General features: G+C 63.7%; 58 protein-coding genes and 2 pseudogenes (2 of these 60 only partly in view). 42 read left to right on the top strand and 18 right to left on the bottom strand.

Annotated features, from left to right (window positions below; all coding sequences use genetic code 11):
* The 6 genes from BUF17_RS03615 to BUF17_RS03590 form a co-directional block, all read left to right on the top strand.
* A protein-coding gene (locus BUF17_RS03615) for an RsmB/NOP family class I SAM-dependent RNA methyltransferase (protein WP_073625770.1) crosses the window boundary here: on the top strand, positions 1-914 show its 3' portion. Its footprint begins 421 nt before the window's first position; only the last 914 of its 1,335 coding nucleotides appear in the window; its start codon lies beyond the left edge, outside the window; the stop codon is at positions 912-914.
* A gap of 1 nt (position 915) precedes the next feature.
* Complete coding sequence (locus BUF17_RS03610) at positions 916-1,182, top strand: hypothetical protein (protein ID WP_139282389.1); 267 nt, start codon at positions 916-918, stop codon at positions 1,180-1,182.
* 125 nt (positions 1,183-1,307) lie between these two features.
* Positions 1,308-2,858, top strand: coding sequence for a glutamine-hydrolyzing GMP synthase (guaA, locus tag BUF17_RS03605; protein WP_073625769.1), 1,551 nt, complete (start codon positions 1,308-1,310; stop codon positions 2,856-2,858).
* A 316-nt stretch (positions 2,859-3,174) separates the two neighbouring features.
* Positions 3,175-4,431 (top strand): tyrosine-type recombinase/integrase, encoded by a 1,257-nt coding sequence (locus tag BUF17_RS03600; protein ID WP_073626042.1) that lies wholly within the window; start codon positions 3,175-3,177, stop codon positions 4,429-4,431.
* 298 nt (positions 4,432-4,729) lie between these two features.
* Positions 4,730-7,051, top strand: coding sequence for an AAA family ATPase (locus BUF17_RS03595; protein ID WP_073625768.1), 2,322 nt, complete (start codon positions 4,730-4,732; stop codon positions 7,049-7,051).
* Positions 7,048-8,928, top strand: coding sequence for a UvrD-helicase domain-containing protein (locus BUF17_RS03590; RefSeq protein ID WP_073625767.1), 1,881 nt, complete (start codon positions 7,048-7,050; stop codon positions 8,926-8,928). The genes BUF17_RS03595 and BUF17_RS03590 overlap by 4 nt, the downstream gene beginning before the upstream one ends.
* 111 nt (positions 8,929-9,039) lie before the next feature.
* On the opposite strand, the gene BUF17_RS23500 is transcribed toward BUF17_RS03590, so the two are convergent.
* A complete protein-coding gene (locus tag BUF17_RS23500; RefSeq protein WP_428977617.1) occupies positions 9,040-9,531 on the bottom strand; it encodes a helix-turn-helix transcriptional regulator in 492 nt (163 codons plus the stop codon).
* Between the two features lie 260 nt (positions 9,532-9,791).
* Between BUF17_RS23500 and BUF17_RS03580 the strand changes: the two genes are divergently transcribed.
* Both BUF17_RS03580 and BUF17_RS03575 read left to right on the top strand, forming a co-directional pair.
* A complete protein-coding gene (locus BUF17_RS03580; protein WP_073626040.1) occupies positions 9,792-10,145 on the top strand; it encodes a DUF2958 domain-containing protein in 354 nt (117 codons plus the stop codon).
* A gap of 409 nt (positions 10,146-10,554) precedes the next feature.
* Positions 10,555-12,570: a ParB/RepB/Spo0J family partition protein gene (locus tag BUF17_RS03575; RefSeq protein ID WP_073625766.1), complete on the top strand. Its 2,016-nt coding sequence runs from the start codon at positions 10,555-10,557 to the stop codon at positions 12,568-12,570.
* Positions 12,571-12,759: 189 nt separating this feature from the next.
* Here the strand turns inward: BUF17_RS03575 and BUF17_RS23165 are convergent.
* A pseudogene (locus tag BUF17_RS23165) lies at positions 12,760-12,864 on the bottom strand (DUF6441 family protein); the annotation flags it as partial.
* Positions 12,865-12,929: 65 nt separating this feature from the next.
* Between BUF17_RS23165 and BUF17_RS03570 the strand changes: the two are divergent.
* The gene (locus BUF17_RS03570; protein WP_084563868.1) at positions 12,930-13,943 is read left to right on the top strand and encodes a lipase family protein; all 1,014 of its coding nucleotides are present in this window, start codon (positions 12,930-12,932) and stop codon (positions 13,941-13,943) included.
* A 20-nt stretch (positions 13,944-13,963) separates the two neighbouring features.
* On the opposite strand, the gene BUF17_RS23495 is transcribed toward BUF17_RS03570, so the two are convergent.
* Complete coding sequence (locus tag BUF17_RS23495; RefSeq protein WP_428977624.1) at positions 13,964-14,305, bottom strand: head-tail joining protein; 342 nt, start codon at positions 14,303-14,305, stop codon at positions 13,964-13,966.
* Positions 14,306-14,952: 647 nt separating this feature from the next.
* On the opposite strand from BUF17_RS23495, the gene BUF17_RS03560 reads away from it, so the two are divergent.
* Positions 14,953-15,267, top strand: coding sequence for a DUF736 domain-containing protein (locus BUF17_RS03560; RefSeq protein ID WP_073625764.1), 315 nt, complete (start codon positions 14,953-14,955; stop codon positions 15,265-15,267).
* Positions 15,268-15,293: 26 nt separating this feature from the next.
* On the opposite strand, the gene BUF17_RS03555 is transcribed toward BUF17_RS03560, so the two are convergent.
* Positions 15,294-15,944 carry an NAD(P)H-dependent oxidoreductase gene (locus tag BUF17_RS03555; protein WP_073625763.1) on the bottom strand — a complete coding sequence of 217 codons (651 nt, stop codon included), beginning with the start codon at positions 15,942-15,944 and terminating at the stop codon, positions 15,294-15,296.
* Positions 15,945-16,026: 82 nt separating this feature from the next.
* Between BUF17_RS03555 and BUF17_RS03550 the strand changes: the two genes are divergently transcribed.
* The 11 genes from BUF17_RS03550 (at position 16,027) to BUF17_RS03505 (ending at position 22,735) form a co-directional block, all read left to right on the top strand.
* Positions 16,027-16,647: a TetR/AcrR family transcriptional regulator gene (locus BUF17_RS03550; RefSeq protein WP_175563595.1), complete on the top strand. Its 621-nt coding sequence runs from the start codon at positions 16,027-16,029 to the stop codon at positions 16,645-16,647.
* A 322-nt stretch (positions 16,648-16,969) separates the two neighbouring features.
* Complete coding sequence (locus tag BUF17_RS03545; protein ID WP_073625761.1) at positions 16,970-17,812, top strand: DUF932 domain-containing protein; 843 nt, start codon at positions 16,970-16,972, stop codon at positions 17,810-17,812.
* Positions 17,813-18,108: 296 nt separating this feature from the next.
* Positions 18,109-18,363, top strand: coding sequence for a transcriptional regulator domain-containing protein (locus tag BUF17_RS22020; RefSeq protein WP_088871091.1), 255 nt, complete (start codon positions 18,109-18,111; stop codon positions 18,361-18,363).
* 46 nt (positions 18,364-18,409) lie between these two features.
* Positions 18,410-18,895, top strand: a complete 486-nt coding sequence (locus BUF17_RS03540; RefSeq protein WP_210215381.1) for a DUF2285 domain-containing protein — start codon at positions 18,410-18,412, stop codon at positions 18,893-18,895.
* Positions 18,896-19,055: 160 nt separating this feature from the next.
* Complete coding sequence (locus BUF17_RS03535) at positions 19,056-19,325, top strand: helix-turn-helix transcriptional regulator (RefSeq protein WP_073625759.1); 270 nt, start codon at positions 19,056-19,058, stop codon at positions 19,323-19,325.
* Positions 19,326-20,396 carry a replication initiator protein A gene (locus BUF17_RS03530; RefSeq protein WP_073625758.1) on the top strand — a complete coding sequence of 357 codons (1,071 nt, stop codon included), beginning with the start codon at positions 19,326-19,328 and terminating at the stop codon, positions 20,394-20,396. It abuts the gene before it with no gap.
* Positions 20,393-21,046 carry a ParA family partition ATPase gene (gene parA, locus BUF17_RS03525; RefSeq protein ID WP_073625757.1) on the top strand — a complete coding sequence of 218 codons (654 nt, stop codon included), beginning with the start codon at positions 20,393-20,395 and terminating at the stop codon, positions 21,044-21,046. The genes BUF17_RS03530 and parA overlap by 4 nt, the downstream gene beginning before the upstream one ends.
* The gene (locus BUF17_RS03520) at positions 21,043-21,294 is read left to right on the top strand and encodes a hypothetical protein (RefSeq protein ID WP_073625756.1); all 252 of its coding nucleotides are present in this window, start codon (positions 21,043-21,045) and stop codon (positions 21,292-21,294) included. Before parA ends, BUF17_RS03520 begins: the two co-directional genes overlap by 4 nt.
* Positions 21,291-21,812, top strand: a complete 522-nt coding sequence (locus BUF17_RS03515; protein WP_073625755.1) for a DUF2840 domain-containing protein — start codon at positions 21,291-21,293, stop codon at positions 21,810-21,812. Before BUF17_RS03520 ends, BUF17_RS03515 begins: the two co-directional genes overlap by 4 nt.
* Positions 21,809-22,354, top strand: coding sequence for a S26 family signal peptidase (locus BUF17_RS03510; protein ID WP_073625754.1), 546 nt, complete (start codon positions 21,809-21,811; stop codon positions 22,352-22,354). Before BUF17_RS03515 ends, BUF17_RS03510 begins: the two co-directional genes overlap by 4 nt.
* Positions 22,355-22,399: 45 nt before the next feature.
* Entirely contained in the window at positions 22,400-22,735 is a 336-nt protein-coding gene (locus tag BUF17_RS03505; RefSeq protein ID WP_073625753.1) for a DUF736 domain-containing protein, read from the top strand.
* Between the two features lie 349 nt (positions 22,736-23,084).
* Here the strand turns inward: BUF17_RS03505 and BUF17_RS03500 are convergent, their stop codons facing one another.
* Complete coding sequence (locus BUF17_RS03500; protein WP_073625752.1) at positions 23,085-24,125, bottom strand: IS110 family RNA-guided transposase; 1,041 nt, start codon at positions 24,123-24,125, stop codon at positions 23,085-23,087.
* Positions 24,126-24,392: 267 nt separating this feature from the next.
* Between BUF17_RS03500 and BUF17_RS03495 the strand changes: the two genes are divergently transcribed.
* The gene (locus BUF17_RS03495) at positions 24,393-25,217 is read left to right on the top strand and encodes a lytic transglycosylase domain-containing protein (RefSeq protein WP_073625751.1); all 825 of its coding nucleotides are present in this window, start codon (positions 24,393-24,395) and stop codon (positions 25,215-25,217) included.
* A 15-nt stretch (positions 25,218-25,232) separates the two neighbouring features.
* Positions 25,233-27,440 carry a relaxase/mobilization nuclease domain-containing protein gene (locus BUF17_RS22015; RefSeq protein WP_428977616.1) on the top strand — a complete coding sequence of 736 codons (2,208 nt, stop codon included), beginning with the start codon at positions 25,233-25,235 and terminating at the stop codon, positions 27,438-27,440.
* 30 nt (positions 27,441-27,470) lie between these two features.
* Here the strand turns inward: BUF17_RS22015 and BUF17_RS03480 are convergent, their stop codons facing one another.
* On the bottom strand, positions 27,471-28,394 hold the full coding sequence (locus BUF17_RS03480; protein ID WP_073625749.1) for a LysR family transcriptional regulator: 924 nt from the start codon (positions 28,392-28,394) through the stop codon (positions 27,471-27,473).
* 122 nt (positions 28,395-28,516) lie between these two features.
* Between BUF17_RS03480 and BUF17_RS03475 the strand changes: the two genes are divergently transcribed.
* Together BUF17_RS03475 and BUF17_RS03470 are read left to right on the top strand one after the other, a co-directional pair.
* A complete protein-coding gene (locus BUF17_RS03475; protein WP_084563862.1) occupies positions 28,517-29,740 on the top strand; it encodes an MFS transporter in 1,224 nt (407 codons plus the stop codon).
* A complete protein-coding gene (locus tag BUF17_RS03470) occupies positions 29,737-30,660 on the top strand; it encodes an EthD domain-containing protein (RefSeq protein WP_210215380.1) in 924 nt (307 codons plus the stop codon). The genes BUF17_RS03475 and BUF17_RS03470 overlap by 4 nt, the downstream gene beginning before the upstream one ends.
* A 59-nt stretch (positions 30,661-30,719) precedes the next feature.
* Here BUF17_RS03470 and BUF17_RS03465 read toward each other — a convergent pair whose 3' ends face one another.
* Positions 30,720-31,580, bottom strand: coding sequence for a LysR family transcriptional regulator (locus tag BUF17_RS03465; protein WP_073625748.1), 861 nt, complete (start codon positions 31,578-31,580; stop codon positions 30,720-30,722).
* Between the two features lie 189 nt (positions 31,581-31,769).
* On the opposite strand from BUF17_RS03465, the gene BUF17_RS03460 reads away from it, so the two are divergent.
* Positions 31,770-33,287, top strand: coding sequence for an MFS transporter (locus tag BUF17_RS03460; RefSeq protein WP_073626036.1), 1,518 nt, complete (start codon positions 31,770-31,772; stop codon positions 33,285-33,287).
* A gap of 119 nt (positions 33,288-33,406) precedes the next feature.
* Here the strand turns inward: BUF17_RS03460 and BUF17_RS03455 are convergent, their stop codons facing one another.
* From BUF17_RS03455 to BUF17_RS03440, 4 genes are all read right to left on the bottom strand, one after another.
* Entirely contained in the window at positions 33,407-33,742 is a 336-nt protein-coding gene (locus BUF17_RS03455) for an NIPSNAP family protein (protein ID WP_073625747.1), read from the bottom strand.
* 159 nt (positions 33,743-33,901) lie between these two features.
* The gene (locus BUF17_RS03450; protein ID WP_073625746.1) at positions 33,902-34,912 is read right to left on the bottom strand and encodes an aldo/keto reductase; all 1,011 of its coding nucleotides are present in this window, start codon (positions 34,910-34,912) and stop codon (positions 33,902-33,904) included.
* A 63-nt stretch (positions 34,913-34,975) separates the two neighbouring features.
* Positions 34,976-35,905 (bottom strand): LysR substrate-binding domain-containing protein, encoded by a 930-nt coding sequence (locus BUF17_RS03445; protein ID WP_073625745.1) that lies wholly within the window; start codon positions 35,903-35,905, stop codon positions 34,976-34,978.
* A 227-nt stretch (positions 35,906-36,132) separates the two neighbouring features.
* Entirely contained in the window at positions 36,133-37,011 is an 879-nt protein-coding gene (locus tag BUF17_RS03440; RefSeq protein ID WP_073625744.1) for a LysR family transcriptional regulator, read from the bottom strand.
* 101 nt (positions 37,012-37,112) lie between these two features.
* Between BUF17_RS03440 and gstA the strand changes: the two genes are divergently transcribed.
* A complete protein-coding gene (gstA, locus tag BUF17_RS03435; protein WP_073626035.1) occupies positions 37,113-37,730 on the top strand; it encodes a glutathione transferase GstA in 618 nt (205 codons plus the stop codon).
* Between the two features lie 26 nt (positions 37,731-37,756).
* On the opposite strand, the gene BUF17_RS03430 is transcribed toward gstA, so the two are convergent.
* Positions 37,757-38,344, bottom strand: a complete 588-nt coding sequence (locus tag BUF17_RS03430) for a TetR/AcrR family transcriptional regulator (protein ID WP_073625743.1) — start codon at positions 38,342-38,344, stop codon at positions 37,757-37,759.
* A gap of 102 nt (positions 38,345-38,446) precedes the next feature.
* On the opposite strand from BUF17_RS03430, the gene BUF17_RS03425 reads away from it, so the two are divergent.
* Both BUF17_RS03425 and BUF17_RS03420 read left to right on the top strand, forming a co-directional pair.
* On the top strand, positions 38,447-39,733 hold the full coding sequence (locus BUF17_RS03425) for an MFS transporter (RefSeq protein WP_244530741.1): 1,287 nt from the start codon (positions 38,447-38,449) through the stop codon (positions 39,731-39,733).
* A 17-nt stretch (positions 39,734-39,750) separates the two neighbouring features.
* Positions 39,751-40,638 carry a LysR family transcriptional regulator gene (locus BUF17_RS03420; RefSeq protein WP_244530740.1) on the top strand — a complete coding sequence of 296 codons (888 nt, stop codon included), beginning with the start codon at positions 39,751-39,753 and terminating at the stop codon, positions 40,636-40,638.
* Here the strand turns inward: BUF17_RS03420 and BUF17_RS03415 are convergent.
* A complete protein-coding gene (locus tag BUF17_RS03415) occupies positions 40,621-40,842 on the bottom strand; it encodes a helix-turn-helix domain-containing protein (RefSeq protein WP_073625741.1) in 222 nt (73 codons plus the stop codon). The two genes, BUF17_RS03420 and BUF17_RS03415, sit on opposite strands and share 18 nt — an antisense overlap.
* A 209-nt stretch (positions 40,843-41,051) precedes the next feature.
* Here BUF17_RS03415 and BUF17_RS03410 point away from each other — a divergent pair, with 209 nt between their 5' ends.
* From BUF17_RS03410 to BUF17_RS03400, 3 genes are all read left to right on the top strand, one after another.
* Positions 41,052-41,351 carry a DNA -binding domain-containing protein gene (locus tag BUF17_RS03410; RefSeq protein ID WP_073625740.1) on the top strand — a complete coding sequence of 100 codons (300 nt, stop codon included), beginning with the start codon at positions 41,052-41,054 and terminating at the stop codon, positions 41,349-41,351.
* Positions 41,352-41,467: 116 nt separating this feature from the next.
* Entirely contained in the window at positions 41,468-43,459 is a 1,992-nt protein-coding gene (locus tag BUF17_RS03405) for a conjugal transfer protein TraG (RefSeq protein ID WP_073625739.1), read from the top strand.
* 8 nt (positions 43,460-43,467) lie between these two features.
* A complete protein-coding gene (locus tag BUF17_RS03400; RefSeq protein WP_073626033.1) occupies positions 43,468-43,905 on the top strand; it encodes a ribbon-helix-helix domain-containing protein in 438 nt (145 codons plus the stop codon).
* Here BUF17_RS03400 and BUF17_RS03395 read toward each other — a convergent pair.
* From BUF17_RS03395 to BUF17_RS03385, 4 genes and pseudogenes are all read right to left on the bottom strand, one after another.
* Positions 43,902-45,089 (bottom strand): MFS transporter, encoded by a 1,188-nt coding sequence (locus BUF17_RS03395; RefSeq protein ID WP_073625738.1) that lies wholly within the window; start codon positions 45,087-45,089, stop codon positions 43,902-43,904. The two genes, BUF17_RS03400 and BUF17_RS03395, sit on opposite strands and share 4 nt — an antisense overlap.
* Positions 45,013-45,288, bottom strand: a complete 276-nt coding sequence (locus tag BUF17_RS23490; protein WP_428977623.1) for a MerR family transcriptional regulator — start codon at positions 45,286-45,288, stop codon at positions 45,013-45,015. Before BUF17_RS23490 ends, BUF17_RS03395 begins: the two co-directional genes overlap by 77 nt.
* Before the next feature lie 45 nt (positions 45,289-45,333).
* Positions 45,334-45,471, bottom strand: a pseudogene (locus BUF17_RS23485) (MerR family DNA-binding transcriptional regulator); the annotation flags it as partial.
* A gap of 60 nt (positions 45,472-45,531) precedes the next feature.
* Complete coding sequence (locus tag BUF17_RS03385) at positions 45,532-45,999, bottom strand: carboxymuconolactone decarboxylase family protein (protein ID WP_073625736.1); 468 nt, start codon at positions 45,997-45,999, stop codon at positions 45,532-45,534.
* Positions 46,000-46,093: 94 nt separating this feature from the next.
* Here BUF17_RS03385 and BUF17_RS03380 point away from each other — a divergent pair, with 94 nt between their 5' ends.
* From BUF17_RS03380 to trbF, 9 genes are all read left to right on the top strand, one after another.
* A complete protein-coding gene (locus BUF17_RS03380) occupies positions 46,094-46,588 on the top strand; it encodes an Rrf2 family transcriptional regulator (protein ID WP_073625735.1) in 495 nt (164 codons plus the stop codon).
* A gap of 167 nt (positions 46,589-46,755) precedes the next feature.
* Positions 46,756-47,763 (top strand): P-type conjugative transfer ATPase TrbB, encoded by a 1,008-nt coding sequence (gene trbB / locus BUF17_RS03375; RefSeq protein WP_073625734.1) that lies wholly within the window; start codon positions 46,756-46,758, stop codon positions 47,761-47,763.
* A 47-nt stretch (positions 47,764-47,810) separates the two neighbouring features.
* Positions 47,811-48,092: a TrbC/VirB2 family type IV secretion system protein gene (locus tag BUF17_RS03370; protein ID WP_244909415.1), complete on the top strand. Its 282-nt coding sequence runs from the start codon at positions 47,811-47,813 to the stop codon at positions 48,090-48,092.
* Positions 48,092-48,373: a VirB3 family type IV secretion system protein gene (locus tag BUF17_RS03365; protein WP_073625732.1), complete on the top strand. Its 282-nt coding sequence runs from the start codon at positions 48,092-48,094 to the stop codon at positions 48,371-48,373. The genes BUF17_RS03370 and BUF17_RS03365 overlap by 1 nt, the downstream gene beginning before the upstream one ends.
* 12 nt (positions 48,374-48,385) lie before the next feature.
* Positions 48,386-50,824 (top strand): conjugal transfer protein TrbE, encoded by a 2,439-nt coding sequence (gene trbE, locus BUF17_RS03360; protein WP_073625731.1) that lies wholly within the window; start codon positions 48,386-48,388, stop codon positions 50,822-50,824.
* A complete protein-coding gene (trbJ, locus tag BUF17_RS03355) occupies positions 50,821-51,579 on the top strand; it encodes a P-type conjugative transfer protein TrbJ (RefSeq protein WP_073625730.1) in 759 nt (252 codons plus the stop codon). Before trbE ends, trbJ begins: the two co-directional genes overlap by 4 nt.
* A gap of 10 nt (positions 51,580-51,589) precedes the next feature.
* On the top strand, positions 51,590-51,859 hold the full coding sequence (gene trbK-alt / locus BUF17_RS03350) for a putative entry exclusion protein TrbK-alt (RefSeq protein WP_073625729.1): 270 nt from the start codon (positions 51,590-51,592) through the stop codon (positions 51,857-51,859).
* A gap of 2 nt (positions 51,860-51,861) precedes the next feature.
* Positions 51,862-53,187 carry a P-type conjugative transfer protein TrbL gene (trbL, locus tag BUF17_RS03345; RefSeq protein WP_073625728.1) on the top strand — a complete coding sequence of 442 codons (1,326 nt, stop codon included), beginning with the start codon at positions 51,862-51,864 and terminating at the stop codon, positions 53,185-53,187.
* Positions 53,187-53,870 carry a conjugal transfer protein TrbF gene (gene trbF / locus BUF17_RS03340; protein ID WP_073625727.1) on the top strand — a complete coding sequence of 228 codons (684 nt, stop codon included), beginning with the start codon at positions 53,187-53,189 and terminating at the stop codon, positions 53,868-53,870. The genes trbL and trbF overlap by 1 nt, the downstream gene beginning before the upstream one ends.
* Positions 53,871-53,875: 5 nt before the next feature.
* On the opposite strand, the gene BUF17_RS03335 is transcribed toward trbF, so the two are convergent.
* Positions 53,876-54,253 carry a nuclear transport factor 2 family protein gene (locus tag BUF17_RS03335; protein WP_073625726.1) on the bottom strand — a complete coding sequence of 126 codons (378 nt, stop codon included), beginning with the start codon at positions 54,251-54,253 and terminating at the stop codon, positions 53,876-53,878.
* 48 nt (positions 54,254-54,301) lie between these two features.
* Between BUF17_RS03335 and trbG the strand changes: the two genes are divergently transcribed.
* Positions 54,302-55,223, top strand: the 5' portion of a protein-coding gene (trbG, locus tag BUF17_RS03330; RefSeq protein WP_073625725.1) for a P-type conjugative transfer protein TrbG. 38 nt of this gene lie beyond the right edge of the window; only the first 922 of its 960 coding nucleotides appear in the window; it begins with the start codon at positions 54,302-54,304; the stop codon falls past the right edge of the window.

Genomic DNA, 55,223 nt, shown 5'->3' with positions numbered 1-55,223 from the left:
GGGCGACAGCGGAGGGTGCCGCGCTCGCGGGCCGCGCGCCGGTCGATCTTCGTGTCAACACCCTGAAGGCCGACCGCGAAAAGGTTCTCGAGGCGCTGGCCGACCTCGGTGCCGTCGCCGGCGAGCATTCGCCCGTTGCGGTCCGCATTCCCGTGGGCGAGGGCGCTGCCAAGCCGCCCCATGTGCAGAGCGAACTCGGCTTCGGCCGCGGCTGGTTCGAGGTGCAGGACGAAGGCTCGCAGATCGCGGCCCTGATCGCCGGCGCGCGGCCGGGCCAGCAGGTGCTCGATCTCTGCGCCGGCGCCGGGGGCAAGACGCTGGCGCTCGCCGCCGTGATGGACAATCGCGGCCAGCTTTATGCCTACGATTCCGACAAGCGGCGCTTCGGCGACATTCTCGACCGCATCGGCCGTTCGGGCGCGCACAACATTCAGGTCCGTGCGCCGGCCAAGGCTGATCCGCTGTCCGACCTCGAGGACAGGATGGATCTGGTGCTGGTCGATGCGCCCTGCACGGGCACCGGAACATGGCGGAGACGGCCGGACGCCAAGTGGCGCGTCGGCCCCAACGCGCTCGCCATGCGGATGGGCCAGCAGGACGAGGTTCTTGAATTGGCGATCCGCTATGTGAAGCCCGGCGGCCGACTGGTCTATATCACCTGTTCCGTGCTTCCGGAGGAGAACGAGGACCGCATCGCCGGCTTCCTCGACCGTCATGCCGACTATCGGCTGGTCGATCCCGCTGGTGCCTGGGTCTCCGGGCTTGGGTCCGCCATGCCGGCCTCGTTCGCAACGGAGGTCGGCGAACGGGGGCGGGCCTTGCGGCTGACGCCGGCGACCGCCGGCACGGACGGCTTCTTCGTGGCGCTGCTGGAGCGCACCGTCCAGAAGCCCGCGGCCGGCCGGGAGCGCTGAGGTGCGGTCGTGGCTCACCTTCGGCAACCTCGCGCTTCTGGTGCTGGCGGTGGTGCTCGGCATCGCGCTCTATTGGGTGATCTACGTATTTCTGGCGGCCTCGCCTTATGAGGCAGCCGGCATCGGCATCAACTCGCGGCTGCCGGAACCGGTCAGGCGGTTCTCGTGCCGCATCCTCAACGAGCGGCATCCGCACATGTGGCCGCCGCTCGGTTGCGAGAAATTCTGGGGCGACGCACCGCCGCCGCCCGCGCTGCCGCCGCAGTGATGCGGCTTCCGGGACTGGAGCTGTCCCGCCAGGATCCGCGCGATCCGGAGGCGGCTGACGAGATATCGGACGGACGGGCAGGGCGCCGCACAGGCGCCTGCGATGAGGATCGGAAAGGAAGGACCATGGTTCGCGAGCGGGTGCTGATCATCGATTTCGGCAGCCAGGTCACGCAGCTGATCGCGCGGCGGGTGCGCGAGAGCGGCGTCTATTCCGAGATCGTGCCCTTCCAGAATGCCCAGGCCGCTCTGGAGCGGCTGAAGCCGCAGGCGATCATCCTCTCCGGCGGCCCGGCCTCGGTACCCGACGGCGACAGCCCGCGTGCACCGCAGCAGGTGTTCGAATGCGGCGTGCCCGTGCTCGGCATCTGCTACGGCCAGATGACCATGGCCGCCCAGCTCGGCGGCACCGTTGAAAGCGGCCATCATCGCGAATTCGGCCGGGCCGAGGTCGAGGTGAGGCAGCCGTCGGCCCTGTTCGACGGCATCTGGAACCCGGGCGAGGCCCACGTCGTGTGGATGAGCCACGGAGACCGCATCACCGAACTTCCGCCGGGCTTCGTCGTGAAGGGCGCGTCGCCCAATGCGCCGTGCGCGGTGATCGAGGACGAGAAGCGCAAGTTCTTCGGCCTGATGTTCCACCCGGAAGTCGTCCACACGCCGGACGGCGCCAAGCTGATCGCCAACTTCATCCACAAGATCGCCGGTCTCGGCGGCGAGTGGACGATGGCGGCGTTCCGCGAGGAAATGATCGGCAAGATCCGTGCCCAGGTCGGCAAGGGCAAGGTGATCTGCGGCCTGTCCGGCGGCGTCGATTCCGCCGTCGCGGCCGTGCTGATCCACGAGGCGATCGGCGACCAGCTCACCTGCATCTATGTCGATCACGGCCTGATGCGGAAGGGCGAGACCGAGCAGGTCGTGAGCCTGTTCCGCGGCACCTTCAACATCCCGCTCGTCCATGTCGACGCGTCCGCGCGGTTCCTCTCGGCTCTTGCCGGGGTGACCGACCCCGAAGTGAAGCGCAAGACCATCGGCCGGCTGTTCATCGAGGTGTTCGACGAAGAGGCCAAGGCGGTGGGCGATGCCGAGTTCCTTGCCCAGGGCACGCTTTATCCGGACGTGATCGAATCCGTGTCGTTCTCCGGCGGCCCGTCCGTGACCATCAAGTCCCATCATAATGTCGGCGGCTTGCCCGAGGGCATGAAGTTCAAGCTGGTGGAGCCGCTGCGCGAGCTCTTCAAGGACGAGGTTCGCCTGCTCGGGCGGGAACTCGGCCTGCCGGACGCCTTCGTCGGCCGCCATCCGTTCCCGGGCCCGGGCCTTGCGATCCGCTGCCCCGGCGCGATCACCTCCGAGAAGCTCGACATCCTGCGGGAGGCCGACGCGATCTATCTCGACGAGATCCGCAAGGCCGGGCTCTACGACACCATCTGGCAGGCGTTCGCCGTGCTGCTGCCGGTGCAGACCGTCGGCGTGATGGGCGACGGCCGCACCTACGAGAGCGTCTGCGGCCTGCGTGCCGTCACCTCTGTCGACGGCATGACCGCGGATTTCTTCCCCTTCGACATGGCCTTCCTCGGCCGCGTCGCCAACCGCATCATCAACGAAGTCCGCGGCATCAACCGCGTCGTCTACGACGTCACCAGCAAGCCGCCGGGAACAATCGAGTGGGAGTGAAATGATGTGGTTCGCGGCGTTTCGCGAACTATCGCAACATCATCATAACTAGCTGAAATCAAACAAAAAGTCAAACGTTCACTATCGGAGCCTATCGCCTTGAAGCGGTAGGCCCTGACGGTGCGCGCGACGGTATGCGTTTTTCGCCGTCCGCCGGGTTTTTGCCCTACCGTCAGGCCAAAAACGGCAGCAGCCCACGGAAAACAAAGTTAGCACGCTGTTTTATAACGATTATTCTCGTTGATTGACGGTATCGGATTTGACGGTAAAATTGGGACTCGAAAAGGCGCTTTGGATCGTCAACGAGGCCGTCCCCATGCTCACCGACATGGCCATCAAGAGGCTGAAACCAAAAGATAAATTATACAAGGTGGCCGACCGTGACGGTATGTACGTTTCCGTCGCCACGACAGGCCAAATCACCTTCCGATACGACTACCGTCTGAACGGTCGCCGGGAGACGCTGACGATCGGCCGCTATGGCGCCGATGGCCTCACGCTCGCCGAAGCCCGCGAGCGCTGTATCGCGGCCCGCAAGCAGGTGGCGGAGGGGCTATCCCCCGCTCACGAGAAGCAGCGCGACAAACGGCGCAAGGCCATGGAGCGTAGCTTAGGTGCGGTGTGCGCCTTATGGATCAAGGACGCGCGCATGGCGGAAAGCACACGCTCGATGCGCAAGGCCATCCTCGATCGTGACATTCTCCCCGCCTGGAAGAACCGCCTTCTGACCGAGGTGACGCCGGATGATCTGCGCCAGCTCTGCGCCAAGGTGAAGGAGCGCGGCGCCCCGGCGACCGCCGTCCACGTCCGCGACATCGTCAAACAGATCTTCGCCTTCGCCATCCTGCACGGCGAGAAGGTGCCGAACCCGGCCGACGAGGTCGGGCCGGCCTCGATCGCGACCTTCCAGCCGAAGGACCGCGCGCTGTCACCGGCCGAGATCAAGATCATGCTGCAGCAGATCGAGCACGTGCCGACCCTGCCGACCATCCGCCTCGGCCTGCGCCTGATCCTGCTCACCATGGTGCGCAAGAGCGAACTGCAGGATGCCACCTGGGACGAGGTCGACTTTGAGAACGCCGTCTGGACGATCCCGAAGGAGCGCATGAAGCGATCAAAGGCGCACAACGTCTATCTCGCTCAACAGTCGCTCGACATTCTGATCGCCTTGAAGACCTGCGCCGGCAACTCGCGCTATCTGCTGCCGTCCCGCTATGACGCCGACGCCCCCATGTCGCGCGCAACCTTCAATCGCGTCACCGCGGCTGTCGTGGCGCGGGCAAAGAAGGAAGGGCTGCCGCTGGAGCCGTTCACGGTCCACGACTTGCGCCGGACCGGCTCGACGCTCCTGAACGAAATGGGCTTCAACAGCGACTGGATCGAGAAATGCCTCGCCCACGAAGACGGGCGCTCGTCACGCGGCGTCTACAACAAGGCCGAATACGAGCCGCAGCGGCGGCACATGCTCCAGGAGTGGGCCGACATGGTCGATGCCTGGGTGAACGGTCAGAAGCGGGCACCGACGCTGTTGCCGCCGTCGATGGTGTTTATGGGGAGGGAGGCGGCACCCTGATCGTAGACAACGCAGTATCGACCTATGCCTCGCCAGCTTCTGATTTCCGGGGCTGGCTCTGCTGAAACAGATGGAATCGATCCGGCCTGACCAAGGGGTTGACCCTCTCCAACCCTGTTTGCGGGGCGAGGCTGACCTGCGGCGATGAGCAAAGCGAGCCTAAAGCAGCCACCTGTTCCAAATGACCACCATAGAACATAGACTGCAAACAGCTCTTGAGTGAATTTCGCCTTCGCCATTGCGAGGTGAGCAAACGGAGGGGCTGAAGTAATTAAGCTGTCTGCTCCGGGGGGAGAACGTGCTTATCAAATTCGTTGAGATTGCGAACTTTCGTAAACTGTTATCTGTGCGAATCGACCTCGCTGAGAAGCAGACGCTGTTCGTCGGTGCCAATAATAGTGGCAAGAGCTCGGCAATGCTTGCATTGCGGCGCTTCCTCGTGCCGCGACGCTGTCCGTTCGAAATTCATGACGTTACACTATGTCACTGGCCGGCGATTGATCGGATAGGCCGGAGTTGGATTGATGCGAAGCGGACCGATGAGGTAGTCGAGCTCACACTCGAGCCGTGGCTGCCGCTGCTCCCTACGCTCGATCTCTGGTTCGACGTAGATCCAGGGGAGATGCACCACGTTCGCGACCTGATTCCGACGTTGGATTGGGAAGGCGGTCTGCTCGGGGTGCGACTTCGGTACGAGCCAAGCAATCTTGGTGATCTCTATAAGGATTTCTTGGCTGCGGTCGCAGACGCCGAGGCACTGCGCGCCGCCGCGACGCAGGCGCACGCCGAGAAAATTGCTGCCGAGGGTCAGGAGAGGCCGGAGCCAAAGCTCACGCTATGGCCGTCGACCCTTGTCGATTACTTGAGTCGGCGGCTGGCCAAGAGCTTCACCATCCGTGCATTCACCCTCGATCCCTCGCAGCTCCAAGCTCCGCTCAATGGCCAAGCGCGTCCGCAATCGATGCCCGCCGCTTCACTTAGCCTTGACGGCGAACCGCTGAAGGGGCTGGTGCGCATCCACGATATTCCAGCGCAGCGCGGGTTCGGCGAGGAAGCGCCGAGCGATGAGGACGAGGACGCGCCGGCCGGATCGGCCGGCAGTCGGCTCTCCGATCAGCTGCGCAGCTATTATTCCAAGCACCTCGATCCGACTAAGGTACCGGATGTCAAGGATTTGGGGGCGTTGCAGGCGATCGAAGCGGCGCAGGACGCATTCGATCAAAAGCTTACGGAGAGCTTTGAAGCGGCGTTCAGCGAGGTCGAGGGCATGGGCTATCCCGGCGTCACCGACCCTAAACCGAAGGTGTCGACTCGGCTCAAGGCGATCGACGGCCTCAACCACTCCTCGGCGGTGACCTTTGTGGTCGATGTGACGCCAGCTGAGGGCGAAGCGGTGGTGCCGGTGCTGCGCCTACCCGAAAACAACAACGGGCTCGGCTATCAGAACCTCATCTCGATGATCTTCCGACTGATGAGCTTCCGGGATTCGTGGATGCGTGTGGGCAAAGCCGCGACTACCAATCCCGCTGCCGTGATAGAGCCGCTACACCTCGTCCTGGTCGAGGAGCCCGAGGCGCATCTCCACGCGCACGTCCAGCAGGTGTTCATTAACAAGGCCTACGAAGTACTTCGCGCCCATCCAGATCTCAAAGACACCAAACTGCGACGCAGCCAACTTGTGGTCAGTACGCATTCGAGCCATGTCGCGCATGAGGTCTCGTTCGAATGTTTGCGCTACTTTCGGCGCCTGCCCGCTGGCATGGTGTCGCGGATACCAGTCTCTACGGTGATCAACCTCTCGGAGGTGTTCGGTGCGGGCAACGAGACGGCCCGGTTCGTGACGCGCTACTTGCGCGCGCAACACGCCGACCTGTTCTTCGCGGATGCCGCCATCCTGGTCGAAGGGCCGGCGGAACGCATGATCGTTCCCAACTTTATTCGCCACAAGTTCGAGGCACTCAGCAAGAGCTACATCACTCTGCTCGAGATCGGCGGCAGCCATGCCCATCGCCTTCGCCCGCTGATCGAACATCTTGGTCTGCTCACGTTGATCATCACCGATCTCGACAGCCAAGCGTCCGGAACGACCACATCGGTACCGCCCAGGCCGGGTGCGGGACAGACCACCAACAACACAACGCTTCGACGATGGGTGCCGGCGCGAACCAGCGTAGACGCGTTATGGGGAGCGACGCCGGCGGAGCGAACGCTCGAACCCGCGGGTGATCCGCTGTTCGCAGTGCGCGCCGCTTATCAGCTGCCGGTCGACGTGACGCTTCCGGGCGCCGCCACGAGTGAGACCGCCTATCCCTATACGTTCGAGGATGCGCTCGCATTTGAGAACCTTTCCTTCTTCGCTGCGCTCCCGGGCACCGGGCTGGTCGCCAAGTTCCGCGACGCGATCGCTGCGGGTGGCGGCGCGACCACGGTTGGCGCGGCGATGTTCACGGCACTCAAAACCGGGAAGAAGGCTGAGTTCGCTCTCGACGTACTTGATGCCGAGATGTTCGAGGCCCTGAGCGTGCCGCACTATATCAACGAAGGTCTGACCTGGCTGCAGGAGAGACTCAAGAAGAAACAGATCGAGATATTGCCGGCCAAAGAGGGAGTGGCCGCATGACCAGGGCGAATGCCGACGATTTGTTTGATGCGAAGGCGGACGAGACTATTCGCAGCTGTCTGGATCTTGCTGCGCCCCGCAGCTTCTTCCTCTACGCGGGTGCCGGTTCGGGCAAGACCCGGTCGCTGGTCCAGGCAGTACGTGACCTGTGCGAGCGCCAAGGCCGCGAGCTGAAACTGACCGGTCAGAAGGTCGCGATCATCACCTATACCAATGCCGCTTGCGACGAGATCGTGCAGCGGCTCGAATTCGATCCGCGGGTCGACGTTTCTACAATCCACGCTTTCGCGTGGTCGCTGATACGCGGCCATGACGACGACATTCGCAAGTGGCTCGACACAAACCTGCTCGCCGAGATTGCCGATCTCGAGGAGAAGCAGGCGAAAGGTCGGTCGGGCAAAGCTGCGATTGAGCGTGCGCAGTCGATCGAGAGCAAGACACGGCGCCGTGATGGCCTCCCAACGATAGCGAGGTTCATCTACAGCCCAACCGGAGACAATCGTACGCGCGATTCGCTCAATCACGCCGAGGTTATTGCCATGACCGCGGCGTTTCTGAACGCAAAGCCGGGCCTGCGCCGGCTCCTGATTGCCAGCTATCCGATCCTTTTGATCGACGAGAGCCAGGACACCGCAAGACGCCTTATGGACGCGCTGCTCGACGTCCAGGCGGCTTTCCCAGCACAGTTCTGCTTGGGACTATTCGGCGACACCATGCAGCGCATTTACGCCGATGGTAAGGTCGGCCTCGCCGAGGCGATTCCCGAAACCTGGGCAAAGCCGCGCAAGGCGATGAATCACCGCTGCCCCAAGCGCGTGATTGCGCTCATAAACAAGATCCGCTCCGACGATGACAAACAGGAGCAGCAGGCGCGCAGTGACGCTCCCGAGGGGACCGTTCGGCTGTTCCTCGCGCCAGAAACTGTCGGCAACAAGAGGGATGTCGAAGCGGCCGCGGCAACGAAAATGGCCGAGCTGACTGGCGATGAGGCTTGGCTCCCCGACCGCGACGGGGTGAAGATGCTCGCCCTTGAACATCTAATGTCGGCGCGCCGTTTCGGGTTCGAACATTTCTTCGGGTCGCTTTACGCCTACGAACCGATGCGCACGGGGTTGCTCGACGGCACGGGCCGCGGTCTGGGCTTCTTCACCCGTGAGTTGCTCCCGCTGGCGAACGCGCTGGCGGCGGGCGACCGTTTCGCGACCGCAGCGGCGATCCGCCAGACCTCGCCGTTGCTTGATCGCCAGCGGTTGACGGACGCTGGAGAAAAGCAGCAAGCGGAGCTTGAACGCGCGAAGGTTGCGTGTGATGGCCTCAAGGTGTTGCTGCTGGCGGAGAACCCGCCGACCCTACGCGCCGTACTGCGCTACGTGGCCGCGACAGAGCTTTTTGTCATTCCCGAGGTGCTGCAACCGTTTGTTCCCGAGGTGCTCGCAGATGCGGGGACCGAGCCGGAAGATGATGCGAGCACCGAGGCGGGTGCTTGGCGTCGGGCGCTCGACGCACCTTTCCCCGAGATCGAAAAATATGATCGCTATGTCCGTGGCGTGTCGCAGTTTGATACCCATCAAGGTGTGAAGGGTCGCGAGTTCCCTCGTGTTATGGTGGTGATCAGCGACGATGAAGCACGTGGCTTCCTGTTCAGCTACGGCAAGCTTATGGGGACAAAAGAGAAGACCAAGACCGACCTCGAAAATGAGGCAGCGGGTAACGACACCAGCATCGCCCGCACTCGTCGTCTCTTCTACGTGACCTGCAGCCGAGCGGAGGAGAGCCTCGCCATCGTCTATTATTCCGACGATCCCGGCTTGGCGCGCACCGCGCTCCTTGAGCGTGGCTGGTTCGCCGATGACGAGATCGAGATTGTTGCCACCTGAAGGTAATTGGGGGCAGTACTGTGGGTGTAATCGAAGGAGTTCGATGCGCCCCTCCGGCAATGATTCTCATGGACGCCGCTGAGTTACGTAAATGTGGCTCATGGCACCGTGTTACCGATCACGTAGATGAAGCGACGACTTTACTGGTCGCGCACGCCGTTGACGAACATCCGGCGGAGACGCTTTGCGCACGATGTCCGCATCCGATGCGCGGCGCCGTTCATCGAGCCAAGTCTCAACTTCGGCCAAATCCCACACCACGCAGCGTGGCGTCAGGAAGAAACGCTTCGGAAACTCGCCGCGCTGTTCCATTTCGTAGATCGTCGTGTCGGCGAGTGGCACGATCTTGCGAAGCTCCGGGCGGCGGATCACACGCTTGAACAGATCGGCGGGCGGCTGAAACCGCCTGGGGCTGCTCTCGACGGGCTCGACGGTGGATGGCTGTGCAGTGTCGGAGGCCAAGGTCCGGTCTTCTTGAGAAATCGTGTGTTCGCGTTTCATGTCGATCGCCCTCGATCGCAGTGGAATGACTGCGACCAAGGTGACGCGCACTGCCTGCGTATTGAAGACCCCAGAGGTGGGCGTGCGGAAATCGGCGGCCATCGCGAAAGAAACGGAAGGTGAGCGCGAGCGACTCCACGACCCTTGCTACCGGAGGTCCGGATTTGTCGTTTCTTCGAGTGTGCGCTGCCTGTGGCCTTCGATCTTCCCCTCTCGAAAAGCTCCGGTAACGCTGGCCGCCGCCGCGGCGCGGTCAAGCCCGGCCCGCACCAGACCGTGTAGGGCCTGACCGCGCCGCTCGATTGCGCCGGCCGAACGCCTCCTCGCCCTCGATCGGAGGGTGACATCGAATGGAGGCCGACATGGCCGCAGCGCTCATCACCGACGAACTCTATGCCCGGCTCCTCGCCAATGGCGCGCGCAGCGCCGCCGGCGAGGACATCGATCCGCGTCCCGTCGTCAAGCTCTTCACACCGGATGCCGGCGCCACCTGGCTTCTCACCGAAGCCGATCCCGAAGACCCCGACCGTCTATTCGGCCTCTGCGATCTCGGCCTTGGTGAACCCGAACTCGGCTATGTCAGTCTTGCCGAAATCCGATCGGTTCGCGGACGGCTCCGGCTTCCGGTCGAGCGTGACCTCCACTTCAGGGCCGAGCATCCCTTGAGCTGGTACGCGCTGCGCGCCCGTCAGTCCGGCAGGATCGTCACCGACTGACGATCGCAACCGCGCCCCGCCATCGGGCGGGGCGCTTCGTCGTGCTCATGATCCGACCGGAGACGGAAATGCGGAGATCAGGATGCACGACTTTCAGGCTTGTCGGTGTTGCACATCCTGATCCGGTCATCATGCCTGGCGCCCGCTGGCGCTCACACCACGCGCGTTGCTTGGGGGCGCTGCCCCCCGGCGCGGTGCAAGGGAGCGCTGACGCTCGGCCGGGACGGTTTCCCCGGCCTTCCGCGCGGATGCGAGTTCCAGACTTTCGCCTCTAGTTTCGATCCGCTTGTGCAGGCCGGGTGATCCCCCTCCGTTCCGGCCGCCCTTGCACCTTGCACCCCCCGGTCTCGGCGACGGCCAGGGTTGCAGCGCAGCGCTGCGCTCCAACCCAAGCCAAAGGATCAAGACCATGACCAACACAGTCGAAACGACCGCCACGGTTCTCGAAGCTTCTGCCACTGAGAATGGCGCGGTGCTGTTCGTGCCGCTGAACAAGTTGAAGAAGTCGCCTCGCAACGCCCGCAAGACCCCGCACAGTGAGGCCCATATCGAGGCGCTGGCCGCCAGTATCGCCGCCAAGGGGATGCTACAAAATCTGGTGGTGGAGCCGGAGACGAACGCGGAGGGCGAACCGACCGGCTTCTATTTCGTCACCATCGGCGAGGGCCGCAGGCTGGCGCAGATGCTGCGCGTCAAACGCAAGCAGATCAAGAAGACGGAAGCCATCCGCTGCGTTCTGGATACCGAGAACGACGCGACGGAAATCAGTCTCGATGAAAACGTCACGCGCGAGGCGATGCACCCCGCCGATCAGTTCGAGCGCTTCCGCGAACTGGCTGAAAATCGCGGGTGGGGTGCGGAGGAAATCGCCGCCCGGTTTGGCGTGACCGCCCATGTCGTCAGGCAGCGGCTTCGCCTTGGTGCCGTCAGCCCGAAGCTGATGCAGGTTTATCGGGACGGCGGCTTGTCGCTGGACCAGTTGATGGCCTTCGCGATCACCGAGGACCATGACCGGCAGGAGCAGGTCTACGAGAACCTGTCGTGGAACCGCGACCCATCCACCATCCGGCGCGACCTGACCAAGATGAACATCGCGGCGACCGACCGGCGTGCGATCTTCATCGGTGCGGACGCTTATGCCGAAGCGGGCGGCACCATCATCCGCGACCTCTTCACCGAGGACCGGGGCGGTTATTTCGAGGACGCCGCGCTACTGGGCCGGCTCGTCATCGACAAGTTGGAAGGCATCGCCGCTGAGGTACAGGCAGTCGAGGGATGGAAGTGGGCTTCCGTTCACATCGACTTCCCCCACGCGCATGGGATGCGCCGCAGCTATCCGCATCCGGTGGACCTGTCGGCCGACGATGACGCCGCTTTTGGCGCTGCGCAGGAGTACTACGACCGCCTGTCGTCGGAGTACGAAGGTTACGAGGAACTGCCGGACGAGGTAGATCGGCGGTTCGGTGAGCTTGAAGCGGAGATGGAACGGATCGACGCCAAGCGCCACGCCTATGACGCCGACGAGATCGCGCGCGGTGGCGTGTTCGCTATCTTGAACCATGACGGCACAGCCCGCATCGAACGCGGCTTCATCCGGGCCGAGGACGAGGCCCCGAATTCGACGGACGTGGAGGGGGCGACCATCACGGAGGATGGCGAAATCGTCGGCGAGGGAGACGGCGAGGACGCCGAACCCCAGCCGGACGACGAGGACGCCGGGGATGCGGGGAAGCCGCTGTCGGACCTTCTCATCCGCGACCTGACCGCCCATCGCACCCTTGGTCTGCGCCTCGCCCTTGGCGAGCAGCCGGATATGGCGCTTGTCGCCGTGGTTCATGCGCTGGTGTCACAGACCTTCTATCGCGGCGGGGAAGCCTCCTGCCTCGAAATCCGGTTGACCAGCGCTTCTCTCGCCTCCCACGCGGACGGGATCGAGGATACGCCTGCCGCCAAGGCGCTGGCGGATCGTCATACGGGATGGGCGTCGGACATGCCGCGCGATGTGGCGGACCTGTGGACCTTCGTCGCCGGTCTGGACAATGCGAGCGTCATGGCCTTGCTCGCCCATTGCGCCGCATTGACCGTCAACGCGGTCAGGATACCGTGGGAGCAGAAGCCTAATGCCCGCGCGGCAGCGGAAAAGCTGGCGAGTGCGGTCACGCTCGACATGACGGCACACTGGACCCCGACCGTGCAGAGCTACCTCGGCCGCTTGACCAAGGCGCATATCCTCAACGCCGTGCGGGAAGCGATCGGCCATGACGCCGCCGAACGGATCGGGGGCTTGAAGAAGACGGAGATGGCGCAGGCTGCCGAACAGCTTCTGGCTGGAACGGGTTGGTTGCCGTCCGTGCTGCGCACCGCGCGGCCTGTATCGCGAGATACCGGATCGGACGAGGAGGTCTTTGCCCAAGCTGCCGAGTAAGGGTTGGCCGGGATCGTGCGAGCGATCCCGGCCTCCTCCCCGTCCAACACAAAATTCCGGTCGCGCGGCGTTCACCGCGCGACCGGTTGACCTCGACTGTCCGGTGACGGCAATTGTCATCAGGATTATGGAGATCTTCGGCGCGCGCGACCAGACATAGGCTGCGGCTTCGGCGCTCTCGCCCAACTCGGGGAAGGTCTTTCCCCGCCATGTCCGATACAGCCGTTCACCGAGCCCGGCCGCGATGACATCTTCGCGGAGATCCTGCTTCAGGCCTTCGGCAGCGTCGCGCATCGCCGAGGTGACCGCTCATTCGATATCCTTCTCGGTTTCAGCAAAGGGCTTTGCCGAGATCGAGTATGGCGATTGAGAGTCGCATCTTCTATATTTCTTTACGTCGAAGCGACTTTGTGGGTGCGGTATTCGGGGAGAAGAAAATGGCGCAAGAACTTCCACTCCATGAAGCTTGGCAACACATCAATTCAATTGACTGGCGCGAGTCAGGTTTTAATATAAAGAAAGCATATGTTTGCGCTCTTTTTTCGGAACTAACCTACTATCGCATCCCTGATTTCGAACTCAGAGAAGCAGATCGGGTAAATGTCATTCCTTGTCTGGCATACCAGCGGGCTGTTCGAGAGGGGCGCAGTCTCGATTTTGATCAGACTATGCGCTCGCTTGATTTTGGTCAGTTCTTTGTTGTTATCCGCAGGTATGCGATCGTCGTCGGCGTGCGCACGCCAAATATGATCATCATTGCGATACGCGGGACGAAGTACCTCTACGATTGGGTCGTCAATCTGCACGCCTCTAAGCACATCATTCGAGAGCGGCATCATTTCGAAGATTTTGGTGAGGTTGGATTTCACAGCGGGTTCTTCAGGGCAATCTTCGGCTGCTTCGAGCCGGTAAGTCGTGAGATTAAGAAGTTCAACCTTGGCGATCAGGACGCGACACCGATTTACGTTACTGGCCACTCGCTTGGCGGTGCCCTCGCAGCCATTATGCACGTCGTCTGGAGTAGAGAATATCCGAAGGTGCACGCGTTTCCGGGCAACATTTCGTATGCGGCAAAAACTGATGCCAGCTACACGTTCGGCATGCCTCGCTACGGCGACATGAGAGCCGTTACCCAGTATGCGACGCCGTACCATCTCTACAACGAACTGGATATCGTCCCCACAGTCCCGCCGAAGTGGCTGGGTTTTGAAAACTGCTTTAGCGAATTCAAATTGGACGGCACTTCGTTGGAGAACGTTCAAGGCAGAGAAAGCTTGCGATTCGCGAGTTGGCTAACGCGCCTTATGACCGGAAAGGGTATCGCGAATCATGCCATGGAAATCTATCGAGAGCGCATTCGCGAAGCGTTGTAACTCGAACAGAGTTTGTTCGATCACACCTTTACGGCCTCGCAAGCCGATACAAGCCTGAGCGCATCGCCCATCGGTTCACCGATGATCCGATAAGTCTCGGCGCTGATCAGGATCAGATCACCCTCGGTGATTGTCGCGGACTGACAGCGTCGGATATCGATACCGACGGTCGGCAACACGGCGCGGCTGTCCCCGAATTCCGCCATGCGGTCGGGCGGCTTGCGGATGATGCGGACAGCGACGCCAGCGCCAACGCCGCCGGCCTTCCACAGCGCTCTTCGCTGATATTGGGATCGGCGAAGAGCGCATCGATGGCCGAAGCGAAGGCGTCGAACACGGATCGTTCGCCCGGAAGGAGGCATTGAGCCGAACACGGCCGGTGGTGTTGCCCGCGCCGCCCGCGACCGCTGCCGCCGCGACGCCGATCAGAAGGTTGGCGGTGGCGACAGTCGTGCAGCGCTTATTGGTATCGTCTCAGAAGACGAGCACGCCGACCGTCCGCGCCGGAAGTGAGGGCATGTCGCCAGTTGGTGAGAGAGGTCACGTTACTCCGCGGATAATCGTCTCCGGCCTACCAATGTCGGCGCGGCGAAGGAGACAGAGATCGGGAAACATCCGTGTCCCCTGTGGACGATGGCCGAGCCTTGCCATTGAGGATCAGGGGTAAGGTTGACGAGATCGGAGGTTCGCTGGCGTGTCATGACTGGTGCATTGGTCGATTGCCACCAGTGTCGTGTTCACCGGAATTTCCTGTCGAGCCGCACCCACGGCGTCCTCGAATGGATTGGGTCTGACCGAAGAGCGGCTTCGCCTCGATCATCCCCCCGCAACGGCCGGCACCGGCTTTTTTCCGCCGCGCGTGACCGCGCTTTGCATCGCGAAGCAAAAAAAGCCGTCTCCGGCCGCCTTTCACTGCGTTTCAGCCCTCCGGGTGCGGGCTGATCGTCCCCGGTCGCACGACCGCCATCGAGGTCGCGATAGGCGCGACCCGAGGAACGGAGACACGACAATGGCAACCATCGGCACCTTCACCAAGACCGCGAACGGCGACATCACCGGCACGGTCAAGACCCTGACCCTCAACGTCAAGGCCAAGTTCGTCCCCACCGAGGGCGACAGCGAGCGCGGCCCGGACTATCGAATCGTCGCCGGCACCACCGAGTTCGGTGCGGCGTGGAAGAAGACCGCCCGCGAGACCGGCCGCGACTATCTCTCGGTCAAACTGGACGATCCGAGCTTCGCGGCTCCGATCTACGCCAGCCTGGTCGAGGATGAGGGCGGCGAAGCCCACAATCTCATCTGGTCCCGCCGCAGCGGCGACTGAAGCCGGCCACATCGAGAACGCCCTGCTCACCCGAGCAGGGCATCTTTCTGTTTATGGCCGCCGCTTCTCAGAAAACGCGGTTCTCCGCCAGAAGCGAAGATCGAGTGCCCGATCGCTCGCGCTTTTTCGAGAAGGGAACCGGGAAAACCCGATTCCGACGGCAGCAGGAATTCCGATGTCTCGACGGGCGCGCCGCAATAACCGAAAATGCCGTGATCGATCTGCGTTCTCATGGCCTCGAAATAGCCATGCTTGGTATAGGTGCGCTGATCGGCTCCGCCGACGGCGATGAGATGAATAGGAAGCCGACCCAGCATTTTAACAATGTCAGGCCCCGACCGATCATCATAGGCCCAACCGTTGGTGAAGACCCGATCAAACCATCCTTTCAGGATGGCTGGCATCGACCACCAGTAAACGGGATAAATCACCACGAGCGCATCGGCACGCTCAAGCCTGGACTGCTCGGACAAGACATCCGCCGGTAGCGCGTGCCCGCCGCCAAAAGCGGCAAAGTCCTGTTCCGTGAAACGCGGGTCGAATCCCTCGGCGATAAGGTCGGCGATTTCGAAGGAGCGCGCCGTATCAGATGCCGCAATTCCTTCCGACACCTTTTGCACAACAGCATGTGTGAGGGAGGCGCGGTCGGGATGCGCGACAACGATGAGCGCGTGCATACATGTCTCCGTGTTCGGGTTGCAGGCTCGCCTGCCTAGATATATACTTTTAGTAAGTTACTTTTCGTATATAGTGATGTCAATGGCCCAGCCTGAATCAGTTGCAGCGCCGCCGAAGCGCCTTCGTCTCAGCCGCACCGAGAGAATGAGGCAACTGCTGGACGTGTCCTGGCAACTCATACGCAAGGAGGGTGCCGATGCGCTGACCTTGCCGCGACTTGCTCAAGACGCTGGCGTGGCAAAGCCCGTCGTTTACGACCACTTCGCCACCCGCGAGGGATTGCTGACAGCGCTCTATCGGGATTTCGACGCGCGGCAGACGGCCGTGATAGACGCCGCGCTTGAACAAGGCACCCCGACCTTGCAGAGCAGGGCTTCGATCATCGCATCATGCTATGTCGATTGTGTTCTGACCCAGGGTCGCGAGATACCGGGCGTGCTAGCCGCCCTAGCCGGATCCCCAGAATTGGAACGGGTCAAACGAGACTATCAACTCGTCTTTCTCGAGAAATGCCGGAGGGTTCTCGCCCCGTTCACAAGATCATCCGACATTAAAGTAGCCAGTTTCTGGGCGATGCTCGGAGCTGCAGATTCTTTATCCAATGCTGCGGCCCTCGGGGAAATCACGTCGGAAGAGGCAAAGGAAGAACTTTTCGCGGCCATCATGGCGATGATCGCAAGGTATAACGCCCGCTCTTCGTAGTCTTCTTTTAGAAAACGCGGAAATCGAGATACGCGATTTTCCGGTTCTAAGTTTTTACGTATCCCGGTCAGACCTTCTCCCAGGCTCCCGCTGGCGCTCACGCCAGGCGGGTTTCTTGGGGGCGCTGCCCCCGAGCGCGGCGCAAGGGGGCGCTGGCGCTCGTCCGAGCCGGTGTCCCCGGTCTTCCTTCACTTCGTTCCGTGCAGGCCGGGCGATCCCCCTCCGGCCCCGACGCCCTTGCACCTTGCACCCCCCGGTCTCGGCGACGGCCAGGGTTGCAGCGCAGCGCTGCGCTTCAACCCAGCCCCAAGGGAGACAGACCATGTATCACCATCTTGCCACCCGGTTCGGCCGCAACTCTCACCAGATCAGCGGGCGCGACGCGCTCGACAACGACGCCCTTCATCGTCACGTCCCCTCAGTGTTCGCGCGTGAGGCGCACGACAGCCGGTCGGAGCGTTACGTCTACGTCCCCACCATCGAAATCGTGGAGGGGCTGCGCCGGGAAGGATGGTTTCCGTTTTTCGCCGTGCAGGCAGTTCCCCGTGACGGTGCTCGTCATGGGCACGCCAAGCATATGTTGCGCCTGCGCCGGGATGACGGCATCGGCAAGCCGGAGGCGGCGGAAGTCATCATCGTCAACAGCCACGACGGGACCAGCGCCTATCAGATGTTCGCCGGGATGCTGCGCTTCGTCTGCACCAACAGCATGATTGCTGGAGAGCGGTTCGAGGAAGTCCGCGTGCCCCACAAGGGCGGCATTCAGGATCGGATCATCGACGGCGTTAACGCCGTCGCGAAGGACTTTCCACGCCTGATCGATGCGACCGAGACCATGAAGGACACCCGGCTCTCGCGGGATGAACAGCAGGTCTTGGCCGAGGCGAGCCTCGTCGCGCGCTATGGCGAGGAGGAAAGCCCGGTTCGCCCGGATCAGATCATCGCCCCGCGCCGCCGCGAGGATGTCGGGCAAAACCTGTGGCAGACCTTCAATGTCATTCAGGAAAACCTCATCCGGGGCGGGCTGGATGGACGGAGGCGGACTGCGGATGGACGCATCCGCCGCAGCCGGACGCGGCCCATCAACGGCATCGACCAGAATGTCGGGCTGAATCGTGCCCTGTGGACGCTGGCCGAGGGAATGCAGCGGCTGAAGAGCGCCTGACATCCGCAGAGCCGTGGAGCCGGAAATCCGGCTTCACGGCTTCCCGCAGAAGCGTGGATCAGATTTCGCGCCGATCCGTCTTCACGGATCGGCAGGTTTCCGCTGAGCCGGAAATATGCCGCTCGCCGGGCATGGCCCGGCTCGCGAAGGAACTTCAAAAATGATCCGAATTGTCTTCAAATATTGATCGTTCAACGCGATCAACATATCGGGCAACAGTAGCTTCAACGTGAGCCTCGTATCGCGAACATTTCCTCTTTCCAGCAACGCGTAGATGCTGGACGAGAGGTGACGCCATGCCGAGTACAGATTGGCGCTCGCCGGCCGCCTATGCCCATGCCAAGAGCATTTCTGCCGCCGGCTTTGCCTGGGAGTACCTTCGTCGCGATGAAGATTATCACCGCGACTTCCATCGCGTGAGGCGATTGCTTCGCCACGACAGCGATGCGCAGACGGCGTTCTCGGAACGCTGGGGGTTGCGATTTCCCGGCGGACCCGGCTCTCTCCGCCGACCGGGCCGCGCTGTTCTGGATGCCGTCTCTGCTGCCTGACGCCTTTGAGCTTCAACCTATTCCAGGGAGCGTGGACGATCCGGCCATGACGATCGGCCTGCCGACGTTGTCGGGTCTTGATGCTCGTGTGGCGGAGGATGGGACGTGGCACGGTATCTGGCGGTCGGTGGAGGCGGACCACCAGTTCTGGCTCGCAGATCCACCGCCCGGCACCAAGACGGCCTATGTCGTCATCCTGCCGCTCGATGTTTCGCTGGAGCATCGCGCCGAAGCGGTGTTGCGCTTCTGGCGTGCGCTGATGGGGCGGGCGGTCGGCGAACACCATCGCGCGTTACCCGCGCAGACCCGAGACCGGCATATCCTGATCCTGCGCGCCCTCGACGGTCGCACCGATGGTGCCAGCTATCGCAAGATTGCGGAAGCTCTGCTGGGCTTTCGCGGAAACAAAACCGATTGGGAAAGCGACCCTCGTAAGAACCAGACGCGCCGCCTTGTTGCCGATGGCACCCACTACATGCGCGGCGGATATCGCGAACTACTGCATTATCCCACGCGTCTGCCGCCCCGCTGAACGCTCCCGTTCGATCATCATCATCATTCTTGCTTTCTTGGGGTGCCGGAATCGCACCCCCCTGATTCCGGCACGCTGCAAGCCGCCGTTCCTCCGCCACGGTTCGCCATGACCCGCTGCCGTCACCGGCAGTCATCCGAACCGACCCGGAGGCCCGATCATGCTCGACCCGAAGACGGGGTTGCCGCCGCGTTTTCTACGCACGCCCGACGCGGCGCGTTTCCTCGGCATTTCACTGCGGACGCTGGAAAAGCATCGCACCTATGGCACCGGCCCGACCTACCGCAAGATCGGCGGGCGCGTCATCTACGCGCTCGAAGACCTGCAAGCCTGGACAGCCATTGGCGCGCGCAAATCCACCACGGATCAGAATGCCGGCCGGGTCTTCCCGGCACGCCCTCTGACGCCCGCCGAACGGGGAGCACGCTGAATGAGCGGTGCTTCTCGACAAGACGGTAAGCACGGGAGCGAGCGCCAACGGCTCGATCCCTTCGTGGTCGCCAGCGGCGATGCCAGCCCGCGCGATCAGCGCGATCTCATGGAACGGCCGTTCTTCTCGTTGTCGAAGACGCCGCGCGTCAAGCCGATCCTCTACAAGGCCGCCGATGTCGAGGTGCAGGTGCTGGGGATGCCCGAACACGGCATGGCGACGATATGGGACGCCGATGTGCTGATCTGGGCCGCCTCGCAGATCGTCGCGGCCGAGAACCATGGTCTCCGTACCTCGCGCTTCTTTCGCTTCACGCCCTACCAGCTCCTGCGGGGTGTCGGCCGTCCAACCGGAAACCAGCAGTACCTTCTCCTGAAGGCCTCGCTGGCACGGCTGCAATCGACCGTCATCGCCACAACGATCCGCAACGGCGCGCAATGGCGCCGTCGACAATTCTCCTGGATCAACGAATGGGAAGAGATGACGACGCGCGAGGGCCGCGTCGAGGGCATGGAATTTGTTCTGCCCGAGTGGTTTTACAACGGGGTCGTCGACCGCTCACTGGTGCTGACCATCGACCCGGACTATTTCCGCCTGACCGGCGGTATCGAGCGCTGGCTCTATCGCGTCGCGCGCAAGCACGCCGGCCACCAGCGACACGGCTGGCTGTTCGAGATTACCCATCTCCACGCCAAATCCGGCAGCCTCGCGCGCTTTTCCGATTTCGCGCTCGATCTGCGCCGTATCACCATCCGCCAGCCTTTGCCTGGATATCGCCTGTCGATCGAACGCGAGGGGCGGCGTGAGTTGCTCCGTATACGGCCCGTCCAACAATTCACAGTGCCTGTGGATGAGCCTGTGAACGGCATCGGCAGATCGGGCGCAACGGGTGTCGGCACATCAGGCGCAGGCCTGTCGGCAGATCGGGCGCACAGACCGCAGTTAACACTCTGGCCTGAAACGCGAAATCCGACCGCTAACCTAGAGTCTAACAGAGAATCTAGCTCTTCCTTGTTGGCGCGCGCGAAACGCGGCCGTGGTGCCGGTGCCGCCGGAAGGCGGACGCCATGATCGTCGCGCTCCTCAATCAGAAGGGCGGCGTCGGCAAGACGACGCTGGCGCTGCATCTCGCCGGTGAATGGGCCGGGAGGGGCAAGCGCGTGACCCTCATCGACGCCGATCCGCAGGGTTCGGCGCTGGATTGGTCGCAGCAACGGGCGCGTGAGAACGGCATCCGGCTGTTCGGCGTCGTCGGTCTGGCGCGCGATACCTTGCACCGGGAAGCGCCCGAACTCGCACGCCACGCCGATCACATCGTCATAGATGGGCCGCCGCGCATCGCCGGGTTGATGCGGTCCGCGTTGCTGGCCGCCGACGTGGTGCTGATCCCGGTGCAGCCATCGCCGTTCGACGGTTGGGCCTCGGCCGAGATGCTGGCGCTCGTCGCCGAAGCGCGCATCTACCGGCCGGCCTTGGCGGCACGCTTCGTGCTCAACCGCTGCGGCGCGCGCACCGTCATCGCCCGCGAGACCGCCGAGACGCTCGCCGATCATGACCCGCCGGTGCTGGCGACGACCATCGGCCAGCGCGTCGTTTTCGCCGATGCCGCACAGTCCGGTCGGCTCGCCTCCGAAATCGACCCCGACAGTCAGGCCGCGCGCGAGATCGCGGCACTCGCTGCAGAGATCGGACGGCTGATCACGGGAAAGGCACTGCCATGAGCGCGCACCCGATCCGTCGCCGCTTTGCCGCCCGGCCCGCCGACCCGGAAAGCTGGATCAAGGCGGCCGACGCGCCGCGTACCGACGAGGCGGCCCGCTTCACCGCGCGGCTGACCATCGACATCACGCCCTCACTGCGTGGTCGCATCAAGATCGTCGCCTTTCAGCGCGGCATCACCGTCGCCGACATGCTGCGCGATCTGCTCGCGCGCGAATTCCCGCCGACCACCGATGGAGATCGCCCATGACCGGTGCCACCGCTTCCCGTTCACATGGCGGTATCGCACCGCGCACCCTGTCCGCCGACGCTTTCACCCAAGTCGAACTGACGCACATCGAGAAGCGGCTCGAGAACTGGATCAGGTTCGGCGACAAGGTGCGCGAACAGGTGCTCGACCGCCGTCGGCGTGTCTTTTTCTATCGACCCGGCAGCGTTTTCGCCTTCGTGCGGTGGGCGTCGAATGACTTCGGCACGATCACGTCACGGATCGACATCGTACGTGCGGTGGTGCCGGGCGAACCGTTCCAGACGCTGCCCTTCGTGCGTCCCGGCGGCGAGATCCTGCTCAGGATCGAGGGCTGGCCGAAGGTCGAGCGCGTCCTTCAGCACATCGATGCTGTCGAGGCGATCGGCATCGACGCCACCGAGGTGTCGCCCGATCACTGGCGGCACGCCCACAACCGTTTGACCGTCGGGCACGAGCCGCGCGCCTACACCGTCGATCAGCACCAGGCGTTTCTGTTGCGCCGGAGGGCCGAACCATGACCCGGTTCGGCTACGTCATGGCGACGTACTTCTCCGTGATGGGCGTTGCCGTCGCATCGTTCATTCCCACACCGTTGCGCCTCGTCTGGAACGCATCCGCGAGTGTTCCGATTGGCCTCTACGCTCTCGCCCCGGCGCCGGACCTGGAGGTCGGAGATCTTGTTGCTGTGCTTCCTGATAAAGCGCTCGCCGACTTCATGGTGGAGCGCGGCTATATCGGCCGCGGCGTGCCGCTGTTGAAGCGCATCATGGCCCTGCCAGGACACGAAGTCTGTCGCACCGGGCGCACCATCACGGTCGATCATGTGCCGCTCGGTGACGCGCTCGATCGCGACCGCGCGGGCCGCGACCTGCCGGTCTGGCAGGGGTGCCGGACGGTCGCGCAAGACGAGTTCTTCCTGATGAACCCGGATGTGCCCGACAGTCTGGACGGCCGCTACTTCGGCCCGATCCCAGCGCGCGCCGTCATCGGCACGGCGACGCCGATCTACACCGACGAGGAGGGCGACGGCCATTTCGTCTGGCGTGCCCCGACACGGTGAGCGCCGCACCACCTTCATCCCACCACCAGTTCATGGAGGTTCTACATGCCACAGATTGGCGAGTTCACGCGCGAACCCACCGGCTTTGTCGGGCGCGTCCATACCTTCACGCTCTTCCGCGAGATCACCATCATTCCAGCAGAGCCGTCCGATGCCGACAACGCGCCGGACTACCGCGTCCACAACGGCAACGAGGAAGGGCCGGAGATCGGCGCTGGCTGGAAGCGCACCGGCGAACGGGCCGGGGACTACATCGCGCTCGTCATCGACGATCCCGCCTTGCCGCAACCGATCCGCGCCAACCTGTTTCGGAACGATGACGGTGGCGCGTCCTGGTCGCTGCATTGGAACCGTGCCCCGAAGCGCGGTGAGCGGGAGTGACCTCATGCGATCCGTCAGCCTGCGCGCCTGTGCCATCTCCTTGCGATCGGCCATCCCTTTGTTCGCGGAAAAGCCGTCTTCTCTAATCGGCGTGGTGGGGTCAACCACAATCGATCTGTTCAACCGGCGCGGCGTTCAACGTCTTTTCGCGGCCCGCGCTTCTCTCCGGGATCGGCGTATAGCCCTCCCTCCATGGGGTCAGAAGAGTGACATGGCCCAATCTCATCCGCATCCTGACAGCGCATGGCGCTATCGAATAACGGCTTTCCCGAACTCACATCACCCACCGTCCGCGAAGGACGTCTTCCGCCGCGAGGCGGAACTTTACATGCTCTTCGAAGAGCGATGCTTATGCTGCAATTGCTATCGCATCCTCCCGTGTCCAGTGGAACTCGGTTCCGTCACTCCAGATCCGGTGCAGGATCACGGCAAGCCGGCGGGCCAACGCCACGATGGCCTTTTGCAGCCCACGTCGCTTTGCGACGTTCATCGCCCAGGCTTTCAGCCAGGACCATTTCCGGACACGGATCAGCAAGACCTGCGCGGCTTCGTAGAGCAGGCTGCGCAGCATCCCGTCGCCACATCGCGAGACGCGGCCCCTGCGGTTGCTTTCGCCCGACTGGTTGAGGACCGGGGTCAATCCGAGCACGGCTCCTACCGACCGGGAGCTGCGGAAGCGGGCCGGAATATCGATGGTCGCCGCATAGGCCAGCGCCACGATCGCACCAACGCCGGGCACCGTCATCAGCCGCCGGCAAACCGGATCGGTTCTGACTTCCTCCCGCACTTTACGATCCAGCTTTGCAAATTCTTCCCGCAGCTTTTGGCGCGCGGCGAGAAGCGGCTCCACGATCTCGGCCAGCTCCGGCATACCCTCGGTCAGTTCGCGGATACGATCCTCGTATTTGACCTTTCCGACCATGCCGACCTTCAGCCCGAAGTTCCGCAGCAGTCCGCGAAGGTCGTTCTCGATGGCGATCGCCTTTCCTTGCAGCAGCGTGCGGGCCGTCAGCAGGGCGCGGCGCTTCTGGCTCGTCAGCGTCTTCACATGCACCGGCCTGAACAGATGGACACGCATCATCTGGGCAATCCCACGCGCATCGTTGCGGTCGGTTTTGTTCGGAATGGCCTTGAGAAACGCCTTGGTGTGGCGGGTCTCGATGCAGATCACCGGCAGGCCGGCGCGCGCCAGGCCCTCGTAGAGCCATTGCGACAGCGGCCCCGCTTCAAGGCCGATCCGCTCCAGATTCCATCGAGGGTCACACAGCAGTTCGATGAGGTCATCGGGATGACTGACGACCTTTCGCTCCCGGCAAATCTCACCCGTCTCGTCGACAATACACACCGAGGTCTCTTTCACGGATACGTCCAGACCGGCATAATGCTTCATGTTGCGCTTCCTTTCCTGATGCTTGTGGCTGGGCAATACAGACCACGTCTACCATCGACTGGAAGCGCAACACCTTCCTCCATTCCGGGGAAAATGGGCTCTAAGCCGATTACCCCATCTCATCCCTTCGTCCCGCTCGACGACCGGTCGGCCGGCGCGCACAGCGGAGGTCAAGGGCGATCGAAGATCGGCGCAGTGCGCACACCCTTGACCGCAGCGAGCACGCTGGCAGGCTGGTGTCGCAGTGGAGAGAGTGCGACCGCGCGATTGGCGATCATCCTGCTCGCAGGTTTGCTGTTCGGCAGTACGATTCCTGTGAATGCGCTGGCGCAGACTCTGCCTGTCGTCCAACCGCCATCGCGCGATCCCTATGGCGAACTCATCGCCGAAGCGGCACAGCGCTTCGAGCTTCCCGCCGCCTGGATTCGCGCGGTGATGCGAGCAGAGAGCGACAGTGATCCACGTGCCACCTCGCCCAAAGGGGCGATCGGGCTGATGCAGATCATGCCGCAGACCTGGGCCGAGCTGCGTGTGCGTTACCGCCTGGGCGGCGATCCCTACGACCCGCACGACAACATCGTGGCGGGCGCGGCCTATATCCGCGAACTGTTCGATCGCTATGGCTCGCCGGAGTGGATCGCGGCCTATAACGCCGGTCCCGGGCGCTACGAGGAGGCGCTGAAGGGCCGACCGCTTCCACCGGAAACACGCGCCTATGTCGCCACCGTCGCGCCGATCGTCAGCCCCGGCGAGGCCACCGACGCGGTCGTCGTCGCGTCGGCCGATCCGCTTTCCTGGACCCGTGCTCCGCTTTTCATCAGGCAGCCTTTGAGCAAGGCGACGGTCCCTCCCGTGCAGTCAGATGAGCACAAGAACGACGCTCCGCAGGCGAACACCGTGCGCGATCTCTCCGCCATCGTGCCGCAGTCGGTCGGGCTGTTCGTCGCGCGAGTGGCACGGGGCGGCAGCCATGAGGCTCGCGGTCGAGCCGGATGCGCAAGCGACTTCAGTGTGCAGAGGATGGGGCTGGCGTCAGTCACATCTTTGGAGAGGAGGGGCAGAACGGAAAGGCAGGCGGGAGGGCAAGATTAAAGCGGGCGGCACCCCATGGGTCCGATCCGCAGGGCAAGCCCTTGTCTGCACACTGTTTGGGGCGGCACCGTCGCCGGACCGCCATGGTGCCGCGAGGCGCGGAAAAGCCAGAATATACGGCGTTTCTCGCAGCACTCTTGCCCGAAGCCGCCGATTTCGGGTGGATCGGCGGCCATGAGGGAAGACGACTATTATTTCCGGCCAAAGCCCGGCCGCGTCCGATCCAACGGTGGGAAATCGGGACAGGCCAAGAGCTTCCTCAGCAAGGTGCGGAAGGCCACGCGCCAGCAACAGGCGGCGTCCGGCCGAAGCCGATCGGCGAAGGGGGGCGGTCCCGGTTACGCAGCGAAGGGCACGCGTGTTGTCGCCTCCGGCCGAGGCGTGCAGCGTGGTCGCGGCGCATCCTTCGTGCGCGCCCGCAACCTGTCGAACGGCTGGAGCCACCGCCAGCCCGGCAGCCGCCGCGTCATCGTCAAATCCCGTTCTGTCCGGGGCGCGGGCAAGAGCGGAAAGGCCGCCGCGCACCTGCGCTATATCCAGCGCGACGGCACATCGCGCGATGGTGAGCGAGGCCGGCTCTATTCGGCGACGGAGGGTCGCGCAGATGGCGACGCTTTCCTCGATCGCGGCCAAGACGACCGCCACCAGTTCCGGTTCATCATTTCACCGGAAGACGCCACCGAGCTTGCCGACCTGACCGGCTACACCCGCGAGCTGATGGGAAGGCTCGAAACCGACCTTGGCACGAAGCTCGATTGGGTCGCGGTCAATCACCACAACACCGGCCACCCGCATGTCCATGTCATCGTCAACGGTCGCGATGCGCTCGGCGAGGATCTCGTCATTAATGGCGACTATCTCGCCAATGGTGTCCGCGAGCGGGCAACCGAACTGGCGACGCTGGAACTCGGCCCCGTCACCGAGATCGAGCAGCGCCGCAAACTCATGGTGGAGATCGACCAAGATCGGCTCACCCGCATCGACCGGGCGATGATCGCCGAAGCCGAAGACCGTTTGCTTGACCTCCGATACGGGCCGGACGATTTGCGTGGCCAGGCCGATCGTACGATGCGCCTGCGCCGTCTTGGCAAGCTCGGCGACATGGGCCTTGCCACTGAGCATGCGCCGGGCGTCTGGGAGTTGAGCGAGAGGCTGGAGCCCACCTTGCGCGAGATGGGCGAGCGAGGCGAGATCATCCGCACCATGCAGAAGGCACTCCGGGCCGAGGGTACCGAACGCGACCCGATGAGCTTCCAGATTCACGCCGCCGCGCCCACGATGCTGATCGTCGGCCGCGTCATCGACAAGCATCTCAGCGACGAGTTGGGTGAGAACCTGACGCTACTGGTCGATGGCATCGACGGATGCACGCACCATGTCTCCGGTGTCGACCCGGCGCGGGTCGAGGACGCCCGCTTCGGCAGCATCATCGAGATCGGGCCGCCGGAGAGCACCGGCCGTCCATCCGATCGCGCCATCGCCGCCATGGCCGAGGACGGCCTCTATCGGCCGAGCAGCCATCTGGAACAGGCTCGGTTCGAGGGGCGTGTGCCGAACGGTGACTATGAGGGGTTCGTCGATGCCCATGTCAGTCGGCTGGAGGCATTGCGCCGCGCCGGGATCACCGAGCGGATCGACGCCGATCATTGGCGCATCCCGGAAGATTTCGAGGCGCGCGCCGCCGCCCATGATGCGGGCAGCAACGCCCGCGTCAATATCCGCGTCCTCTCTACCTTCGACCTCGAACGCCAGATCGGATCGGACGGCGCGACGTGGCTCGACCGACGGCTGGTCGGTGTGGGCGTGTCCGATCTGTCGTCGTCAGGATTTGGCAACCAGGTGCACGAGGCGATGGCGCGCCGGCGCGAGGCGCTGATCGATCACGGTGACGCTGTCCGTCAATCCGATGGCCACGTCGCCTATCGGCGCAACCTGATCGCCACGCTTCAGGAGCGCGAGGTTGCCCGTGTCGGCGAGGAGGTGGCAGCGAAGAAGGCCCTGCCGTTCCGGGCCGCCGCCGATGGCGAGACCGTCAGCGGCACCTTCACCGGAGCGGTGCAGCTATCGAGCGGCAAGTTCGCGATCGTCGAGAAGTCTCACGAGTTCACACTCGTCCCGTGGCGGCCGGTCATCGACCGCCAGCTTGGTCGCGAGGTGTCGGGCATCGTCCGTGGCGGATCGGTGTCGTGGCAATTGGGGCGGCAGAAGGGATTGGAGATCTGATCTCAACACCGGGAAAGCTGGAGCGAAGGCTCATCTATCGCGATCCCACGGCGGCTCAGGCAGGAAGCGGTTCACCAGTTCGTCGACCACGACGCGCACCTTCGGGCTCATCTGCCGGGTCTGCGGCCAGAGAGCGTGGATCGGAAAACCCCGCGTCGGCACCGCCGGCAGCACCTGTGCAAGTCGTCCGTCGCGTAAGTGGTCGGCAATCAGCCAAGTCGATAGAAGCGCGATACCTTGGCCGGCGAGGGCTGCGTCGCAGATGGCGTCGCTGTGGTTGAACGAGAGCCGTCCGGAGACGGGCTTCGCCACGGGCGCGCCTTTCCCATCCAGGAACCACCACGGCAGGGACTGTCCGCCCCGGCCGAAGACGATGCAGGCATGAGCGCTGAGATCATCGAGCGAGGTGGGGCTCCCGTGCTTGTCGAGATAATCGGGGCTGGCGCAGAGCACCGATTGCTGCACACCCAGCCTTCTGGCGACGAGTGTGGAGCTGTCATCGAGATCGCCGATGCGGATCACCAGGTCGATGCCTTCGTCAATCGGATCAATGCGTCGATCGGTCAGTGAGACTTCCAGCGACAGTTCCGGATACAGCGCGCCAACGTCGAGGAGCACGGGCAGCACCCAGCGTCGGCCGAACACCACGGGCAGATCGACTCGCAATCGCCCGCGCGGCCGCAGGCGATGCGCGTTGAGTGCCGCCTCGGCGTTTTCCAGGTCGGCCAGGACGCGCACGCAGGTGTCGTAGAAAGATTGGCCTTCGGTCGTCAGAGCGAAGCGGCGTGTTGTTCGGTTGAACAATCGAACCCCGAGCCGATCCTCGAGCCGCGCCACGCTCTTGGCGATACCGGATTTCGAAAGGCCGAGCCTCTCCGCCGCCAGCGTGAATCCGCCTGCGTCGGCGGCCTGGACGAAGGCTGTTATGCCACTGAGGTGTTCGGCGGAAATCATCGCGACCTATTGACGACTATCTGTCAACTCATATTGCCATATGAGCCGATTTATCGCCACTACAGTCGCCAATAAAATGCTCCGGATAGGGTCGTCCGGCCCGCATCCCACGGAGCGGCGCCATGCCAGGACCATCGCATTCCACCCATGAAGACGAAGGAAGGCGTTCGATCCCGCCGGCCCTGGTCTGGCTTCTGGCGATCGGAGCCGGCGTCGGCGTCGCCAATGTCTACTACATCCAGCCGGTGGTCCCGCTGGTGCGCGAGACATTCGGCATCGGATCGGAACCGGCGAGCCTCGTCCCGGCGGTGAGCCAAGCCGGCTATGCCCTCGGAATGCTGCTGCTGGCCCCGCTCGGCGATCTCATCGACCGCAAGCGGCTCGTCCTCGCCAAGTCGATCCTGCTCGTGCTTCTCCTGTCGGCGACGGCGCTCGCGCCGGATTTTTCCGTGCTTCTCGCCGTCAGCCTCGCCGTCGGACTGCTCGGCAGCCTCGGCCAGGACTTCGTGCCTATGGCGGCGCAACTCGCGACGGCCGAAGAGCGGGGGCGCACCATCGGGCTTGTGACCACGGGCCTGCTCTGCGGCATCCTGTTGTCTCGCACATTGGGTGGTGTCGTCGGCGATCTCTTCGGCTGGCGAGCGATCTACGCCTTGGCCGCCACCATGGTGGCGCTGGTCGGCGTTGCGGTCTGGCGCTGGTTGCCGCTCCAGCCGGCGACCGCCAACGGTTCCTATGGCGCTCTTCTCTTGAGCCTCGCCACCTTGGTCGGGCGGTACGCGGTGCTGCGCAAGGCTCTTCTGACCCAAGGCCTGCTGGCGGCAACCCTCGGCGCCTTCTGGTCCACACTGGCGTTGATGCTGGCCGAGCCACCGCTCCATCTTGGTGCGGGTGCGGCCGGCACCTTCGGATTGGCCGGCGCCGCCGGGGCCTTCGGCGCCCCTCTGTTCGGGCGTCTCGCCGACGCCCGCGGGCCTGCCATCGCGATCCGCCTCGGCTGCCTTCTGGTCGCTCTTGCCTTTGTCCTGATGCTGGCGTCGCCGCATTCAATCGCCGCGCTGATCGCAGGGGCGGTGCTGTTCGACCTCGGCGTTATGGCCGCGCTGGTTTCGCACCAGACCATCGTCACGACGATCGACCCCGCCGCGCGCAGCCGGCTGAACGGCTTACTGATGACCGCCGCCATGATCGGCATGGCGATCGGCGCGCTCGCCGGCGGCTGGGCCTGGAGCCGCTACGGCTGGGCCGGTGTGTGCTTCACAGGCGCCGCCTGCGGCCTCGTCGCGCTGCTGCGCTCTCTGTTTCCGCCATCCATCCCCTTCGCTTCAAAGGAGTACGCCCGATGACCGCCTCTGTCGCACCGTCCACCTCAACCGAGTCCGACGCTCGAACCGCTCCGCTGACGGTGCTGTTCTCGTTCCTGTCGCGCGCCGATCCGACCGCCAACGCGTCCGAACCCGACCCTAATCTCAGTTTCGAAACATGGGGGGACTATTGGCGCAAGGCGCATGGCCCGCGCTTCCTCCATCCCGACGAGCCAGACGATCGCAAGACCATCGAGCGCCTGCTGCGTTACGATCAGATTCACCGCGTGGCGTCGGGACCGACGAGCTTGAACCCGCCGCCCTACCGGCCGCCGCTCGACGCGGACGGTCGCTTGTTCGAGACCATCGTCGGTCACGTCGAGTCCTACCGACGTCCGCAGTGGGACGGGGTCGCGTATCTCAACTTCTCTGGGCTAGACGATCTCGGCGCGGTTCTCGGTGCCGAGCGGGTTCGTCGCAAGATCCTTCCCGAGGATCAGGCCATCTTCCGGGATCTCGGGCCGCTACTCGCCCGCCAGTTCGTCATCATGCCGAACACGGCTGGCAACGACTCGATCGTCCTGATCAAGACCCACATCCGGCGCGATGATCTCGACCGCGAGACGTTCCAGCGCCGCTGGCTGCACGACCATGCCGAACTGGTGGTCGGCCAGGCCGATACGCAGCATCTCGTGAAGCGTTACGTCCAACTGCACAACATCGGTCCCGTCACAGAGGGCGTGCCGTTCTTCCACCCCGTAGCCAGCCGGATCGATGGCGTGACGCTCATGGCCTTCGCCTCGATGAAGGATGTCGAGAGCTTCCTGCAGTCCGACGGCCATGCCGCCATCGAGGAAGCGGAACGATCCATCGCGGTCGTTGAGGCGGGCGAGTATTGGACCGGCCTGACCTTCACCGTTGTCGATCAGCTCGCGCCGGAACGGGCCTCGGCAACGTCATAAGGGGGCCGGCGACGCTGTCCGACCAACGGTGCCGGCTGCGGGCGGTTGTCCCGCGTCCGCTATCCGGCCATCGCGCGGTGCTCCCGAAAAGCCGCAGCCAATGTGCGCAATGCAGCGCGCGACTTGGGATCGGTGAGTGTGGAGTGCAGCACAATCTCGGACGACGGCAGGCGCGGCAACCTGAAGCGTTCGCCGATTTCGACGGTGCCGGGCGGAGCAAGGCGACAGGAAAAGACGGCCATGGCGAGTCCAGCGGAGACGGCTGCCGTCACCGCCGACGAGCCGCCACCGAGGAACACTTCCGTCCAGGCGATGCCTGCCTCGTCGAGGGCGCGGGTCGCGATATCGCGCACGCCACAGGACGGCGACAGGGCCGCCAGCCGCAGAGGCTCGCCCTGCCGATGCTCGAAATTCGGCGCGGCGAACCATCCGAAATGTTCGGGACCGAGAACCTCGCCGTCGCGCCGGTCGTCTTCGCGACGAATGATACAGGCGTCCAGCTCTCCACGATCGAAGGCGTCGAGCAGCGTGCGCGAATTCTCCAGGCGGACCTCGATGCGCAGGCCCGGATCATACGCGTTGAGTTGCGCCAGAAGGGTCGGAAGCTCCGGTCCGGCCACATGCGCAGCGATGCCGAGCCCGAAGCGGCGTGGGGTGGTGGAAGCGAGCGCCGACAGCGCCGCTTCGTGCGCGGCAAGAAAGTCGCGAGCCCGGTCGAGAAAGACTGCGCCGTGTGCGGAGAGCCGGACGTGGCGCGGCGTGCGTTCGATCAGCCGCTGGCCGATCCGCTCTTCCAGGCGCCGCAGCTTGACGCTGATCGCCCCTTGCGTGGTGCCGAGGGCCTCCGCCGCGCGCGTGAAACTCTGAAGGTCGGCGATGGCCACGAAGGCCTGAACGGACTCGACATCAAGGGATGCCATTTCGATCATCCAGATTTGTTGTCTCTGAAATATTCAGCCATATCATTCTTATATCGTCAAGTTTCGCCTACGATCAGGTCCATCAACAACAGTCGCTCGCAAGACTGCCGTGCCACTCCGGCTTCAGCCGTTGGGGGTGAACGGCCGCGCGCGAGACGCCGAGTGATCTTGGCGCTGAAAGGCCTGACCATGTCCTTTGCTTCCTCGCGGCAAGGTAACCTTGCCTTGGCCGCCATCTGCTTGTCGGCTCTGATGTTCGGTTTCGAAATATCAAGCGTTCCGGCGATTCTGCCGACGCTGGAGAAAGTCCTTCGCGCCGATTTCCAAGAGCTCCAGTGGACGATGAACGCCTACACCATCGCCGTGGCGACGGTCCTCATGGCTGCCGGCACACTGGCGGATCGCTTCGGGCGCAAGCGTCTCCTCGTCGTCGCTATCGTTGCGTTCGGCGGCACGTCCGTCCTGTGCGGCTTGGCCCCCAACATGATGATCCTCATCGTTGGGCGTGCGCTCCAAGGCGCGAGCGGCGGCGCCATGCTGATTTGTGGGATCGCCGTGCTCTCGCATCAGTTCAGCACGGCGGCTGATCGAGCCCGGGCTTTCGGTTGGTGGGGCATCGTTACCGGGTTCGGTCTCGGCTTCGGTCCGGTGATCGGCAGCGGGATCGCCGCCCTGATGGGCTGGGCCTGGGTGTTTCTGATCCACGGTTTCATCGCCGTGCTGACCGTCATCCTGGCTTGGCGCGGTGTTCGGGAGTCGAAGGATCCAGCCGCTCGGCGCCTGGATCTCGGCGGCATCGCGACCCTGTCACTGGCCGTCTTTTGCGTCGCCTACGTCATTACTCAGGGCAGCGAACTCGGTTTCACCAGTCTGCTCGCGCTGGCGATCGTCGCTACAGCCGCCCTCAGCCTCATCGCCTTCGTCATTGTCGAGCAGATCACGCCGCACCCGATGTTTGATTTCTCGGTGTTCCGAATCCGGCCGTTTTCCGGAGCTTTGTTCGGCTCGATGGGCATGAATTTCAGCTTCTGGCCGTTCATGATCTATCTGCCGATCTGGTTTCAGGCGGGGCTCGGTCTCGACGGGCTGACCGCTGGCCTTGCACTTCTCGCCTACACCCTGCCGACGCTGGTCGTGCCGCCCTATGCCGAACGCCTTTCGCTGCGTCTTGGCGCCGGCACCGTCATCCCGGCCGGATTGTTCGTGATCGGTCTCGGCTTTTTCATCATGAAGATCGGAACAGGCGGTGGTCCGGCGGCCTTGCCGACGACATTGATCGGCGCGTTGCTGGCCGGGATCGGTCTCGGGGCGACCAACACGCCGGTCACCAACACCACGACTGGATCAGTATCGAGCGACAGGGCCGGCATGGCATCCGGCATCGACATGAGCGCACGGATGATCTCGCTCGCCATCAACATCGCGCTGATGGGCTTTGTCTTGGTTGACGGCGTTCTGAAGCGCCTGAGTGCGGTGTCCGGATCGTTCGACGCCACGCAACTTCGGCACATCGCCGAACAGGTCGCCGCCGGAAACGTCGGTGCTTTCGATCAAGCCCCTCCGGGAGTGTCGAAGGTGCTCGGTCTTGCCGCACTGGCCGGCGGCTTCGGAGAGGTGATGCTCTACGGCGCCATCGGTGTCTGGGTGCTGGCCGCACTCAGCTTTTTCACCTTCGGGAGGAGGAGAGGTATCGCTGGCGCGTCATGAGTCGGAGCCCGGCAACCGGCTCGCCGTGGATTACTTCGACGGTATCGAAGAAAATCAAAAGTCGGAGATAGCCGCGCAATCCGCCGGAAGCCTCTCTCCAAAGCCCTCGGAGCAGCTAATTAAGTCGAACAAAGCTGCAGTGAGTAGTCAGTTCGGCGGAGAACGCGGCTCTGTATTTCTCCAGCCAACTTGCCGTGCTCCGCCGCGGTACGCTCCTTTATGCCCGACCATTCTTGGTCTGCCATGAACGAGGCCCATCGCTCGGTCAAGGCGGCTTCGTCGGGCCATTCGAGGAGATAAACGAACTCCGTCCGGTCCCTCGTCCGGGCCTCCCACATGATTAGAATATTGAAGCTGTGACGTTTCATGATGCGCACCGCGTGATCTCGAAACCGGGCGTGGAAGGCGGCCTTGTTGTGCTCGAATATCTCGTAGATGCGCAATTGATGCATCATGTTTTCTCTTCCGTCTGGGGCTTGATTGCTCGTCTGCTCGGCTTTTGCAGTGGCAATCCCGGATCCATTGAGTAGAACTACTCCCATTGAGGCCCCGATAAACGTCCTTCGACGAATGATCTCGTTTGATGGCATTGATCTTTCCTTCGATTCCCGTCTTCATATTGGTCGATCGGGCTTGAAACTCATGGCCTGCGAAATGCTCTCGCGAATCTCCGGCGTAAGCTTCTCCACGAACTCAATCGCCGCGAGGTTGTGTGCGAGCTGGGCGTTGCTCGAAGCGCCGAGGATCACCGTGCTCACCGACGGGTTGGCCAGACACCAGGCGATGGCGAGCTGGGCGCGAGAGCTGCCGAGATCGGCGGCAATGCCTTGAAGGCGCCGCGCCGCCGCGCGCATCTCCTCCTGCCGTCCGGCAAAGACGAAATCCGAGAGCCAGGAAAAGCCTGCCGCCGTCAGCCGTGATCCGGGTGGGATGCCATCATCATAGCGTCCCGCGAGAACACCGGAGGCCAACGGCGACCATGTGGTCAAGCCAACACCGTGTGTCTCGGCGATAGACCGATACTCCTGCTCCACGCGGGCGCGATGGAACAAATTGTATTGGGGCTGCTCAACCTGCGGCGGGATGAGGTGGTTCCGGTCGGCAAAGGCGATCAGCGCCTCGATATCCGAGGCAGGCCATTCCGACGTTCCCCAATAGAGGACTTTCCCCTGCCGGATGAGGCTGTCCATCGTGAACGCAATCTCCGGCAAAGACATGTCGGGATCAGGCCGATGGCAGAGGTAGAGGTCGAGATAGTCGAGACCAAAGCGCTGTAAGGCTTGTTCACAGGCTTCGATGATGTGCTTCCGGCTCAGCCCTTGCTGGGTTGGCCGGGCGGTCTCGGCGGGATCGTGATTGTCCCCCGTTCCATAGAGGACCTTGCTGGAAACACAGAATGAATCCCGTGGCCAGCCCAGCGCCTTGATGGCCCGGCCGAGCATGCGCTCGGCTTCCCCGCCGAGATAGACCTCAGCGCTGTCGAAGAAATTGACCCCCCTCTCATAAGCCAGCGCAAGACAATCACGGGCACCTGCATCGTCCAGCGCAGTCCCGAAGGTCACCCAGCTGCCATAGGAAAGGGCCGACAGTTTGAGGCCAGATCGGCCAAGGCGCCGGTACTCCATGCCGCACTCCCATTGTGTCGGGAGCGATTATCTTTGCGGCACTGTGAGATGTAAAATATCTGATTAATGATCGAATGATATGTTTTGCATATCGTAAGATGCGACTTGCCGTGTCGTCGCAAGGAAGCCGTCGCGAACAGGCGACCGCTTTGATGCGTCCCACCCGACAACCACGTCCATGACCGTCATCTCGGGAGGCGCGTCGACTGCGATTGGGCGGAATACAACGCCGTTCCTTTGCCCTCGCGCGAGCGAATCCGGCACCAACGCAACGCCCAGCCCCACGGCCACCAGCCCCACGGCGGTCTGCATTTGGCGAGCTTCCTGCGCGATCCGAGGCGAAAATCCAGCCAGTCGGCAAAGACCAATGAGCTGATCATGGAGGCCCGGCCCTTCAGCACGAGGTGTGGCAACAAAATCGTCCGGGGCCAAGTCCGCGAGCGTGACCGTGGCGGCTTTCGCCAAGGGATGATCTTCGGGCAGGGCAACAACCACCGGCTCCTGCGCGACACGCTCGAATGTCAGATCCGGAATGACGATGCCGGGCCACCGCATGAAGCCGATATCGGCAATCCCCGTGCGTATCGCATCCACCTGCGCCGTAGTGGTCGCCTCCTGCAGACGCAACTCCACATTCGGGAATTGGTGGCGGAAAGTCCGGACGACCAACGGCATCATGTCAAAATGCGCGGTGTCGATAAACGTGACGGTGAGGCGGCCTGCGACGCCGGCGGCAACCCGCCGGGCTTGCTCGACGCCATCCTCCAATTGCAGCAGAGCGCAGCGCGCGGTTTCCAGGAAGGATGCCCCGGCGGCCGTCAACGCGACGTTTCGGTTGCTGCGTTCGAACAGGAGCAGACCCAGCTCGTCCTCCAGCTTCCGGATGGCTTGGCTGAGCGGCGGCTGCGCCATGTGCAATCGCTCGGCTGCACGATGGAAATGCAGCTCCTCGGCCACGGCGATGAACTGTCGGAGCAGACGTGTCTCGATCATTGATACGCAATATATATCATTTTGGTCTCTTCTCAATATTTGACATCTCATTCGCTGTCCGGCGGTATCGAGGGTGACAGATGGGAGGTCATTCCAACGAGGGCGGCGCGGTAACGCAGAAGTATTGATGGATAATGCGTGGAATTAAGAAGCGTCATGAAAGGAAACAACAGCGGGCATGTCGCCAAACAGAGAGACCGGCGGCCGACCGGTCCTCGCGTCCTACGCTATGCCAAGGACGGGACGGACGAGCGACGTGCCATCTCGACGAACAGGTTTCCGGCCCGCGAGAGCCGCCGCACTGGCGAGGCAACGAGTCCGAACTCGCGATGCAACGGTGATGCGAGCTTCGAAACCCGCAAGCCGCGCCGCTGTTCCGGCAACGTGGATTCCGGCACGAGGCTGACACCCGCGCCCTCCCGAACCAGGGCAAGCGCGCTCGACCAGTCGCGGACCTCGATCTCAACGTTCTGGAGCGTCAATCCAGCCGCGTCGGCAAGCGAGCGGGCGTTCGTATGGCACCCGCCGGTGGCGAGGACGAAGGGTGCTGCCGCCAGTTCGGCCAACGACAGCGACGTGCGCCGCGACAGGGGATGCGCCGCCGGCAGGATGGGAACCCAGGCATCCCGTCCGAGTGGAACGGCTTTTCTGGCCGAAGACGGGTTGAGAACGACGCCGAGGTCGATCGATCCTGCCGCGAGCCATGCCTCCACTTCCAGGTCGTCGGTTTCGAGCGGCACGAGATCGATGCCCGGATGGAGCGTGCGAAAACGCCGAAGCAAAGGCGGAAGGACCGTGGCGAATACGCTCGGGAAGCCCGCCAGACGTATGGCGCCGGTCTCTTCGCCGATCAGCGCCATTGCCTCCCTTTCGATCGCCTCCAGATGCGAAAGGGCTGTTCGCGCATGGTCGAGCGCGCGCTCTCCGAAGGCGGTCAACGCGACGCCCCGCGGTTGCCGGACGAGCAGCTTCACCCCCAAGTTCTCTTCGAGCGCGGCCAGGGCTTGGCTCATCCCCGATTGGGTGACGCCGAGCTTATCCGCTGCTGCGGTGAAGCTGCCGGCCTCGGAGACGGCGATCAGGCTCTGGAGTTGGGTCAGGTTCATAGTAGGTGAACTTATATCAGAGAAATATGCGAGTAATTTTTATTATATCACGGGACCTGCCAATGTGGGCGGCGATCTATCCCCTCCGCGAGGTCCCGACGATGAAGCTCTATTTCGCCCCCGACACCTGTTCGCTCTCGCCGCACATCGTGCTTCAGGAACTCGGAATGCCCTACGAGCTCGTCCGCGTGAACAATCGGACCAAACGCACATCCACGGGAGAGGACTTCCTCGCCGTCAATCCAAAGGGCTATGTCGCGGCGCTCGAACTCGATACCGGCGAGGTTCTGACCGAAGGACCGGCCATCGTTCAGTATTTGGCCGACCTGATGCCGGAGGTGGGATTGGCTCCGGCTGCCGGTACGCTGGCGCGGGTTCGGCTGCAGGAATGGCTCAACTTCATCACCAGCGAAATCCATTCCGGATCGAGCCCGCTGTTCAATCGAGCGTTGCCGGAAGATGTGCAGGCGATCTTCCGGGATCGGCTGTTCCGGCGCCTCGACTTCATCGAGGTAAACCTCACATCGCGGGATTATCTTGTGGGGGACGGTTTCACGGTCGCCGACGCCTATCTCTTCACCGTGCTCGGCTGGATGAAGGGTTTTTCGATCGACATCGGCCGTTGGCCGGCGACCACGCACTACATGCAGCGGATCGGCGCGCGGGCATCTGTCCAAGCTGCTTTGGCACGGGAGGCCGAGACGTCTCCGGCGGCATAGAGGAGGAAATGGGACGCTGGTTCCGGTTACTTCAACACGGCCAGGGCCGGCTCGATCAGGGCCTCCAGTTCCGCTCGCGTCGCGCCATCCCGTGCCTGGAAGGAGATGGCCTGCAGAATGCCGTGATAGAAGGCCGCGAGCTGCGCGACGTTCGTGCCCATCGGCAGCTCCCCCTCGCGCGTACCGCGTTCAAGACGTGCCGCGATCAACTCGACCGTCTTGCGGCGTGCCTGGAACAGATGCTCGCGCACCGGCAGGTTCTCCGGCAAACAGTTGACGACGCCGAGGATCAGCAGACACCCGCCCGGCTTGGTCGACAGGGCAACGTCGATGCTGCCCGCCAGCATGGCTCGAATACCGTGGCGGACAGTGCCCGCTTCTTCGAGCGCTCGCATGGGTACCGAGCCGACCGTTGCGACGTAGAGGTCAACCGCTTCCCGAAACGCCACTTCCTTCGTGCCAAACGCCGCATAGAAGCTTGGCGGCGTCACGCCGATTGCGGCCGTCAGGTCGTTGAGTTGCGCACCTTCGTAGCCCTTGGCCCAAAACACCTCCATCACCTTTTCGAGGGCGAGATCGCGATCGAAGCTGCGGGGGCGGCCACGGAGTGCCATGGAAATCCTTTCTGTAGTCAGATTTATATAAATCAATTGACCCACTCGGGCAAGCACGATAGTCATTTCTATAATTTCGACTATAGAAATGGAGCGAGGGCCATGGGTGAGGTGAGAGACGCCAATCCAGCATCAAGCCGAGATCGCACGCAGGGGCAGGCGGGAATGCCGTCGGTCGTCTATCTCCTCGGGCTGACGATCTTCGCGCTCACTACCTCGGAGTTCATGGTCGCCGGCATGATGCCGGCCCTGTCGGCGGCTTTCGCTGTTTCGGTGGCCGAGATCGGCTATCTGATCTCGCTCTATGCCCTCGGCATGGCGATCGGCGGCCCGCTGGTGACGGCGTTGCTCCTCCGCCTCAACGCGCCGAACAAGCCGGCGCTTCTCGTTTTGCTCGGCCTCTATGTCATGGGCGGAGTGCTTGCGGCTCTCGCACCAGGTTACGGCGTCATGGCGATCGCGCGGATCGTGACTGGCGCGGCCAGTTCCGCCTGCTTCGGCGTGGCACTGGCGATTGCCGCGGACTTGGTGACGCCACAGGAGAGAGGGCGTGCGGCATCCATCATGCTCGGCGGACTCATGCTCGCGCCGGTCTTCGGTCTGCCGGTGACCACGGCCATCGAGCAGGGCTTCGGATGGCGGTCGAGTTTTTGGAGCGTTGCCGTCCTCGCCATTCTGGCCGCAGCTCTGGTTGCCGTTTTCGTTCCCGTCTCGAAGAGCCATATCGAGAATGGTCTCAGCACGGAACTCGACGCGTTGAGGAGAGGCCGCCTTTGGGCGGCCTATGCGACGAGCGGCCTCATCATCGGCGCGACTTTTGCAGCTTTCAGCTACGCGGTGCCGCTCTTCATCGACATGGCGAAACTGTCACCGGCGACAATACCGACGCTGCTTGCTGCCTATGGCGGAGCCAATGTCGTCGGCAATCTTGTCGTTGGGCGTTTCGCCGACCGTCATACGATCCCGATCCTCCTCGGCGGACTGACTGCCCTTGCGTTGGCACTGATGACCTTCGCCGTCTTTGCAGCCAACAGTTACCTTGCTGTCTCGGCCTTTCTGGTTATCGGCATTGTTGGGGTACCGATGAATCCGGCAATGGTCGCGCGCGTGATGCGGATCGCGCATCCGGGGCCGCTGGTGAACACGGTCCATACCTCAGCCATCACCGCCGGCCTCGCCCTCGGTGCGTGGGCGGGGGGCGTCGGGATCAATGCAGGCTATGGCCTCACCGCGCCGCTATGGGTCGGCTTCGCGCTCGCCCTGTTCGGTCTGTTGAGCCTTTGCACCTCGCCGCGTCCGATCGATGAGCGCTTAGCGAGATCGGAGGCGCGATGCGGCGACGAGCGCACAATGGCCAGGAGGTTACCGATCAACAGAATGCGTTGTTGAGAGGCCGTATCCCCCTCGTGGCGCTGATCCAGACGCTGTCCGTGGCCGAATATCTGAATTTCCGACACGCGGCGAATGCTCTCGGCGTCAGTCAGTCGAGCGTGAGCACCAGGATCAAGACGTTGGAAGAGGATCTCGGTGTTGTTCTATTCGAGCGCCGCCACCGTGGCGTCCGCCTGACCGACGCCGGCCGCAGTTTCATCACGGAGATAGCCGCCGGGATTGGCCACCTTGATCTTGCAATCAAGACCGCAGGGGCGGTTTTGAACGGCACGATTGGTCATCTGTCGATCGGACTCCTGTCTTCGATCGCTTCGGGCTTCCTGGCCGATCTGCGCCGCCGGTATCGCGACGAGCATCCGGAGATCGAACTCGACATCTTCGAGGGGCGTTCGGACGAGATCATACGTCAGGTCCGCGAAGCCAAGCTCGACATCGCCTTCGTGGTAGGTGCCGTAGAAGTGCCCGACTGCCATTCACGGCAGCTCTGGTCCGAAGCCGTGATAGCCGTGCTACCGCAGGGCCATTCATTGGCGAGTGCGGACCATCTCATGTGGGAAGACCTCGCCGCAGACACCTTCCTTGTCCGGCAAAGCGGCGCCGGTCCCCAAGTCCTGGACCATATCGTTCGCAGACTCGTCGAGCGAGAGAAGTCGCCCCGCATTCGTCGGTGCGATGTCGGTCGAGACACGCTGATGCACATGGTTGCAGATGGCGAGGGGATCACGCTGACGAGCGAGGCCGCGTCGCACGTCCCGTTTCCCGGCGTCGTGTTCCGGCCTGTCGCTGATGAGCCGGATCGGGCCAGATTCAGCGCGGTCTGGTCGCCGCACAATCGCGGTCCAGCCCTCAGGCATCTGCTCGATCTTGCTACCGAGATGAGCAAATCAGCGCGATCTGGCTGATTCCTTCAAAAGCTCACCCGGCTCAATTCCAAGCGCCTCAGCAATCTGCCCAAGAACCGTGACGCTGGCGGAAACGTCGGCGCGCTCGATTGCGCCAATATAGCGCGCGCTCAAGCCGGACTGGTCGGCCAACTCTTCCTGCGTCATTTGCTTGTCATGGCGCAGCCGACGCAGATTGACCGCCATAACCTCCTTGAGATCCATGGCGAAATGAGAGCCTGCGTCGGAATGATCGTTCCAGGAACGATCATTCCGATTCGTGCTGAAACGTGTTATAGATCCCCTCGGCGCAACGGTGAATTCCAGTCCGCTGCTGCTGAGAGCCGTGGTTCACCAAGCTGTTTGTCTCAAAATTGAAGAGCTGTTGAACTAATCATTGCGAGCCGCCGTACTGTCGAAAGGAGCGCCCTCCGATGCGGATACGCCCCGAACTCGATCCCGATGTCGACGATTTCGCTCCCAGCGAGCCGGAGATCACGGTCTACGACGAACGACACTTCGTCACGTATCTGCGATTGCTCGATGCTGAGATAGATGGAGCCGACTGGACAGAGGCGGCTCGCATCGTTTTGCACCGCGATCCGAAATCGGAATCGGGTCGAGCACGGACCTGCTGGGAAAGCCACCTTGCCCGCGCGCGGTGGATGATGAAGACCGGCTATCGCAAGATATTGGAGCAGGCAGCGGCCGAGGCGAGAACGGCCCGGCACTAACCGTCCTTTTTCTTCGCCACTGTATCCGAAACCCCGGTGTTTCGGATTTTCTGTTGCTTCTGGTTGGCACGGCTATTCTCTGATCGGCTCCGTCTCTTTTGCCGATTGGAGCCCCTATGTCCGGAAGCCGCGTCCTGTGGGGACAAGTCGCCATCGTTCTCGTGATCGTGCTCACCGCGATCTGGTGCGCGACGCAATGGACGGCGTGGCGGCTCGGCTTTCAGGGACAGCTCGGCGGGCCGTGGTTCGTGGCGGCGGGCTGGCCGGTCTACTATCCGCCGCTCTTCTTCTGGTGGTGGTATTGCTACGACGCCTATGCGCCCGCGATCTTCATCGAGGGCGCTGGTATCGCGGTATCGGGTGCGTTGGTCGCGATCGTCGTCGCGATTTCACTATCGGTGATCCGCGCGCGGGAGGCGAAGAACGTCGCCACCTACGGCTCGGCACGCTGGGCCGACGCGCAAGAGATCAAGGCCGCCGGTCTGCTCGGCCTCGATGGTGTGCTGCTCGGTCGGCTCGACGGCGACTATCTCCGCCACGATGGTCCCGAGCACGTCCTGTGCTTCGCCCCGACACGATCGGGCAAGGGCGTTGGCCTTGTCGTGCCGACGCTGCTGACCTGGCCGGGCAGCGCGATCATCCACGACATCAAGGGCGAGAACTGGGGCCTGACCGCCGGCTTCCGATCGAAGCATGGCCGCGTGCTGCTGTTCGATCCGACCGATCCGGCGTCGGCGGCGTACAATCCGCTGCTGGAGGTGCGGCGCGGCGACAAGGAAGTCCGCGACGTGCAGAACATCGCAGACATCCTCGTCGATCCAGAAGGCGCACTCGACAAGCGCAACCATTGGGAAAAGACCAGCCATTCGCTGCTGGTCGGCGCCATCCTGCATGTTCTCTACGCGGAGCCGGACAAGACGCTGGCCGGTGTCGCCAACTTCCTCTCCGATCCGAAGCGGCCGGTGGAGGCAACACTGCGCGCGATGATGAGCACGCCGCACCTTGGCAAGGCCGGCGTTCACCCGGTCATCGCGTCTTCGGCCCGCGAGCTTCTCAACAAGAGCGACAACGAGCGGTCAGGCGTGCTCTCCACCGCCATGTCGTTTCTCGGCCTCTATCGCGATCCCGTGGTGGCGAAGGTGACGGCACGGTGCGACTGGCGCATCGCCGATCTGGTCGCGGGTAAGAAGCCGGTCAGTCTCTACCTCGTGGTCCCGCCCTCCGACATCAACCGCACCAAACCGCTGATCCGCTTACTGCTCAATCAGGTCGGGCGTCGTCTGACCGAAGACCTGAAGACCTCCGCCAACCGGCATCGCCTCCTGTTGATGCTGGACGAGTTTCCGGCGCTCGGCCGTCTCGACTTCTTCGAGAGCGCACTCGCCTTCATGGCGGGCTACGGCATCAAGTCCTTCCTGATTGCCCAGAGCCTCAATCAGATCGAAAAGGCTTACGGCGCGAACAACAGCGTGCTCGACAACTGTCATGTGCGCGTCGCCTTCGCCACCAACGACGAGCGCACCGCCAAGCGCGTGTCGGACGCCCTCGGCACCGCGACCGAGATGCGCGATTCCACCAACTATGCCGGCCACCGGCTGTCGCCCTGGCTCGGCCATCTCATGGTGTCGCGGCAGGAGACGGCGCGGCCGCTGCTCACCCCCGGAGAGGTGATGCAGCTCCCGCCCGCCGACGAATTGCTGCTGGTCGCAGGTGTGCCGCCCGTGCGGGCAAAGAAGGCGCGCTACTACGAGGATGCTCGTTTCAAGGAACGCATCTTGCCGCCGCCGAAGGCGCCGACAGCGTCCGCGCCGGCAGCGCAGTCCGTGGATGATTGGTCGACGCTGGCGATCCCGGCGGCATCGGCTGGAGCAACATCCGACAACGGGAATGGTGTGAGCTTCGATCCGGCCAATGCCGGCATTCGCCGCGAGCCGGAATTGCCGGAACATGAGGAGATCGCGCCACCCGAGCGATCACCCCTCAGTGAGTTCGATGTTCTCGACGACGATCCCGATGTGGACGCCGCCCGGGCCAGCCGCTTGCGCCAGCAGGTCACATCGAATGCCCGGCAGGCAACGATGGACCCGGCTGATGGCCTCGAACTGTGAGGATGGCCATGCAGACCAAGACCCGCATGAATGTCTATTTCGAGCCGGAACTTCTGAAGAAGGTCGAGGCGCTGGCGCTCCGTCGCAACATCTCCAAATCCGCCGTCATTGAAGCCGCCGTCGCCTCCTTCCTGTCGGCGGATGCGTCCGAGCGACTTGAGGCCGTGTTCGCGCGCCGCATGGATGGCATCGGCCGACAGATCGATGGACTCGATGAAGACATAGCCATTGTCGGCGAAACGCTCTCGCTGTTCATTCGCTTCTGGCTGACCATCACGCCGCCGCTGCCCGACAGCGCGCAGGCATCGGCGAGGGCGAAAGGCGCAGAGCGCTTCGAGAGCTTCGTGCAAACTCTTGGGAGGCGACTGGCGACAGGGGATCGGTTCTTGAAGGAGCTGTCCCGCGATGTCGATGCGAACCAAGAGGAGACGAACGCGAGAGCCTAATTCGCCTCACATGGAAGAGCCTTCGGTTGGGATCGTCGGTCGGCGAGATTGACGCCGAGCGCTGCAAGCGTGCAGACGCCGAGCAGGATGGCCGTGCCGACGGTGTCGCCCCGTCCAACCCACCCCGCGACGATCGGTGCCAGCACAAGCAGCGCGCCGTTGTTCATCGATTCTGACGACGCCAGCACGAAGCCGGCGTCCGAGCCGGCCCGGCTCGCTTGAATGGCGGTGTTGGCCGGTGCGGCGAGGCCTGATGCAAAACCCCAGAGAGCCAGTAGCCCGATTGCCAAACCGAGGCTCGGGTTGGTCGCCAGGAAGGTGCTCTGCGCTACGAAGATGAGAGCGATGGCGAAGACGAGGACAGTCTCTGGCCTTCCGGCCCAGATGGTGAAGCGCCCGATGGCGAGATTGCCGGCCGCGAGACCGACCCCGAAGGCGGTGACCGAGAGCCCGACCATGCTGGTCGAAAGACCGTAGCGGTTGCGCAGCACCTCACCGGAGATCAGGAAGCCGGCAATGGTCGCGCCGAGCCAGAATCCTTTGCAGAGATTGGGCCGGAGAATAGCGCCGTCGAGCAGGCGCGCCGCAGAGGCTTTGAGCGATCGGCCCTGCCGCGCCACGGAGGGAGGCAGAATGCGCGCGGCCAGCACGAGAACGGCGAGGCAGCCGCAGGCGACGGCGATGAACGGCGCTTGCCAATCGAAGGTATCGGTGAGCAGCCCCGCGAAGGTCGGTCCGGTGGCAATGCCGAGGGTCAGACCGAAGAGGACGAGGCCCATGGCGCCGGCTTGGCGTTCCTCGGGAACGGTCTCGGCGATGAGGGCGAAGGCGGTCGGCGTCAGGGCCGCGCCCGCTCCGCCACCGAGAATGCGGGCGATGATCGCGAAGGTGAGCGAGGGTGCGAAGGCGACGGCCAGCGCATCGGCGGCAAAGAGCGCCAATGCCGGCAGGAGCAGGCGGCGGCGGCCGATCCGGTCGCTGAGGAGGCCGATGAGCGGCGCGAGCACGGCATAGGACACCGCATAGGCAGAGACGAGCCAGGCGATATCGGCGGGTTTCGCGGCGAAGGCCGACGCCAGCGGCGTCAGCATCGGCGCGAGCATGAATTCAACCGCGCCGACGAAATAGACCGCGAGCGCCAGGGTGGCGAGGATGAGCGAGGGCGATGGGGCTGGTTTCGGCATAGGCAAGCGTCTCCGGTACGCTGATGTCGTCCTGACCGGAGGCAGCTTTCAGGGTGATGAGAAGCTTCTGGCGACGGGTTTCGAGATCGGTCATCTGCCGTTCGATCGCCGCGAGCTTCAACCGATGCGCAGCGGCCACCTTCGGACAGGCGGTGACCGTGGCGGGATCGTCGACGATGCAATTGAGAAAGGTTGCGATTTCCTCGGTGGTGAAGCCGAGTCGGATCATCCGGCCGATGCGGCGCACCAGAAGCACATCGGCTTCGTCGAAATCGCGATAGCCGTTCTCCTCGCGGGTGGCGCGGATCAGGCCGACCTTCTCGTAGTGACGGATAGAGCGCACGCTCGCCCCCGTCCTTTTTGCAACGTCTCCGATCTTCATCCGCCCTCCTGCTGCATCTCGTAACCCCTGACATCAATGTCAGGGTCAAGGGCAAATCGATCAAGGAGCAACCGCGTTCTTTTCCGTGCCGACCGGGTGCTGCATGCGGGAACTGACCGCGATGCGGTTCCAGATGTTGATGGTTCCGATGGCGATCGTCAGCTTGGCGATGTCGGCTTCCGAGAAGATGGCGCGGACGGTTTCAAAGGCGGCGTCGGGAATGCCCGTCGCGGCGGCGAGGGTCACGCTCTCGGTCCATTCGAGGATCGCCCGATCGCGCGCGTCGAAGAACGGGGACTCGCGCCAGACGGCGACGAGATGCAGCAATTGGGCGTCCATCCCGTCCGCCAGAGCGTCCTTCACATGCAGGTCGACGCAGTAGGCGCAACCGTTGATCTGCGAGGCGCGCAGCTTGACGAGATGAAGCGTGCGCTTGTCGAGGCCCGACTTGGTCACGGCGCCGTCGAGGGTGCGGACCGCCTGATAGAGTTCGGGTGCCAGCGCGGCGATGTTCAGTCTGGGGTGCATGGGTGCCTCCGGTAGCGAGAGGGGTTGGCTGATAATCATGGATAATATATATCCATGATTAGGACGCAATCCAAGAACGGAACGGGAGAGGGCGATGCGGCGCATGAGCGACGGGGTGGAGGCGGCGCTGCACTGTGCCTTGGTGCTGGCCGGATTGCGGGAGGGCAAAGTGCTTCCGGGCAAGAGTCTCGCCGAATTGCACGGCGTTTCGGAAACCTATCTTCTGAAGCATTTGCGGGCGCTCGCTGCGGCTTCCGTCATCGATGCCGTGCCGGGGCCGCGCGGCGGCTATCGACTGGCGCGCGACCCGGAGCGCATCACGTTGCTCGACATCGTAGAAGCGATCGACGGGCGGGAGCCCGCCTTCGTCTGCCGCGAAATCCGCCGGCGTGGTCCCGGCAAGGCGAAGGACCCGTGCGCCTACAAGGCCGATTGCTTCATCAAGACCCGCATGATCGCCGCCGAGGAGGCTTGGCGGACTGCCCTGCAACAGCAAACCCTTGCCGATCTCGTTGCCGACGGAGCCCAATTGATCGACGCGCACAACAAGAAGGCGGTGGCGACCTACGTCGAGAACGCACAGCGCTGAGCGATATCGGCCGGCCGACAGCGAATAACCAATCCCGCCAATCACCGCCTTTTCTTCGCCAAGGCCGCACGTCATCAAAACCTTGTTGAATCAGCCCAATTTCCGGCTCTTTTAATCGACCCCGTCTGGGGACCGTCTGACTTCTCCCCGGCGAGATCGGGGATCAGATGGCGGTTTCGCATCACAATACGGAAGGCTTGGCTCGCGGCGCGCGGATGCTGCGCACGGCGCTTGGCCCCGCCATCGCCCGCCTTCTGGAAGATGTGTCCGTCGTCGAGGTGATGCTGAACCCGGACGGGCGCATCTGGATCGATCGGCTCTCTGAAGGACTGTCGGACACCGGCGAGCATCTGTCGCCGGCAGATGGCGAGCGCATCGTGCGCCTCGTCGCGCACCACGTCGGCGCCGAGGTTCATGCTGGTCGCCCGCGCGTTTCGGCCGAACTGCCGGAGACCGGCGAACGGTTCGAGGGGCTGTTGCCGCCGGTGGTCGCGGCTCCCGCTTTCGCCATCCGCAAACCCGCCGTCGCCGTGTTCACGCTCGACGATTACGTCCGTGCCGGGACCATGTCCGCTGCACAGGCCGAAGCGCTTCGCCAGGGCGTCGCATCCCGCGCCAACATCCTCGTCGCGGGCGGCACCTCGACCGGCAAGACGACGTTGACCAACGCGCTGTTGGCGGAGGTCGCGAAGACTTCCGATCGCGTCGTCATCATCGAGGATACACGCGAGCTGCAATGCGCCGCGCCGAACCTCGTCGCGATGCGGACGAAGGATGGCGTCGCCTCACTCTCCGATCTTGTCCGCTCATCCCTACGCCTGCGCCCGGACCGTATCCCGGTCGGGGAGGTGCGCGGCGCGGAGGCGCTCGACCTTCTGAAGGCTTGGGGTACCGGCCATCCGGGCGGCGTCGGCACCATCCACGCCGGCAGCGCCATCGGCGCACTGAGGCGGATGGAACAACTCATCCAGGAAGCCGTCGTCACCGTTCCGCGCGCGCTGATCGCCGAGACCATCGATCTCGTGGCCGTCCTGTCCGGCCGTGGTGCCGCGCGCCGGCTCGCCGAACTCGCCCGTGTCGATGGCCTTGGCCCGGACGGCGATTACCGCGTCGTGCCCGCCGTCGACGGCGCATCGAACGCGATCCGCACCAACCCGGAAGGAGAAACTCCGTGATCCAAGTCGCACGCCTCGCGCGCCAACGTTTCGCCCTAACCGTCTCCATCGTCGCGCTCAGCGTGGCGGTGACGGCACCCGCCTATGCCTCCGGCTCATCAATGCCGTGGGAACAGCCGCTGCAGCAGATCCTTCAGTCGATCGAAGGTCCGGTCGCCAAGATCATCGCCGTGATCATCATCATCACCACGGGCTTGGCGCTGGCTTTCGGCGACACCTCGGGCGGCTTCCGCCGCCTGATCCAGATCGTCTTCGGCCTGTCGATCGCGTTTGCCGCCAGTTCGTTCTTCCTCAGCTTCTTCTCGTTCGGCGGCGGAGCGTTGGTCTGATGGCGGGCGTCGGCGATCAGAGCGGCGAAGTGCCGGGCTTCACTGTGCCGGTTCACCGAGCGTTGACCGAGCCGATCCTACTCGGCGGCGCGCCGCGTGCCATCGCCATCATGAATGGCACGCTCGCCGGCGCGGTGGGCCTTGGTCTGCGTCTCTGGCTGGTCGGCATCGCCATCTGGGCGATCGGGCACTTCGCGGCGGTGTGGGCGGCAAAGCGCGACCCGCTGTTCGTCGAGGTCGGCCGCCGCCATCTGCGCATATCTGCGCACCTTTCGGTCTGAGGGGACGCGGCCATGATGAACCTCGCCGAATATCGCAACCGCAATCGACGTCTCGCCGATTTTCTCCCCTGGGCGGCCTTGGTCGGCCCTGGCATCGTGCTCAACAAGGACGGCAGTTTCCAACGCACTGCAGGCTTCCGTGGTCCCGATCTTGACTCGGCTGTGCCCGCCGAGTTGGTCGCCGTCGCAGGCCGCCTCAACAATGCCTTCCGCCGTCTCGGCAGCGGTTGGGCGATCTTCGTCGAGGCGCAACGCCATGCAGCGGGCGTCTATCCCGCGAGCCGCTTTTCCGATGCTGCCTCGGCGCTGGTCGATGCCGAGCGGAAAGCCGACTTCGAAGAAGCGGGAGCACACTTCGAGTCCAGCTACTTCCTGACCTTCGCCTATCTGCCGCCGGCCGAGGACGCCGCGCGCGCCGAGACATGGCTCTACGAAGGCCGCGAGAAGACCGGCATCGACGCGCACGAGGTGATGGCCGGTTTTGCCGACCGCACCGACCGGCTGCTGCGTCTCATCGAAGCCTTCATGCCGGAGTGCCGCTGGCTCGATGACGGCGAGACGCTAACCTATCTGCACGGCTGTGTCTCCACGCACCGGCATCGCGTCCGCGTTCCCGAGACGCCGATGTATCTCGACGCGCTCTTGGCCGATCAGCCGCTCACCGGCGGGCTGGAGCCGCGGCTGGGAGCGCAGCACCTGCGCGTTCTGACCATCACCGGCTTTCCGACAGCGACGACACCGGGCCTGCTCGACGAACTGAACCGGCTCGCCTTTCACTATCGCTGGTCCACTCGCGCCATCCTGCTCGACAAGACCGATGCGACGAAGTTGCTGACGAAGATCAGGCGGCAATGGTTCGCCAAGCGCAAGTCGATCGCCGCGATCCTCAAGGAGGTGATGACCAACGAGCAATCCGTGCTGGTGGACACGGATGCCTCGAACAAGGCGGCGGACGCCGATCTCGCGCTTCAGGAACTCGGCGCCGACTATGCCGGCATCGCCTACGTCACCGCCACGGTGACGGTGTGGGACACCGATCCGCGCGCTGCCGACGAGAAGCTGCGGCTGGTCGAAAAGGTCATCCAGGGCCGCGACTTCACCGCGATGGTGGAGACGATCAACGCCGTGGACGCATGGCTCGGCAGTCTGCCGGGGCATGTCTATGCCAACGTCCGGCAGCCACCGATTTCCACGCTCAATCTCGCCCACATGATCCCCCTCAGTGCCGTGTGGGCGGGGCCGGAACGGGACGAGCACTTTGGCGCCGCCCCCTTGCTGTTCGGCAAGACCGAAGGCTCGACCCCGTTCCGGTTTTCCCTTCATGTCGGCGATGTCGGCCACACACTGGTTGTTGGTCCGACCGGCGCCGGCAAATCCGTGTTGCTGGCACTGATGGCCCTGCAGTTCCGCCGTTATGCCGGGGCTCAGGTCTTCGCCTTCGACTTCGGCGGTTCGATCCGCGCCGCCGCGCTCGCGATGCGGGGCGACTGGCACGATCTCGGTGGTGGGCTGACCGACAGCTCTGAGACCTCTGTCAGCCTGCAGCCACTCGCGCGCATCGAGGAGACCGCCCAGCGCGCCTGGGCCGGGGACTGGATCGTCGCCATCCTCATCCGCGAAGGCGTCGCCATCACCCCGGAGGTCAAAGAACATATCTGGACGGCGTTGACCCCACTCGCCTCCGCGCCAGTCGAGGAACGCACCATCACCGGCCTCTGCGTCCTGCTGCAATCGAACGACCTGAAACAGGCGCTCCGCCCGTACTGCATCGGCGGCGCATGGGGCCGGTTGCTCGATGCCGAGCACGAGCATCTCGGCACGGCCAGTTGCCAAGCCTTCGAGACCGAAGGGCTGATCGGCACCGAAGCTGCGCCCGCCGTGCTCGCCTATCTCTTTCACCGGATCGAAGACCGGCTCGACGGCTCGCCAACGCTCATCATCGTCGATGAGGGCTGGCTGGCGCTCGACGACGAGGGCTTCGCCGGCCAGCTCCGGGAGTGGCTGAAGACGCTCCGGAAGAAGAACGCCAGCGTCATCTTCGCCACACAGTCGCTCTCCGATATCGACGGGAGTACCATCGCGCCCGCCATCATCGAGAGCTGTCAGACACGGCTTCTGCTGCCAAACGAACGGGCGATCGAGCCGCAGATCACAGCCATCTATCGCCGTTTCGGTCTCAACGACCGCCAGATCGAGATCATCGCGCGGGCCATGCCCAAGCGCGACTACTACTGCCAGTCCCGGCGCGGCAACCGGCTGTTCGAGCTGGGTCTGTCGGACGTGGCGCTGGCGCTCTGCGCCGCGTCCTCGAAGACCGATCAGGCGGCTATCGCGAAGATCGTCGCCGAACATGGCCGTGACGGCTTCCTCGATGCCTGGTTGCGCCATCGCGGTGCCGGCTGGGCCGCCGACCTCATTCCCGACCTCACCAATCTGGAGACACGTCCATGACCCTGCGCCGTTCGTGCGCGGCGCGCTTCGTCGCTGCCTTGCTTTCCGCCTCAGTCGCCATCGCGCCGATGCTGCCGATGCCCGCGCACGCCATCATCGTCTTCGACCCGTCGAACTATGCGCAGAACGTCCTTCAGGCTGCCCGCGCGCTCCAGCAGATCACCAATCAGATCACCTCGCTGCAGAACGAAGCGCAGATGCTGATCAATCAGGCCCGCAATCTGGTGAGCCTGCCGTATTCGTCGCTCCAGCAGCTTCAGCAGTCCGTGCAGCGCACGCAGCAGCTTCTGGGGCAGGCGCAGAACATCGCCTACGACGTCCAGCAGATCGACCGGGCCTTCCAGCAGAAATATTCGACCGCTTCGATGTCGGCGTCGGACCAGCAACTCGTCGCCGATGCCCGCTCGCGCTGGCAGAACACCGTCGGCGGTCTGCAGGATGCCATGCGCGTGCAGGCCGGCGTCGTCGGCAACATCGACACCAATCGTGCGCAGATGTCGTCGCTGGTTGGAGCCAGCCAGTCAGCGACCGGCGCGCTCCAGGCGACACAGGCCGGCAATCAGCTTCTCGCGCTCCAGGCGCAGCAGCTCGCTGACCTCACGGCCGTGGTCGCCGCCAACGGCCGGGCGCAAGCGCTCAGCGATGCCGAGCGGGCGGCCGCGGCCGAGCAGGGGCGCGAACAGCGCCGGCGCTTCCTGACGCCGGGCACGGGCTACCAGCCCGGTTCGGCCAAGATGTTCTACGGCAGCAACTGAGGGGGCGGCGATGGACGGCAAGACCCTCGCACGCCTCGGTGTCGTCGCCTTCGTCGCGGTGGCGATCACCGCCTCGGTGATCGAGCTGACCCGCAAGGAAGAAACGACGGAGATCCGCACCGTCAGCCGTCCTCACGTCGGTGATCCCGGATCGCTGCGCGCCACGCTCCGGCATTGCCGCGACATGGGCGAGGCCGCCAGCCGTGATGCAAGCTGCCTCAAGGCCTGGGCCGAGAACCGCGACCGGTTCCTCGGCACCACGTCACCGGAGGCGCATTGACCATGGGTGGCTCCGGCGTCATCGATCATTTCCTGGAGGTCTTCACCCGCTACATCGACAGCGGTTTCGGCCTGTTGCAGGGAGAGGTGGCGTTCATCGCCACGACGTTGATCGTCATCGACGTGACGCTGGCCGCACTGTTCTGGTCGTGGGGCGCCGACAACGACATCATCGCTCGGCTGATCAAGAAGACCCTATTCGTCGGCGTCTTCGCCTACATCATCGGCAACTGGAACAACCTCGCGCGCATCGTCTTCGAGAGCTTCGCAGGGTTGGGCCTGAAGGCGTCCGGCACCGGCTTCTCGGTCAGCCATCTCATGCGTCCCGGCAAGGTGGCGCAGACCGGCCTTGATGCGGGCCGGCCGCTGCTCGACTCCATTTCCGACCTGATGGGCTGGGTGTCGTTCTTCGAGAACTTCATCCAGATCGCCTGTCTGCTGTTCGCCTGGGCGCTGATCCTGCTCGCCTTCTTCATCCTCGCCGTCCAGCTCTTCGTCACCCTGATCGAGTTCAAGCTGACGACGCTCGCCGGCTTCGTGCTGATACCCTTCGGCCTCTTCGGCAAATCCGCCTTCATGGCCGAGCGGGTGCTCGGCAACGTGATCTCGTCGGGCATCAAGGTGATGGTGCTCGCCGTCATCATCGGCATCGGCTCGACACTGTTCTCCGAGTTCACCGCCGGTTTCAACGGAGCGACGCCGACGATCGACGACGCTATGGCGATCGTGCTGGCGGCGCTGTCGCTGCTCGGTCTCGGCATCTTCGGCCCCGGCATCGCCAACGGTCTCGTCTCGGGAGGGCCGCAACTCGGTGCTGGCGCGGCGATCGGAACCGGACTCGCCGCCGGCGGCATGGCGATGGCGGGTGCTGCGGCGGTCGGTGCCGCCGCCTCCGGTGGTGCGGCATTGGCGGGAGGTGCCGCCGCAGCGGCACGTGGTGGGGCGGCGCTCGCAGGGGGAGCATCGTCAGCCTACAGCCTCGGTGCCGCCGGACACACCGGCGCGACAGGAGTCGCAGCGGGTCTCGGCAATGTCGCCGGCACCGGCGCCTCCAAACTCGGCTCTGCCATCGCCAGCCCGTTCAGGCGCGCCGCCGCGTCGATGAAGGACAGCTTCGAGGCGGGCGGCCGATCGGTCACCGGCGACGGCGCTCCATCGGATGCTGCCGCATCCTCATCTGCAACCACCGACGGTCCGCCCGCCTGGGCCAAGCGCATGAAGCGCTCGCAGGCGATGTCGCACGGCGTCCAGGCCGCCGCCCATGCGGTCAAATCCGGTGACAGCCATGGCGGCGGCTCGTCCGTCCATCTCTCCGAAAGCGACCGCTGATGTTCAAACGACCGTCCACCCACTATGGCAAATCTCCCGAACCCGAGACGCCCTATCAACGCGCCGCGCAGGTCTGGGATGATCGCATCGGCTCCGCTCGTGTGCAGGCGAAGAACTGGCGCCTGATGGCTTTCGGATCGCTGGCCTTGTCGGCGGGTCTCTCCGCCGCCTTGGTCTGGCAATCGCTGAGCGGCTCGGTCGTGCCGTGGGTGGTGCAGGTCGACAAACTCGGTCAGGCGCAGGCCGTCGCGCCGGCAACCGCCGATTATCGGCCAACCGATCCGCAGACCGCCTTCCATCTCGCGCGCTTCATCGAAGAGGTTCGCTCGATCCCGGCTGACGCGATCATCGTCCGTCAGAACTGGCTCAGGGCCTACGACTTCACCACGCAGGCTGGCGCGCTGGCGCTCAACGACTACGCCCGCGCCAACGACCCCTTCACCAAGGTCGGCAAGACGCAGATCGCCGTCGATGTCTCGAGTGTCATCCGCGCGTCGCCCGACAGTTTCCGCGTCGCCTGGGTCCAGCGGACCTATCAGGACGGCTCGCTCGCCTCCACCGAGCGCTGGACCGCCATCCTGACTGTCGTCGTGCAGGTGCCGCGCGACGCCGAAAAGCTGCGGGCCAACCCGCTCGGAATCTACGTCACCGCCATCAACTGGTCGAAGGAGCTTGGATCGTGACCCCCTCAACTGATGTCGACAAGCTCGGCGATCTTGCCGCCCTTCAAGGAAAAGACGGAAACACCCCGTATGGCGATAGTCTGTCCGGCCTTCCAGCCATTCGGCAGATCGCCCGCGACCGTGGCGCTGTAATCGATCTCCAGCGTGACATGCCCACCGCAGGCGATGGCGTTGGTGATCGTCTGTTTTCGCTGAGTGAAGATCGCAACGCCTTGCAGCGCAAGTTCACGGAAAGCCGCGACCCCTTGCGTTTCCGCCGAGATGTCGTCACCGGACTTATTCACGAAATGCACGTCGTCCGACAGGCAACGGATCATGCCGGCAACGTCGAGATCGTTGTATGCAGAAATATAGTCGGAAACGACCGCGGGGATTTCGTTCATCACAGGTTCTCCGGCGAATTACTTTGCAGGGCACTTTATCTCGGTTGTTTGACACTTGCACTAAGCGCTTGCGCTGTGCATGTGCCGCCGCCCGAGATATCCTACGACGATGCGGCGCCGGCCGTCATCGCCACCGATCCGCCGGCGCCTGTCCGAGTGGTGGAATTGCCGAAGCCCTTGCCGTTGCCCGGCCAATTGAAGCCCGTCGGCAAAGATGGCAAACCGACGCCCGAACTGCCGGACCCCACCGCGCGGGTGAATGAGGCCAACGCCGCCGCGCGGATGCAGCCGGTCCGGAACGGCTTCATCAACGCCATCCAGGTCTACCCCTTCGTCGATGGCGCGCTCTATCAAGTCTACACCGCGCCCGGCCAGATCACCGACATCGCCTTGCAGCCCGGCGAAACTCTGGTGGGCTCAGGTCCCGTCGCCGCCGGCGACACGGTGCGCTGGATCATCGGCGACACCGAGAGCGGCGCCGGAACGACAAAGCAGGTTCATATTCTCGTCAAGCCGACCCGGCCCGAACTGATGACCAACCTTGTCATCAACACCAACGCGCGCACCTACCACATGGAGCTGCGCTCAACCGAGAAGACCTATATGGCCTCGGTCTCCTGGCAGTATCCACAGGACCAGCTCATTGCGCTGCGCCGCCAGAACGCCGAGGCGCAGGCCATCCAGCCCGTGGCGACCGGCATCGATCTCACGCGCGTCAACTTCCGCTACGAGGTGACCGGCGACCGCGCACCGTGGAGGCCGCTCCGCGCCTTCGACGACGGTAAGCAGGTGTTCATCGAGTTCCCGCGCGGCATCGGCCAGGGCGAGATGCCGCCACTCTTCGTCGTCGGTCCGGAGGGTGATACCTCGGAACTGGTGAATTATCGCGTTCGCGACAACTACATGATCGTCGACCGGCTGTTTGCCGCCGCCGAGTTACGCTTCGGCGCGGCGAAGGATCAGAAGCGCG

Source organism: Pseudoxanthobacter soli DSM 19599, assembly GCF_900148505.1.
In the GTDB taxonomy this organism is placed as follows: Bacteria; Pseudomonadota; Alphaproteobacteria; order Rhizobiales; family Segnochrobactraceae; genus Pseudoxanthobacter; species Pseudoxanthobacter soli.
This window is presented reverse-complemented; position numbering and strand designations above follow the sequence as displayed.

Coding starts and splice junctions, on each gene's coding strand:
- guaA (WP_073625769.1), top strand. CDS start 1,308: ATGGTTCGCGAGCGGGTGCTGATCATCGATTTCGGCAGCCAGGTCACG.
- BUF17_RS03600 (WP_073626042.1), top strand. CDS start 3,175: ATGCTCACCGACATGGCCATCAAGAGGCTGAAACCAAAAGATAAATTA.
- BUF17_RS03590 (WP_073625767.1), top strand. CDS start 7,048: ATGACCAGGGCGAATGCCGACGATTTGTTTGATGCGAAGGCGGACGAG.
- BUF17_RS23500 (WP_428977617.1), bottom strand. CDS start 9,531: ATGGCCGCCGATTTCCGCACGCCCACCTCTGGGGTCTTCAATACGCAG.
- BUF17_RS03580 (WP_073626040.1), top strand. CDS start 9,792: ATGGCCGCAGCGCTCATCACCGACGAACTCTATGCCCGGCTCCTCGCC.
- BUF17_RS03575 (WP_073625766.1), top strand. CDS start 10,555: ATGACCAACACAGTCGAAACGACCGCCACGGTTCTCGAAGCTTCTGCC.
- BUF17_RS03570 (WP_084563868.1), top strand. CDS start 12,930: ATGGCGATTGAGAGTCGCATCTTCTATATTTCTTTACGTCGAAGCGAC.
- BUF17_RS23495 (WP_428977624.1), bottom strand. CDS start 14,305: ATGCCTCCTTCCGGGCGAACGATCCGTGTTCGACGCCTTCGCTTCGGC.
- BUF17_RS03560 (WP_073625764.1), top strand. CDS start 14,953: ATGGCAACCATCGGCACCTTCACCAAGACCGCGAACGGCGACATCACC.
- BUF17_RS03555 (WP_073625763.1), bottom strand. CDS start 15,944: ATGCACGCGCTCATCGTTGTCGCGCATCCCGACCGCGCCTCCCTCACA.
- BUF17_RS03550 (WP_175563595.1), top strand. CDS start 16,027: ATGGCCCAGCCTGAATCAGTTGCAGCGCCGCCGAAGCGCCTTCGTCTC.
- BUF17_RS03545 (WP_073625761.1), top strand. CDS start 16,970: ATGTATCACCATCTTGCCACCCGGTTCGGCCGCAACTCTCACCAGATC.
- BUF17_RS22020 (WP_088871091.1), top strand. CDS start 18,109: ATGCCGAGTACAGATTGGCGCTCGCCGGCCGCCTATGCCCATGCCAAG.
- BUF17_RS03540 (WP_210215381.1), top strand. CDS start 18,410: ATGACGATCGGCCTGCCGACGTTGTCGGGTCTTGATGCTCGTGTGGCG.
- BUF17_RS03535 (WP_073625759.1), top strand. CDS start 19,056: ATGCTCGACCCGAAGACGGGGTTGCCGCCGCGTTTTCTACGCACGCCC.
- BUF17_RS03530 (WP_073625758.1), top strand. CDS start 19,326: ATGAGCGGTGCTTCTCGACAAGACGGTAAGCACGGGAGCGAGCGCCAA.
- parA (WP_073625757.1), top strand. CDS start 20,393: ATGATCGTCGCGCTCCTCAATCAGAAGGGCGGCGTCGGCAAGACGACG.
- BUF17_RS03520 (WP_073625756.1), top strand. CDS start 21,043: ATGAGCGCGCACCCGATCCGTCGCCGCTTTGCCGCCCGGCCCGCCGAC.
- BUF17_RS03515 (WP_073625755.1), top strand. CDS start 21,291: ATGACCGGTGCCACCGCTTCCCGTTCACATGGCGGTATCGCACCGCGC.
- BUF17_RS03510 (WP_073625754.1), top strand. CDS start 21,809: ATGACCCGGTTCGGCTACGTCATGGCGACGTACTTCTCCGTGATGGGC.
- BUF17_RS03505 (WP_073625753.1), top strand. CDS start 22,400: ATGCCACAGATTGGCGAGTTCACGCGCGAACCCACCGGCTTTGTCGGG.
- BUF17_RS03500 (WP_073625752.1), bottom strand. CDS start 24,125: ATGAAGCATTATGCCGGTCTGGACGTATCCGTGAAAGAGACCTCGGTG.
- BUF17_RS22015 (WP_428977616.1), top strand. CDS start 25,233: ATGGGTCCGATCCGCAGGGCAAGCCCTTGTCTGCACACTGTTTGGGGC.
- BUF17_RS03480 (WP_073625749.1), bottom strand. CDS start 28,394: ATGATTTCCGCCGAACACCTCAGTGGCATAACAGCCTTCGTCCAGGCC.
- BUF17_RS03475 (WP_084563862.1), top strand. CDS start 28,517: ATGCCAGGACCATCGCATTCCACCCATGAAGACGAAGGAAGGCGTTCG.
- BUF17_RS03470 (WP_210215380.1), top strand. CDS start 29,737: ATGACCGCCTCTGTCGCACCGTCCACCTCAACCGAGTCCGACGCTCGA.
- BUF17_RS03465 (WP_073625748.1), bottom strand. CDS start 31,580: ATGGCATCCCTTGATGTCGAGTCCGTTCAGGCCTTCGTGGCCATCGCC.
- BUF17_RS03460 (WP_073626036.1), top strand. CDS start 31,770: ATGTCCTTTGCTTCCTCGCGGCAAGGTAACCTTGCCTTGGCCGCCATC.
- BUF17_RS03455 (WP_073625747.1), bottom strand. CDS start 33,742: ATGATGCATCAATTGCGCATCTACGAGATATTCGAGCACAACAAGGCC.
- BUF17_RS03450 (WP_073625746.1), bottom strand. CDS start 34,912: ATGGAGTACCGGCGCCTTGGCCGATCTGGCCTCAAACTGTCGGCCCTT.
- BUF17_RS03445 (WP_073625745.1), bottom strand. CDS start 35,905: ATGATCGAGACACGTCTGCTCCGACAGTTCATCGCCGTGGCCGAGGAG.
- BUF17_RS03440 (WP_073625744.1), bottom strand. CDS start 37,011: ATGAACCTGACCCAACTCCAGAGCCTGATCGCCGTCTCCGAGGCCGGC.
- gstA (WP_073626035.1), top strand. CDS start 37,113: ATGAAGCTCTATTTCGCCCCCGACACCTGTTCGCTCTCGCCGCACATC.
- BUF17_RS03430 (WP_073625743.1), bottom strand. CDS start 38,344: ATGGCACTCCGTGGCCGCCCCCGCAGCTTCGATCGCGATCTCGCCCTC.
- BUF17_RS03425 (WP_244530741.1), top strand. CDS start 38,447: ATGGGTGAGGTGAGAGACGCCAATCCAGCATCAAGCCGAGATCGCACG.
- BUF17_RS03415 (WP_073625741.1), bottom strand. CDS start 40,842: ATGGATCTCAAGGAGGTTATGGCGGTCAATCTGCGTCGGCTGCGCCAT.
- BUF17_RS03410 (WP_073625740.1), top strand. CDS start 41,052: ATGCGGATACGCCCCGAACTCGATCCCGATGTCGACGATTTCGCTCCC.
- BUF17_RS03405 (WP_073625739.1), top strand. CDS start 41,468: ATGTCCGGAAGCCGCGTCCTGTGGGGACAAGTCGCCATCGTTCTCGTG.
- BUF17_RS03400 (WP_073626033.1), top strand. CDS start 43,468: ATGCAGACCAAGACCCGCATGAATGTCTATTTCGAGCCGGAACTTCTG.
- BUF17_RS03395 (WP_073625738.1), bottom strand. CDS start 45,089: ATGCCGAAACCAGCCCCATCGCCCTCGCTCATCCTCGCCACCCTGGCG.
- BUF17_RS03385 (WP_073625736.1), bottom strand. CDS start 45,999: ATGCACCCCAGACTGAACATCGCCGCGCTGGCACCCGAACTCTATCAG.
- BUF17_RS03380 (WP_073625735.1), top strand. CDS start 46,094: ATGCGGCGCATGAGCGACGGGGTGGAGGCGGCGCTGCACTGTGCCTTG.
- trbB (WP_073625734.1), top strand. CDS start 46,756: ATGGCGGTTTCGCATCACAATACGGAAGGCTTGGCTCGCGGCGCGCGG.
- BUF17_RS03365 (WP_073625732.1), top strand. CDS start 48,092: ATGGCGGGCGTCGGCGATCAGAGCGGCGAAGTGCCGGGCTTCACTGTG.
- trbE (WP_073625731.1), top strand. CDS start 48,386: ATGATGAACCTCGCCGAATATCGCAACCGCAATCGACGTCTCGCCGAT.
- trbJ (WP_073625730.1), top strand. CDS start 50,821: ATGACCCTGCGCCGTTCGTGCGCGGCGCGCTTCGTCGCTGCCTTGCTT.
- trbK-alt (WP_073625729.1), top strand. CDS start 51,590: ATGGACGGCAAGACCCTCGCACGCCTCGGTGTCGTCGCCTTCGTCGCG.
- trbL (WP_073625728.1), top strand. CDS start 51,862: ATGGGTGGCTCCGGCGTCATCGATCATTTCCTGGAGGTCTTCACCCGC.
- trbF (WP_073625727.1), top strand. CDS start 53,187: ATGTTCAAACGACCGTCCACCCACTATGGCAAATCTCCCGAACCCGAG.
- BUF17_RS03335 (WP_073625726.1), bottom strand. CDS start 54,253: ATGAACGAAATCCCCGCGGTCGTTTCCGACTATATTTCTGCATACAAC.